Genomic DNA, 55,891 nt, shown 5'->3' with positions numbered 1-55,891 from the left:
CCGGTATGGCCGGGTCCGGCGATGCTCGATGTCAACGAGCGCCTCACGGAATGCGTGGGAGCGATAGCAGGACCCGTTGTCGGTCAACACGTTTCGCACGGTGATTCCGCGCTGTTGGAACCATGTGTTAGCTCGTGACCAAAACTGGGCGGCGGTCTCCTTGCGTTCATCGGCGAGCAGTTCGCTGTAGGCCAGTCGCGAGTGTGCATCGATGGCGGTGTGCACGAAGTGGTAGCCCCGCCGTCCGTCGCGGTCCATAGCTGATTTGCCGCTGCTTTTGTCAGCGCGAGAATGGCGTCGGCCCGCTGATCGGCCCAGCAAGCGCCACCCACCGCCGGCAGGGATCCTGCCCAACTTCTTGACATCGACATGGACCAGCTCGCCGGGCCGGGCCGACTCCATCCGGCGTACCACCCGCCCGGTGGGACGGTCCAGCCAACGCAGTTTGGCCAGCCCGTAGCGGGTGAGCACCCGATGCACCGTGGAGGGGTGCAACCCCAGCAGATAGCCGATGCGGGCCGGGCCCCAGCGCCGTATCGTGCGGACTTTGATGATGCGCCGCTCGGTACGGGTCGGGGTCTGATGCGGGCTGCGATGGGGTCGTGAACTGCGGTCGACCATCCCCGCATCACCAAGCTCGCGGTAACGACCGGCCCAGCGAGCCGCCGTGGTCACCGAGACCTGGAAGCGTTCAGCAGCTCGCCGCAAAGTCCAGCCATCATCGACAACACAACGGGCCAAGCGCAGGCGTCCGGTTTCAGACAAAGGGGCATTACGGTGGGACACGAAGACCTCCGAGGTGATGAGTGCGTTCCTAGACAGCTCGCACTTCACTCGGAGGTCTTCGTCATGTCACCACGCCACGCCGTCACCAACGTCCGTGGTCAGTACAGCTAGCCCGGCCGGGCTAGCCGAAGCGGTTCACCTCCGACCGATAAGCTCGCCGCATGAGCCAACCGACCGCCTGGGAGTACGTCACCGTCCCGTTGCTGACGCACGCCACCAAACAGATCCTCGACCAGTGGGGGGCCGACGGCTGGGAGCTGGTGTCCGTACTGAACGGCCCGACCGGCGAACAGCACGTCGCTTACCTCAAACGCCCCAAGTAGAGATGAGCGCCCAGCCGTCCTGGAAGGCCCGACTCGGGGAACTGGGCCTCGCGCTGCCCGAAGTGGTTGCGCCGCTGGCCTCCTACGTGCCGGCGGTACGCACGGGCGATCTGGTCTACACCGCGGGCCAACTGCCGATGCACGCCGGAAAGCTGGCGGGCACCGGGAAGCTCGGCGCACAGGTCACCCCGGACGAGGGCAAGGCGCTGGCGCGGATCTGCGCGCTCAACGCGCTGGCGGCGGTCGACTCCCTGGTGGGCATCGATTCGGTGACCCGGGTGGTAAAGGTGGTCGGGTTCGTCGCCTCGGTGCCCGGTTTCAACGGCCAGCCGAGCGTCATCAACGGGGCCTCCGACCTGCTCGCCGAGGTGTTCGGCGATCGGGGCGCGCACGCGCGTTCGGCGGTCGGCGTCTCCGAGCTGCCACTGGACGCGCCGGTGGAAGTGGAGCTGATCGTCGAGGTCGGCTGAGGGCCGTGACCGAGGTTGCCGAGTCGCTGAGCCACCCCGCATACGGCAGGTTGCGGGCGGTCACCGACACGGTCTCGGTCCTGTTGGCCGACAACCCGGGCCTGATGACGCTGGAGGGCACCAACACGTGGGTGCTGCGCGGCCCGCGGAGCGACGAGCTGGTCATCGTGGATCCCGGGCCCGACGACGACGAGCACATCGCGCGGGTCGCCGCGCTGGGCCGCATCAGTTTGGTGCTGATCAGTCACCGGCACGGCGACCACACCGACGGCATCGACAAGCTCGTCGAGCGCACCGGCGCGACGGTCCGGTCGGCGGGCAGCGGCTTTCTGCGCGGGCTTGGCGGCGAGCTGGTCGACGGCGAGGTGATCGATGCGGCAGGCCTCAAGATCAAAGTCATGGCGACCCCCGGTCACACCGCCGATTCGCTGTCCTTCGTGCTCGACGATGCCGTGCTGACCGCCGACACGGTCCTGGGACGCGGCACCACCGTCATGGACTCCGAAGACGGCAACCTCACCGACTATCTGGAATCGCTGCACCGGCTGCGCGGGCTGGGCCACCGCACGGTGCTGCCCGGGCACGGGCCGGACCTGCCCGACCTGGACGCCGTCACGCGGGGATACATCGCGCACCGGCATGAGCGACTCGAGCAGGTGCGATCCGCGCTGCGCGAGCTCGGCGAGGACGCGGGTGCGCGCCAGATCGTCGAGCACGTCTACGTCGACGTCGACGAGAAGCTGTGGGATGCCGCCGAATGGTCGGTGCAGGTACAGCTGAATCACCTGCGCGGCTAGCGCGAGCTCGCCCGGCCAGCGTTCGCGAGCGTAACGGCATTGCGAAAGTGAGCGCCGGAAATCGCAGCCACGTTACGTTCGCGGGCCAAAGGGCGCGCGCTTACCTCGCTCGGCGTTGGATTCTCGCTCGGTCGCGCCCGCGCTTCGCGCGCGCTTACCTCGCTCGGCGCGCGAGCCGCTCGGAGTCCGAGATCAACACGCTCTTGCCCTCGAGGCGAATCCAGCCGCGGTGGGCGAAATCGGCCAGGGCCTTATTCACCGTTTCCCGGGAAGCCCCCACCAGCTGGGCGATCTCCTCCTGCGTCAGGTCGTGGGTGACCCGCATGGCGCCGCCCTCTTGGGTGCCGAAACGCTGAGCGAGCTGCAGCAGCTGCTTGGCCACCCGACCGGGCACGTCGGTGAAGATGAGATCGGCAAGGTTGTTGTTGGTGCGGCGCAGCCGTCGGGCCAGCACGCGCAGCAACTGCTCGGCGATCTCGGGGCGATCGGCGATCCACGCCCGCAGGGCGTCGCGGTCCATCGACACCGCACGCACCTCGGTGATGGTGGTGGCGCTGGACGTCCGCGGACCCGGGTCGAAGATCGATAACTCACCGAACATGTCCGACGGGCCCATGATCGTCAGCAGGTTCTCGCGTCCATCGGGCGAGCGGCGACCGATCTTCACTTTCCCCGCGACGATGATGTAGAGCCGATCCCCCGGTTCCCCCTCGGCGAAGACTGTGTGTCCGCGGGGGAAGTCGACGGGTTGCAGCTGCTTGGTCAGTGCTGTGACCGCGCCGGGCTCAACCCCTTGGAAGATTCCTGCCCTTGCCAGGATCTCGTCCACGTTGCCTCTTCAACTTTCCCAGAAAATTAGTGTGATACGGGCAGGCTGATCCCTTGCTCGCGTGACGAGTCTAGAGGAACGCCATTGTGTCTAACGTGCCAACGCTACACACGATTGGCGTGTCGAGGTGCCCTAAATTGCGGATTGACGTGCGAATGGCCGTGGATCCGCGTCGGCAGCGTCATCTCATCGCGGTCAACGAAGCCGATCGCAAACGACGGCGCGGCGTGGCGCGGCCCGGCGTTGCGCCCCGTCGAAACGGGGCCGGGCAGTTGCTCGAGCTCGCGTCGATGCAGGTATTCGAGCGCCTCGGGCATGCCCTCGGAGGCCAGCGTGTGCATATCGACGCCCCCCGCGCGCTCGAGGAATTCGTCGACATCGGCCACCGCCAGGGGATCATGGGTGAGCTCGGATTCGAGCCGCCCCAGACCTAGCGCCGCCAGCATCAGCAGCGCCGGAACCCCGGCTACCAGCAACCATGACACACGAAGAGTAAACATGGCCTTGCATCAACACGAGGTCTCGGCGAGATCACGAAATCAGTACTCTGTCGTAGGTGACAGTGGCAAAGTCGTCCGGGCGCTCGAAATCAACGCCGGCCCAGCCCGGCGACGACGAGGCGCGGCGCTGGTCGCAGGAATCCCGAGTCGCCTTGGTACGACGGGCGCGCCGCATGAATCGTGCGCTGGCACAAGCGTTTCCGGACGCGCACTGCGAGCTGGACTTCACCACGCCGCTGGAGCTGACGGTCGCCACCATCCTGTCCGCGCAGAGCACCGACAAGCGGGTCAATCTGACGACGCCTGCGCTGTTCAAGCGGTATCCGTCCGCGCTGGATTACGCCCAGGCCGACCGCGCCGAACTGGAAACCCTGATCCGCCCGACCGGCTTTTTCCGTAACAAGGCGTCCTCGCTGATCGGCCTCGGCCAGGCGCTGGTGGAACGGTTCGACGGCGAGGTGCCGTCGAGCATCGGCGAGCTGGTCAGCCTGCCCGGTGTGGGACGCAAGACCGCAAACGTGATCCTGGGGAACGCGTTCGGGGTCCCCGGCATCACCGTGGATACGCATTTCGCGCGGCTGGTGCACCGGTGGCGCTGGACCGCGGACAAGGACCCGGTCAAAATCGAACACTCCGTCGGCGAGCTCATCGAGCGCAGTGAGTGGACCATGCTGAGCCACCGGGTGATCTTCCACGGCCGCCGGGTGTGCCACGCGCGCAAACCCGCATGCGGCGTCTGCCTGATCGCCAAGGATTGCCCGTCCTTCGGCCTGGGGCCCACCGAGGCGCCGTTGGCCGCGCCGCTGGTGAAGGGCCCGGAAACCGAGCACCTGCTCGCGCTGGCCGGGCTGTAGCCCGCGGCGGAACCGACTCGCACGGGGACCGCATGCCGATCTGGAGGCCGACGCTCACCCGGAAGGCTCGCTGGCACATCGCGATTCTGGCGGTGGTGGTGGCGCTGATCGCGGCGCTGGTGGCGCAGCTGCGCGACCAGCCCGCCCCGCCGGGGGGCGGTCGTGGCGACCAGACAGCCGCGGACCGGGAACACCGCGACGCCGATACCCCCGCGGCGCTGGCGGGCCCGCGGCAACGGGCCGGACTGCCGCCGTGTCCCGGCGCCGGAAGCGGTCCCGGCCCCGAGGCGCTGCGCGGTGTGACGGCCGAGTGCGCCGCCGACGGGTCGGTTGTCGATGTGGCGAGCGCGGTGGCCGGGCGCCGGGTGGTCCTCAACTTTTGGGCGTATTGGTGCGCGCCGTGCGCCGCCGAATTGCCCGCGATGGCCGAGTATCAACGACGGGCCGGTTCGGACGTGACGGTGGTGACGGTGCATCAGGACGAGAACGAGACCGCCGCCCTGCTGCGGCTGGCCGAGCTCGGCGTTCGGCTGCCGACCCTGCAGGACGGTCGTCGCCGGGTCGCGGCCGCGCTGCGGGTGGTAAATGTGATGCCCGCGACGGTGGTTCTGCGGCCGGACGGTAGCGTTGCGCAGACGCTGCCGCGAGCCTTCACCACTGCCGACGAGATCGCGGCGGCGATCGGAACCGACAGGGGATAAGCGGAAAAATTGAACCGACTGGAGGGGCCGTGAGTGCTGGGGGTTCGCCCCTGCGGAATGGGGACCCCGCTCCCGCGCGCGGGACCGTTCCGCTGACGCCTGACGCCTGCCCACCCTGGCTGCGTCCGCTGGTCGACAGTGTCGACGACATCCCCGATGCCGCCCGGCGCCGGCTGCCCGCCGACGTGCTGGCGATGATCACCACCAAGGCCGCGTCGGCGGTCACCGCCCTGCGCGGAGGTGCCCGCGAAGCCGCTGTCCTGGTGCTGTTCTCCGGCCCGCAATCCGGATCGCCCGGCGGCGGCCCGCCCGACGACGCCGACCTGTTGGTCACCGTGCGGGCGTCGACCTTGCGCCACCACGCCGGCCAGGCGGCGTTCCCCGGCGGCGCCGCCGACCCCACCGACGACGGCCCGGTGGCCACCGCGCTGCGCGAGGCTCACGAGGAAACCGGCATCGACGTCAGCAGGCTTCATCCCCTGGCCACCATGGAACGGATGTTCATCGCGCCCTCGCAGTTTCACGTCGTTCCGGTGTTGGCGTACTCGCCGGATCCCGGCTCGGTCGCCGTCGTCAACGAGGCCGAGACGGCGATCGTGGCGCGAGTTCCGGTGCGCGCCTTCATCAATCCGGAAAACCGGTTGATGGTGTACCGCGGCGACCTCGGCCGCCGGTGGGCCGGGCCGGCGTTTCTGCTCAACGAGATGCTGGTCTGGGGATTCACCGGCCAGGTGATCTCCGCACTGCTCGACGTCGCCGGCTGGGCGCGGCCGTGGGACACCGCCGACGAGCGGGAGTTGGACGCGGCGATGGCGCTGGTCGGTGAACGGGGTGAGCCGCCGCGATGAACATGAACTCGATGACCCCGTCGCAGTGGCTGGATATCGCCGTACTGGCGGTCGCCTTCATCGCGGCGGTGTCGGGCTGGCGGTCAGGGGCGCTGGGTTCGCTGCTCTCGTTCGTGGGGGTGCTGCTCGGCGCGATCGCAGGGGTGTTACTGGCGCCCCACCTCGTCAGCCACATCGCCGCGCCGCGCGCCAAATTGTTTGCCGCACTGTTTTTGATCCTCGCGCTCGTCGTCATCGGCGAGGTCGCAGGCGTGGTGTTGGGACGCGCCGTTCGGGGCGCAATCCGCAGCCGCTCCATCCGGACCCTCGACTCGGTCATCGGGGTCGGAGTCCAGCTCGTCGTGGTGCTGACCGCCGCGTGGCTGTTGGCGACGCCGCTGACGCAGTCGAAGGACCAGCCGGAGCTGGCGGCCGCGGTCCGGGGTTCGCGAGTGTTGGCTCAGGTCAACGAGGTCGCACCACCGTGGCTCCAGACGGTGCCCAAGCGACTGTCCGCGCTGCTCAACACATCCGGGCTGCCCGCGGTGCTGGAGCCGTTCAGCCGCACCCCGGTCATCCCGGTCGCCTCTCCCGACCCCGAGCTGGCCAGCAATCCGGTGGTGCAGGCCACCGCCCCCAGCGTGGTCAAGGTGCGTAGCCTGGCGCCCAGTTGCCAGAAAGTGTTGGAGGGCAGTGGATTCGTGATCGCGCCCGACCGGGTGATGACCAATGCCCACGTGGTGGCCGGTTCCAACAGCGTTCAGATCTACGCCAGCGGCAACCCCCTCGACGCCACCGTGGTGTCCTATGATCCGTCGGTCGACATCGCGATCCTGGCGGTCCCCAACTTGCCGCCGCCCCCGCTGCCGTTCGCGCAGAGCGAGGCGAAAACGGGCGCCAGCGTCGTCGTGCTGGGTTATCCGGGCGGGGGCAATTTCACCGCGACCCCGGCCAGGATCCGGGAGCTGATCAAGTTGAGCGGGCCCGACATTTACCGGGACCCGGCGCCGGTCACCCGCGACGTCTACACCATCAGAGCCGGTGTGGAGCAAGGCAATTCGGGCGGACCGTTGATCGATCTCGACGGCCACGTGCTCGGTGTGGTGTTCGGCGCGGCGGTCGACGACCCCGACACCGGCTTCGTGCTGACCGCCGACGAGGTGGCCGGACAGCTCGCCAAGATCGGTGACACGCAGATGGTGGGCACCGGGTCCTGCGTCAGTTGAGCCTGGCGCGGGACCCGTGCACCTGGTCGAGGAACCTCGTCAGGTGCCTGTTGACTTCCTCGGGGGCCTCTTCGTGGCTGAAATGCCCTGCGCCCGCGATGGATACGTAGCGTCCCTGCGGCGCATAACGCTGGGTCCGATCGACCGGATCGGCCAGCACGTAGGGATCCGCCTCACCGCGTAGGTGCAACAGCGGCACACTGAGCTGCTGACACATCGACCTCATGAACCGCCGGCCTTCGTCGCGCAGCTGGCTGCGCGCCGCCCAGCGCTGGTATTCCAGTGCGCAGTGCGCGGCCCCCGGGATCTGTATCACCGTCCGCAGATGGCCGATGGTCTCGGAAAAGTCCTCGGATGCAAGCCATTTCCCGCAGCTACGGCTGCGGACCAGGCGCTCGATCTCGACCCCGTTGTCGCGGGTCAGCAGGCGCTCGGGCCACCACGGCACTTGGTAGGGCAGCAACGTCTGCAGCAGCGCATAACCCTGGTCGCGTCGCGTCAACGTGGATCGCCGCAACGCCGCCGGGTGTGGGGAGCTGATCAGGGCGATGGCCGACACCAGCCGCGAATGCAGCAGCGCGGTCGCCCAGCAGGCCAGCCCGCCGTCGGCGTGGCCGACCAACGTCGCCGAGGAGTGCCCGAGCGCGCGGATGAGTCCGGCCGTGTCCCCGGCCAGCGTCCAGCCGTCGTACCCGCGGGGCGGCTTGTCGCTGCCACCGTAGCCGCGCAGGTCGACCGCGACCACGCGCGCACCGGCCAGGCCGCGCAGCTGATGGCGCCAGGACCACCAAAACGAGCCGAATCCGTGCAGCAGCATCACCAACGGCCGCGCCGTCGGCGGCAGGCCGCCGGCATCGCGGGCCCCAACGGCCTCGACGACGTGAAAACGGATGCCGTTGGCGTGCACATCCACGTGGCGCCACGGCCCGTCGATGCGGGTTACCGACGGATCCGGCGGCGCCATCTACCCACCCGAGGCATCGTCGCCCCGCTTGGCGTGCCTGCCGTGGGACTGGGCGAGTTCCTTGGCCTGGAATTGCGGTCCGGCGGCCTTGTCATGGCCCGGCGTGAGCGCCGTACGGGTCTCCTTGACCGATTCGATCGTCTGGCGCGGCCCGCGAATCCGGCGGACCTTGAGGAAGCCCAGCAGGGCCAGCGCGGCGCCGACGAACACCATGACCCCGAAGACGATCAGGTAGGACACCCAGCGCCACAGCCACGTGTCGAGCAATTCGGCGACGAAGAAGAAGAAAAAGAAGGTGGAGTAAAACAGCACCACCAGCGCGGCGATGAAGAAAACGCTACCGGTGAGCCCTTTTTTGACGTCGCGGGTAATTTCGGCCCGGGCCAGTTCGACTTCGGCGCGCACCAGCGTGGAAACCTGGGTCGTCGCATCCTTGATCAGGTCGCCGATCGACGACTCGGCGGGCTTGGCGTGCGGGTCGGTCAACGGGATCGTGGTCAGCGTGCTGGGCACACCGTTCTTGCCATCGGCTTTGCTCACAGACCGTCCTCTTTCGTCGTCGCCAGGCTCGCTGTCGTCGCGGTTCATGTTGCCATGTGGCGCCTGGCCAGGAGAAGCCAGACGAGGCCGGCCGACCACCAGCGACCGCCCGGCGGCCAGTTCGGTTCGGACAGAAGGCGGTCGACGGGGACGCGCCGTCGAAGCGTTCGCCGCTTGTCGGCCGATTACACTCGGCCAAGCCGGTCGCGATGTCCGGCCGACCGATGGGAGTGAGGCTGTGCGGAGGGCGCACCGGTGCTTCTTGGTGGCGATGGTTGCCCTGCTCGTGGCCGTACTCGGCTCGCATGGCCATGCCGCCGCCGCCGATGTCAGGGTCCCGCTGGGCGGCGGGGCGGGCATCGTCATCAACGGCGACACGATGTGCACGCTGACCACCATCGGTGGCGATGCCGCCGGCGAGCTCATCGGTTTCACCTCCGCACACTGCGGGGGTCCCGGCGCCCAGGTCGCCGCCGAGGGCGCGGAGAACGCGGGCATATTGGGCACCATGGTCGCCGGCAACGACAACCTCGACTACGCGGTGATCAAGTTCGATCCGGCCAAGGTGACACCGGTGGCGAACTTCAACGGCTTTTTGATCAGCGGCATCGGTCCGGATCCGGCCTTCGGCGAGATCGCCTGCAAACAGGGCCGCACCACCGGCAATTCGTGCGGCGTCACGTGGGGGGCGGGTCAGAACCCGGGCACCATCGTGATGCAGGTCTGCGGCCAACCGGGGGATTCCGGCGCGCCGGTGACCGTCAACAACGAGCTGGTCGGGATGATCCACGGCGCGTTCAGCGACAACCTGCCGACCTGCATCGTCAAGTACATCCCGCTGCACACGCCGGCCGTGGTCCAGTCCTTCAACGCGATCCTGGGCGACATCAACGCCAAGCACCGCCCCGGTGCGGGGTTCAGCCCGCTGCCGGGCTGAACGACACCGATCTACTTCGCCGCCCTGATCGCGTCGAACACGCCGGGGTCGAGCAGGGTTGAGGTGTCGCCCAATTCGCGGTTTTCGGCGATGTCACGTAACAGCCTGCGCATGATTTTGCCGCTGCGGGTCTTGGGGAGTTCGGGCACGACGTGCACCTCGCGCGGACGTGCGATGGGGGAGATCTCCCGGGCCACCTCGACGCGCAGGTCGTCGACGATGCCGTCGTGCACCTCGAAATCCGCGCACAGGACGACGAACGCGCAGATCGCCTGGCCGGTCGTCTCGTCGGTCGCGCCGACCACCGCCGCCTCGGCCACCGCGACGTGGCCGACCAACGCCGACTCCACCTCGGCCGTGGAGAGCCGATGCCCCGACACATTCATCACGTCGTCGATGCGGCCGACCACCCAGATGGCGCCGTCGCGGTCGTAATAGGCACTGTCGCCGGCGAAGTACCAGCCCTGCTCGGCGAAACGGGACCAGTAGGTCTCCACGTAGCGGTCCGGATCTCCCCAGATGCCGCGCAGCATCGATGGCCACGGCTGGTCCAGCACCAGGTAGCCGGTGACGTGCTCACCCTGGTGCACGCCGGGGGCCAGCTCCTCGCCATGGTCGTCGACGATCTTCGCCGAGACACCCGGCAGCGGCCTCATCGCCGAACCCGGTTTGGCCGCAGCGACTCCCGGCAACGGGGAGATCATCGTGGCGCCCGTCTCCGTCTGCCACCAGGTGTCGACGATCGGGAGACTGTCGGCGCCGATCACCTTTCGGTACCAGCGCCACGCCTCGGGATTGATCGGCTCGCCGACCGATCCCAGCAGCCGCAGGCTGGACAGGTCGTGTGCGTCGGGGACCTCGCGGCCCCACTTCATGAACGTGCGAATCAGCGTGGGCGCGGTGTAATAGATTGTCACACCGTATTTTTCGATGATCTCGAAATGGCGGTGCTGGGTCGGGCTGTCGGGCGTGCCCTCGTAGAGAACCTCGGTGACACCGTTGGACAGCGGACCGTAGACACCGTAGGTGTGTCCGGTGACCCAGCCGATGTCGGCCGTGCACCAGAACACGTCGGTGTCGGCCTTGATGTCGAAGACGTAGTAGTGCGTGTAGGAAGCGTGCGTCAGATAGCCGCCGCTGGTGTGCACGATGCCCTTGGGCCGGCCGGTGGTTCCCGACGTGTACAGCAGGAACAACGGTTGTTCGGCGTCGAACGGTTCCGGGGTGTGGTCCGGGGATGCGGAGTCGACGACGTCATGCCACCACAGGTCGCGCTCGTCGTTCCAGGAAACGTCAATTCCGGTGCGCCGCACCACTATAACGTGTTCGATCGGGCTGTCCGGGTCGCAGACCGCCTCGTCGGCGGCATCCTTCAACGGCGCTGGCTTGCCGCGGCGGAACTGCCCGTCGCTGGTGATGAGCAGCTTGGCGTCGGCGTCGGCGATCCGGGCCTGCAGCGCTTTGGCGGTAAAGCCGGCGAACACCACGCTGTGCATGACGCCGAGCCGCGCGCAGGCCAGCATCGCGATCACCGCCTCGGGGATCAGGGGCAGGTAGATCGCGACGCGGTCACCGGCCACCAGACCGAGATCGGTCAGCGCGTTGGCGGCCTTGCACACTTCGGCTTGCAGTTGCGAGTAGGTCAGGCTGCGCTGATCGCCGACGGGCTCGCCCTCCCAGTGGATGGCGACCCGATCCCCGTGCCCGGCCTCCACATGGCGGTCCACGCAGTTGTACGCGACATTGAGCTTGCCGTCGGCGAACCACTTGGCGAACGGCGCGTCGGACCAGTCCAGCACATCGGTGAACGGCGTCGCCCAGGACAGCCGATTGGCCTGCGTGGCCCAAAAGGCCAGCCGGTCCTGCTCGGCTTCGCGGTAGAGGTCCTCGCCCGCGTTGGCCTGCTCGGCGAATTGCGCCGACGGGGGATACGACGAGGGGCCCGCAGAATTGGTTGCGGTCACTGGCTTCTCTCCTGTGTCGAGACTGCGCCGAGGGGTGGCCGGCGTCGCGCTGATCGGCCGACTGCGAGCCTAGCCCGGCGACGGCGAGCGCCGAAACGGCGCGAGTGAGGAGCCGGGCAATCGAGCCTAGCTCGGCGACGGCGAGCGGTAGTTGTGCCCCCAATCCGGGGTCAAAGGGTGCCCTCATGGCGGATAATCACCGTGTGCCGGGTCAAGGGCGGAGCATCCGCCGACTAGCCCCCAGCTTTGCCGCGGCCGCAACGAGTTACGCCGCCGCGACGGCGCTGGGGTGGCCCGCATCGGCCATGCCGGCCGACACCGTCGACGCCCCGACACCGTGCTGGTCGGACCAGATCGCGGTGTCTGCCTCCCCCGCGGATGCCGCGGTGGGGCATCGCTCGGTGACTCTGCTCTTCACCCTTGCCGGCGGCGCGGAGCCCTGCACCATCGCCGGATACGCCGGGGTCGACTCGGGCGCCGGCGGCCCAGCGGTGCATGCGCGGCCAACGCCGCGCGGATACATGGGCGGCTTGCCCGACGGCGTCACCGTCCCGCCCACCGTCATCCTGTCCATCTCGACCCAGGGGCAGGCGGTCGTTGAGGGCATCGCCGTCGATGGCGGGGGAAAGCCGTGCCCCACCTACACGGACTTGCTCGTCAACCCGCCGGGCACTACCAACGTGGTGACCGTGTCGGCGACCATCGAGGCCTGCGAGCTGCAGGTGCATCCGGTCACCGCGGTCTGAGCCAGTCAGTCGGCTCTGGCCAGGCAGTAGACCCGCGCCGGGACGGGGTAGCCGATGCCCTTTTCGCCCGGCGGGCATTGGGTTTTGTCGGTGCTGCCCTCGATGCGCTGACCGACTCTGACCTGAAACCTGTTTGACTTGCCGCAGTCGCCCAACCTGATCGTCATCGCTTCGCCATCCTTGATCATCAGGTAGCACTGACCCTCTTTCAGATTGACCGCGAAACACAGGATCGTCGAGCTTTTGGTGAAGCGGTCATAGACTGAGTGCTCGCGTTTCCCGTCCGGACACGTGTCCGAGGCGTCTCCCTTGAACGCGAGTTCGTAGGTCGCGGCCGGGTCGGCGCAGCCGCGGCTCGGGGTTGAATCGAAACGCTTTGCCCTGTAGTCGCTTTCGGTGATGCAATCGCCCACCCGCAGGGAGGTGCCGGCTCGGTGCGACTCGCCTAACCTCTCGGCGTTGACGACGAGGTTCCCCAGGATCCCGAACGCCAGCAGGACGGTGCCGACGGTGATGAGGATGGTAGCCGACTTCGGTGTCCGCGGTCTCGGTGCATAACCGGGTGCATAGCCCGGATAGGGCGCAGCGGGATACCCCGGCGCGGCAGGGTAGGGGTAACCGGGGTGGACGGAATAGCCCTGGGGATACTGCGCCGGATAAGCGGGCGGCCGACGGCGGCTGCGCGAGCGGTCGACCAGACCAATGATCAGGCAGAGCAAGCCGATCGCAGGAATGCCGAACGCCGCCGCCAAGCGGCCCGCCTCATAGGCGACCCCCTCGGCAGCCAGGTAGGCGACGGTCACGGCCCGAGTTTATGTCGTCATGGCTGGCACGGGCACTTCACCGCGGGACGACTTCAGGCCCTAGGGTCGGGTGTCATGCGTCGGATGCGGACCCTGTCGGCCTTCCTGGTCCCGCTTACCGTCGCGATGTTGACGGTCACCTCGCTCGCCGGCTGCGGCGGCGGTGCGCTGAGCCCGGATCTGGTGGTGGTCAACGGCGGGGAACCACCGAACCCACTGATCCCGACCGGCACCAACGACAGCCAGGGCGGCCGCATCCTCGACCGGCTGTTCGCGGGACTGATGTCCTACGACGCCGCCGGCCACCCGTCGCCCGAGGTGGCGCAGTCGATCGACACCACCGACAACGTCAACTACCGCGTCATCCTCAAACCGGGTTGGACGTTCACCGACGGCTCGCCGGTGACAGCACATTCGTTCGTCGACGCCTGGAACTTTGGGGCTTTGAGCACCAATGCCCAATTGCAGCAAAGCTTCTTCAGTCCAATCGACGGCTTCGACGCGGTCGCCGGCCTGACCGGCGACGGTAAGCCGACGGCAACCACGATGTCCGGGCTGCGGGTGATCAACGACCGGGAGTTCATGGTTCGGCTGAAGGCGCCGACCATCGATTTCATATTGCGGTTGGGACACAGTGCCTTCTATCCGCTGCCGGAAGCCGCCTTTCGCGACATGAGCGCGTTCGGCCAGCACCCGATCGGCAACGGACCGTACCAACTCGCCGAGGGTCCCGACGGGCTCGCCTGGGAGCACAACGTCCGAATCGACTTGCGCCCCAACCCCGGTTACCGCGGCAACCGCAGGCCACACAACAAAGGCCTGAGGTTCGAGTTCTATGCGAACCTCGACACCGCCTACGCCGACCTGCTGTCGGGCAACCTCGACGTACTGGACACCATTCCGCCCAGCGCCCTTCCGGTCTACAAGCGCGACCTCGGCGACAAGGTAACAAGCGGTCCGGCCGCGATAAACCAGAGCCTCGATACACCGTTGCGGCTGCCGCATTTTGGCGGCGAGGAAGGCCGGCTGCGCCGGCTGGCGTTGTCGGCCGCCATCAACCGGCCGCAGATCTCCCGGCAGATATTCGTCGACACCCGCAGTCCTGCACGAGATTTCACCGCCAGATCACTGCCTGGGTTCGACCCGAATATCGTGGGCAGTAACGCGCTGGACTTCAATCCCGACCGGGCGCGGCATCTCTGGGCGCAGGCCGACGCGATCTCGGCGTGGAGCGGACGCTATGCGATCGCCTACAACGCCGATGCTGGACACCAGGACTGGGTGGACGCGGTAGCCAACAGCATCAAGAACGTGCTGGGCATCGACGCGACCGGAGCGCCGCAGCCCACCTTCGCGGGCTTTCGCACCCAGATCACCAACCGCAGCATCGCCACCGCGTTTCGCGCCGGATGGCAGGGCGACTACCCATCGATGATCGAGTTCCTCGCGCCGCTGTTCGCCTCCGGCGCGGGATCCAACGACGTCGGCTACTCCAGCCGGGAATTCGACGACGCGCTGGCGACCGCCGAAGCCGCACCCGACATGGCGCGTGCCACCGTGCTGGCCAACGAAGCCCAACGAATCCTCTTCCGCGACATGCCCGTTGTTCCGCTGTGGAACTACATCAGCATCCTTGGATGGTCGGCCGAGGTCAGCAACGTCACGGTCACCTGGAACGGGCTGCCCGACTACGAGAACATCGTGAAGGCTTGACATGGGTTGGTATATCGCGCGCCGCATCGCCGTCATGGTGCCCGTGTTCCTCGGCGCCACGCTGCTGATCTACGGACTGGTTTTCCTGCTGCCCGGGGACCCGTTGGCCGCGATCGCCGGCGACCGTCCGCTGACCCCGGCCGTCGCGGCGCAGCTGCGGGCCCGCTATCACCTCGACGACCCGTTCCTCGTGCAGTACTTGCGCTACCTCGGCGGTGTTCTGCACGGAGACCTGGGCCGTGCCTACTCCGGGCTTCCCGTCAGTGACGTTCTCGCACACGCGTTTCCGGTCACCCTGCGGTTGTCGTTGATTGCGCTCGCGGTCGAGGCGGTGCTGGGCATCGGATTCGGGCTGATCGCCGGCCTGCGGGCGGGCGGCCTTTTCGATTCCACCGTGTTGATCACCGGTCTGGTCATCATCGCGATCCCCATCTTCGTGCTGGGATTCCTGGCGCAATTCGTGTTCGGGGTCCGGCTGGGCGTCGCCCCGGTGACGGTGGGGCACAGAGCCACCTTCGGCCGCCTGCTGTTACCCGGAATCGTGCTGGGCTCGGTGTCTTTCGCCTATGTCGTGCGGTTGACCCGGTCGGCGGTGGCCGCCAACGCGCACGCCGACTACGTGCGCACGGCCACCGCCAAGGGACTGTCACGGCCCCGCGTCGTGACGGTTCACATCCTGCGCAACTCGCTGATCCCGGTGGTGACGTTTCTGGGAGCGGACCTGGGAGCGCTGATGGGCGGCGCGATCGTGACCGAAGGCATCTTCAACATTCACGGGATCGGTGGCGTGCTCTATCAGGCCGTCACCCGGCAGGAGGCTCCCACCGTGGTCTCGATCGTGACCGTGCTGGTGCTGATCTACCTGCTCACCAATCTGATGGTCGATCTGCTGTACGCGGCGCTGGATCCCCGGATCCGTTATGGCTGAGCGGATCGCCGCACGGGGCGGATTCTGGCGCGACACCTGGCGGCGGTTGCACCGTCGCCCGAAGTTCATCGGTGCGGCGCTGTTGATCGCGTTCGTCGTTGCCGTCGCGATGTTTCCGGCGCTGTTCACCTCGGTGGACCCGACCTATGCCGATCCCAGCCAGAGCCTGCTGCCCGCGTCGGGGGCGCACTGGTTCGGCACCGACTTGCAGGGCCACGACGTGTACGCGCGCACGGTGTACGGCGCGCGCGCCTCGGTCACGGTCGGCCTGGGCGCCGCCGCCATCGTGTTCGTCGTGGGCGGTGCGCTGGGCGCGTTGGCCGGCTTCTACGGCGGCTGGATCGACGCGGTGGTCTCCCGCGTCACCGACGTGTTCTTCGGGTTGCCGTTGCTGCTTGCCGCCATCGTCCTCATGCAGGTCCTGCACCATCGCACCGTGTGGACGGTGATCGCGATCCTCGCGTTGTTCGGCTGGCCGCAGGTGGCCAGGATCGCGCGTGGTGAGGTGCTCGCGGTGCGCGGCAGTGACTACGTCCTCGCCGCTAAAGCATTGGGGATGAGCAGGTTTCAGATCCTGCTCCGGCACGCGCTACCCAACGCCTTGGGGCCGGTCATCGCGGTGGCCACCATCGCGCTCGGCCTGTTCATCGTCACCGAGGCCACGCTGTCCTACCTCGGTGTCGGACTGCCGACGTCGGTGGTGTCGTGGGGCGGCGACATCAATCTCGCCCAGACGCGGCTGCGGGCGGGCTCACCCATCCTGTTCTATCCCGCCGGCGCCCTGGCGATGACCGTGCTGGCCTTCATGATGATGGGCGACGCGCTGCGCGACGCGCTGGATCCGGCGTCGAGGGCGTGGCGGGCATGAGCGCGACCGGATCGCCACTCCTGTCGGTGGAGGGCCTGGAGGTCAGCTTCGGCGGTCAGGCCGCGCTGCGTGGCCTGGACCTGTCCGTCTCGCCGGGTCACACCGTCGCCGTCGTGGGCGAATCGGGGTCGGGGAAATCCACCACCGCCGCCGCGATCCTCGGGCTCCTTCCGCCCGGCGGGCGAATCACCGGCGGGCGCATCGTGTTCGACGGCGTCGACATCGCGGCCGCCGACCGCCGGGCGATGCGCGCGATTCGCGGCCGGGAGATCGGCTACATTCCGCAGGACCCGATGACCAACCTGAACCCGGTGTGGAAGATCGGCTTTCAGATCCGGGAAGCGTTGCGGGCCAACATCTCCGACCGACGCAGCCGGGAGCGCGCGGTGGAGCTGCTCGCCGCGGCGGGGATGCCGGACCCGGCGAAACACGCCGGGCGATACCCGCATCAGCTGTCCGGCGGCATGTGCCAGCGTGCGCTGATCGCGATCGGGCTGGCGGGCCGGCCGCGGCTGTTGATCGCCGACGAGCCGACGTCCGCACTGGATGTCACGGTGCAGCGGCAGGTGCTCGACCATCTGCAGCGGCTCACCACCGAACTGGGCACCGCGCTGCTGCTCATCACGCACGATCTGGCGCTGGCCGCGGAACGTGCCGAGTCCGTGGTCGTTGTCCATCACGGAGTCGTCGTGGAATCCGGTGCAGCACGGCAGATCTTGGGGAGCCCCCAACACGAATACACCCGGCGGTTGGTCGCCGCGGCGCCGGCGCTGGCGGTCCGGGGCGCTGCGCGGTCGCGTCCGAGAGCCGCCCAGCCAGACGAGGCCGCCGGCGACATTCTCGTCGCCTCGGGGTTGACCAAGGTCTACGCCGAGTCCCACGGCGTTCCGTGGCGGCGCAGCGAATTTCGGGCGGTCGATGCGGTGTCGTTTAAGCTGCACCGCGCGAGCACGCTGGCGATCGCGGGGGAATCGGGATCGGGAAAGTCGACCCTGGCGCGGATGGTGCTCGGTCTGTTGCCACCCACCTCGGGCACGGTGGTGTTCGACGGCGCCCGGATCGACGACGCGATGCCCCGGGACGCGCAACTGGCTTTCCGCCGGCGGGTGCAACCCGTGTTTCAAAATCCCTACAGCAGCCTGGATCCCATGTACTCGGTGTTTCGCACCATCGAGGAGCCGTTGCGGATTCACCGGGTCGGCGACCGCAGGCAGCGCGCACAAGCGGTGCACGACCTCGCCGACCAGGTGGCGCTGCCGTCGTCGGTGCTGGACCGTCTGCCCCGCGAACTGTCCGGTGGCCAACGCCAGCGGGTGGCGATCGCCCGCGCGCTGGCGTTGCGGCCCGAGGTGCTGGTCTGCGACGAGGCGGTGTCTGCGCTCGACGTCCTGGTGCAGGCGCAGATCCTGGACTTGCTCGCCGATCTGCAGGCCGAACTGGGTCTGGCCTACCTGTTCATCAGCCATGACCTCGCGGTGATCCAGCAGATTGCCGACGATGTCCTGGTCATGCGCGCGGGCCGCGTGGTGGAGCACGCGCCGGCCGGGGAGCTGTTCGCTCACCCCGGTCACGAGTACACGCGGCAGCTGTTGGACGCCATCCCGCGCCGCGCCGGAATCCGACGGAGATAGGTTGTCAAGCTGTGACGGCTGATCCTCTGGCCCCTCTGATGGAACTTCCCGGCGTCGCCGAGGCAAGTGACCGCGCCCGCGAGGCGCTGGGGCGCGCCCATCGCCACCGGGCCAACTTGCGCGGCTGGCCCGTGACCGCCGCCGAGGCCGCCCTGCGGGCGGCGCGCGCATCGTCGGTCCTCGACGGTGGCCCGATCCGGCTGGAGGACCTCGCCGACGCCGGAATGGTCAGCGAACCGGTGTTCGCGGGCGCGCTTCGGGTGGCGCAAGCGCTCGAGGGTGGCGAAGGCCCCGTCGTCGGCATCTGGCGGCGAGCGCCCCTGCAGGCGCTCGCCCGTCTGCACATGCTGGCCGCGGCCGACCAGGCCGACCCCGAGCATTTGGGTCGCCCGCGCGCCGATGCCGGTGTGGCTTCGCGGCTGGAATTGTTGGCGGAGCTGGTGAATGGCCGCACCCAGGCGCCGGCCCCGGTGATCGCCGCGGTGGCGCACGGTGAGTTGTTGACCCTGAAGCCATTCGGCAGTTCCGACGGCGTGGTCGCGCGCGCGGTGTCGAGGTTGGTGACCATCGCCAGCGGGCTCGACCCGCACGGGTTGGGCGTGCCCGAGGTCAGCTGGATGCGTCAGCCCGCGGCCTACCGCGACGCGGCACAGGGTTTCGCCGACGGCACGCGCGAGGGAGTCGGCGCGTGGCTGGTGTTGTGCTGCCGCGCGATGCAAGCCGGTGCGAAAGAGGCTTTGGCGATCGCCGACTCGATGTCGAATCGGTAGCTGACGCGGCAGCCGAAAGGCCGGGAAAAGGCGGCGAAAAAGCGGCCGGAAAAATGTAGAGCGGGCGACGTTCCGAATGATCGGTCCGCCGCCCGCTAGCACGGGACTCGGTTACCAAGCGTGCACTTCGGGGCTGCGTGGGTTGGCCTCGGCGATCTCGCGACGCTTCCGGTTGCAGCCCCACCCAAAGGGCCGTCGACACTTCCGCTCTTCGCAATTACGCAGGCCCGCAACACTTCTGCCATTTTCGCGGCTATGACTCCGCGTGGGTGCCGGGCACCGTGCTGGGCGCCCGGATCGGGAGATCGAACCTTCTCTTCCGGATCGACCTAGGCCTCACCGGGCTTCCGTGGTTCCTTTGTACTACTAGACCCCTAGCACAGCAAGGCCCAATTTTGCGAATGCGGCCGAAGGCGTAATTGTGTTGCGCGCCTAACGTGTTTGCTGCGCGCGCCGTCGTGTGCGCTAGAACGCGTAGCGGCGCAACAGCGAGTAGGTGACCGCGCCAGCGGCCAGCGCGCTGATGCCCACCGCGGCGGTCGTGGCGATCGCCGCGCCGGACGGCGCCGGGATGCGGTCCCGCAAGGACACCGGCCGGGAGAAGGACATCACGGGCCATCCGCGTTCCACGGCTTCCCTGCGCAGCCCGCGGTCGGGGTTGACGACGCTGGGGTGGCCGACCGACTCGAGCATCGGCAGGTCGGTGATCGAGTCGGAGTAGGCGTAGCAGTGTTCCAGCGGATAGCCCTCGCGAGCGGCCAGCTCGCGGATCGCTTGGACCTTGCCGTCGCCGTAGCAGTAGAACGCGATCTCGCCGGTGTACCGCCCGTCCTCGACGACCATGCGGGTCGCCATCGCGTGGGTTGCGCCAAGGGCCCGCGCGATCGGCGCGACGATTTCCTCGCCCGAGGCCGACACGACCACCACGTCGCGCCCGCACAGTTTGTGGGCCGCGATCAGATCGGCCGCTTCGGCGAACACCAGCGGGGTCACGATGTCATGCAGCGTCTCGTTGACGATCGACTTGACCTGTTCCACGTCCCAGCCGGTGCACATGTTGGTCATGTGCGCCCGCATCCGATCCATCTGGTCATGATCGGCACCGGAGAGCAAATAGATGAACTGGGCGTAGCTGGACTTGAGCACGGCGCGGCGATTGAGCAGGCCCTGGGCGAAAAACGGTTTGCTGAACGCCAGCGTGCTGGACTTGGCGATGATCGTCTTGTCCAGATCGAAGAAGGCCGCCGTGCGGGCGTGGGAAGTGGTGCCTGCCGCTGATTGCCCCGCGGCTGACTGCTCCGCAGCCGGGTCGAAGACGGTCACGGACCCAGCATAGGTCGGCGGTCCCGTCGGGCCGCGATCCCGCACCGGAAATGGCCGCTCAGGGCCGTGCGGGGGGCCGGTGCCGCAGTGTTTTCGCGGCTCAAGGTCATTTTTCAGTAAATGAGCTATTGCGTTATTGCGGACTGTCATGTGTATAGTAAGCATTACTCGGCCTGAGCCGAGGGTGTATCAGCCCGACCCCCCGGGGCTGATGCACGACGACCCTCGCCTCCTCCCCCCCTGGCGGGGGTCGTCCCTTTTCTCGGGTCTTTTTGGGCCGTTTCCCCCGGGTTTCCGGCGCTCGGAGCGGCCCTCGACGCGTTGCGGGGAATTCGTCGATCGTCGCTGGCGCACCGCCGCCGCGCGTGGTTTGTGCACACTCGCGTCTCTATCCCCAAATCCGCGTTTGGGACTGGTGTGCCAAGGTTGGGGCCCTGCACAGTGGGCGGATGACTGGCACCTCCGGAGCCGAAGTCGCCCGTCGCGCGGGTGTGTTGGCGATGGTGGCGGAGCCCGAACTGCGCGCCGAGGTGGAGCGGGTGGCCGCCGCGGCCGGGGTTCGCGTGGTGCATGCCGGCGAGGCGACGCCGGTGAGCCGCAAGACCTGGATGGCGGCCGCGGCCGTCGTGCTGGACGCGCGGTCGTCCGCGCGCTGCGAGCGCTGGGCACTGCCACGCCGCGGCCACGTGATCGTGCTGACGGCCGGCGAGCCCGAGTCGGCGACGTGGGCGGCCGCCGTCGGCGTCGGCGCCGAGCATGTGCTGCGAATGCCCGGGCAAGCGGCCGACCTGGTTGGTGAACTCGCCGAAGCCGCCGAGTCGTCGCGCGACGACGGGTCGCGCGGCCACGCGGTCGCCGTCATCGGCGGCTGCGGCGGTGCCGGCGCCTCGTCGCTCGCGGTCGCCCTCGCTCAGGCCGCCACCGATGCGCTGCTGGTGGACCTCGATCCGTGGGGTGGCGGTATCGAATTGCTGCTCGGTGGTGAAAACGTGCCCGGGTTGCGCTGGCCGGACCTTGCGCTGCAGGGTGGGCGGCTCACCTGGCCTGCGGTGCGCGACGCTTTGCCACGGCACCGCGGAGTCAGCGTGCTGTCCGGAACCCGGCGCGGGTACGAGGTGGATGCCGGGCCGGTGCACGCCATCGTCGAGGCCGGCCGCCGAGGGGCGGTCAGCGTGATCTGCGACCTGCCTCGCCGCTTCACCGATGCCACCCAGGCCGCCCTGAGCGCCGCCGATCTTGTCGTGGTCGTCAGCCGCTGCGATGTGCGCGCGTGCGCGGCAACCACGGCGATGGCGCCGATCGTGGCCGCGATCAATCCCAATGTGGGTTTGGTGGTGCGGGGCCCGTCGCCCGGAGGGCTGCGGGCGGGCGAGATCGCCGAGATCGCCGGTGTGCCCTTGCTGGCGGCGATCAAAGCGCAGCCGCAACTCGGCGAGCAGGCCGAACGCGGCGGTCTGCGGTACCGGCGGCGATCTCCGCTCGCGGTGGCGGCCCGCGAAGTGCTTGCGGTGCTTCCGCCCACCGGCGCGCGTGCGGCGCGGAATGGGCGGGCGGCGTGAGCGGTTCGCTGATCGAACGTGTCCGCGAGCGACTGGCCGGCGAAGCCGGGCCGCTGGGTCCTTCGGCGGTCGCCGCCGCGATCCGGGCCGAGTCCGGCGGGATGCTCGGCGACACCGAGGTGTTGGCCAATCTCCGCGTACTGCAGACCGAACTCACCGGCGCCGGCCTTCTCGAACCGCTGCTGTGCGCGGACGGCACGACCGACGTCTTGGTGACGGCACCGGACGCGGTATGGGTCGACGACGGCAACGGTCTGCGGCGCACCGGGATTCGCTTCCCCGACGAGGCCGCAGTGCGGCGGTTGGCGCAGCGACTGGCGCTGGCCGCGGGCCGCCGGCTAGACGACGCGCAGCCCTGGGTGGACGGCGAGCTGTCGGGCATCGGAGCCGGGGGATTCGCGGTGCGGCTGCACGCGGTGCTGCCGCCGGTGGCCGCCGCGGGCACCTGTTTGTCGCTGCGCGTGCTGCGACCGGCCAGCCAGGACTTGGCGGCCCTGACCGCAACGGGTGCGATCGAACCCGCGGCCGCCGCACTGGTCGCCGACATCATCGCCGCCCGGCTGGCGTTTTTGGTGAGCGGTGGAACGGGCGCGGGCAAGACAACGTTGCTGGCCGCGATGTTGGGCGCCGTGCCGCCCGCCGAACGGATCGTCTGCGTCGAGGATGCCGCCGAATTGGCCCCGCGACACCCGCATCTGGTGAAGCTCGTCGCGCGGTGCGCCAACGTCGAAGGCGCCGGCGAAGTCCCGGTGCGCCAACTGGTCCGGCAAGCGCTGCGGATGCGGCCCGACCGCATCGTGGTCGGTGAGGTCAGGGGCGCCGAAGTGGTGGACCTGCTGGCCGCGCTGAACACCGGGCACGACGGCGGTGCGGGCACCGTGCACGCCAACAGCCCCGGCGAGGTTCCCGCCCGCCTGGAGGCGCTGGGTGCGCTCGGCGGTCTCGATCGTGCGGCGCTGCACAGCCAACTCGCCGCGGCCGTGCAGGTGCTGCTGCATGTCGAACGCGACCGCACGGGCCGGCGGCGACTCGGTGAGATCGCCGTGCTGCAACCGGTTCGAGGGCAGGTCCGGACCCTCACGGTGTGGCACGCGGATCGGGGGATGACGGACGACGCTCCGCAGTTGCGGCGCGTCCTGGAGAGCCGGATGCCGGCGTGAACGGCCCGCAGGTAGGCGCGCTGCTGTTGGCGCTCGCGCTGGTGGTCGGTCGGCCCTCGCCCCGACGCCGGCTCGACCGGGCGACATCACCGAGGTGGCGGCTCCCGTCGAACGGGCTTCGCGGGTCTGGGTGGGTGGCTGCGGGCCTTGGCTGCGGGGCCGTGGTCCTGTTGCCGCTGACGACCGTTCTGTGCGTGGCGGTCGTGGGTGCGACCGTCAGCCTGCGTTACCGACGTCGCCGCCGCATCCGGCGCGCGACCAGCGAGGGCCACGCGCTGGAAACCGCGCTCGATGTCCTCGTCGGTGAGCTGCGGGCGGGGTCCCATCCGGTGCGTGCGTTCGGCGTCGCCGCCGACGAGACCGCCGGCGCGGTCGCGGTGTCGCTGCGGTCGGTGGCGGCGCGGGCCCGGCTGGGTGCCGATGTCGCCGCCGGGTTGGCCGCCGCGTCGCGGTCCTCGGCGCTCCCCGCGCATTGGGAGCGGCTCGGGCTGTGCTGGCGGCTGGCCAGTGACAACGGGCTGGGGATAGCCACCCTGATGCGCACCGCCCAGCGTGATATCGCTGAGCGGCAACGGTTCTCGGCGCGCGTGACCTCGAGCCTGGCCGGTGCCCGCGCGACCGCGACGATACTGGCGGCCCTGCCGGTGCTCGGTGTTCTGCTGGGCCAACTGATCGGGGCCCGGCCGCTGGCGTTCCTGCTGGACGGGCAGGCTGGCGGCTGGCTCTTGCTCGTCGGCTCGACGCTGGCCTGCGGCGGGCTGTTGTGGTCGGACCGCATCGCCGACCGGGTGGTGTCATGGAGCTAACGGCGGTGCTGCTGGCCGCGGCGCTGTGGATCGCTCCCGGTCCGGCGCTGACGCGACGACGTGCCGGGGCGCCGGTGCGTAGGGGCCCGCCGCGGGGGACGGCCGCGCGAACGGACGGCCCGGATCCGCTGGCGGTCGCGTCCTGTCTCGACGTTTTGGCCGTGTGCCTGGGGGCGGGCATGGCGGTGTCGGCCGCCGCGGCAGCCGCCGCTCCGTCCGCGCCGCCGCGGCTGGCCCGCGTCCTGCGGCGCGCCGCCGACCTGCTGACGTTGGGCGCCGATCCCGCTGTGGCGTGGGCGATTCCGTCGGACCTACCCGCGCGCCCGAGCGACCCGCACATCGACGCGCTGCTGCGGTTGGCCCGGCGTTCGGCGATCTCGGGCGCGGCGCTGGCCGGCGGCATCGCCGAGTTGGCCGACCAATCCCGCCACGACGCCGCACACGCGGCCACGGCCTCGGCCGAGCGGGCTGGGGTGCTCATCGCCGGACCGCTGGGCCTGTGCTTCTTGCCTGCGTTCGTCTGCCTGGGCATCGTCCCGGTGGTGGCCGGTTTGGCCGGTGATGTGCTGCAGTCGGGTCTGCTGTGAAACGAAAGGAACTCCTTGATGATCAACATGTTTCGCGAATTCGCGGCGCGCGTAGCCGTGCTGGCGGCCGACGAGTCGGGCATGTCGACGGTCGAGTACGCCATCGGCACCATCGCGGCGGCGGCATTCGGCGCGGTGCTGTACGCGGTGGTGACCGGCGATTCCATCGTATCGGCGCTGACCAACATCATCGGCCGTGCGCTCAACACCAAGGTCTAGCCGGCAGTGCCGGCGCCAGCACCGTTGAGGCGGCGCTGGGCATCGCCTCGCTCGTGGTGGTGCTGGTGCTGTGCGTGGCCGGTATCAGCGCGGTTTCGATGCAGGTGCGCTGCATCGACGCCGCCCGCGAGGCCGCCCGGCTGGCCGCCCGCGGCGACGAACGCTCCGCGATGGCCGCCGCTGCCCGGCTCGCGCCCGCGGGGGCGCGGGTCGATTTGCACCGCGACGGAGCGTTCCTGGTCGCCACCGTCGGCGCGCATTCGAAGTTATTGCCCGCGCTGGACATTGGCGCGAAGGCGGTCGCCGCGGTCGAGCCGCCACGATGATCGAGGTTCGGCCACGCTGGTCGCCGCGTGGATGGTCGTGGCGCTGCTCTGGGCGACCGGCGCCGTCGCCTACCTCGGCTCGGCGGTGGTGGCCCGTCACCGCGCACAGGCGGCGGCCGACCTGGCCGCCCTGGCCGCTGCGGCGCGCCTGACGTCGGGACCCGACGCGGCCTGCCTCAACGCCGCGGCCGTCGCCCGCGAGATGCGCGTCGACGACATCGGCTGTGCGGTCGACGGTCTCGACGTCGTCATCACGGCGCGGGTGGCGGTCGTTGTCGCCGGTACGGCACGGGCCACCGCGCGGGCGGGGCCAGCGGTCGGACGACATGACTAGGGCGCTTGCGGCAGCCCCGCGGCGACCAGCTCGTCATCGGTGGGCAATCGCAGGGAGACCAGCCCCGCGTACGTGTCCGGCTCGAGCTCCACCCGGTTGACGGTGACGTGCACCGGCACCCAATCCCCGTCGTGGCCGGGCAAACGCAGCACCCGACTGGTGGCGCCGCCACCGAATTCCCTTGTCATGGTGGACATCACCTCGTGATCGTCGGGATGGACTCGCGGCTTTCCCGTCTCACTGCTTCGCCAGTCATAAAAGGTGCAGGGCTCGTCGAGCCATTTCAACAGGGTCCAGTTGTTGAGGTCGATCAGCGCGCGGTGCACCCCGGCCTGGGCGAGGCCGCTGAGGATCCGTTGTGCCAGATCATCGGTCGACACCGCCTGACCCTTTAGCTCGGACTGCCAATTGATCGCCCGCGCCACCAGGTGCTCGCGGCCGTCGGGCCCCGGCTCCAAAATCGTGCGCGCGACGAAACCTATCCGGATGGCATTTCCTCGCCAATCGGTGAGATCCCAAGTGCTGCACAGTGTTTGGTCGGGCTTGGCCTTGACCGCCATGGCGAGCACTTTGGTTTCGTTCGGATTGAGTTCCCGGGATGGAAGATCCTCGGCGAAGGCCCTGCCGAAGGTGACTTCGACTTCGGGATTCTTGCCGCTGTTGAGCAGCGATTCGCGGGTGTCGGTCGCCACCCCCAGGGTCAGGTCCCACTTCAGCGGCCCCGGAATCGGGCGCTCGGGCGGGTCGATGTCGGCAGGGCCGGTCCACACGTGCACGCCGTGGATGAGACCGTCGGACATCACCACCGGTTCGGTGCGAATGATGCGATCGCGCTTGGGCGTGATGCTGGTCAGGGCTTGCCCGGTCTGCACCGATTCGGCGATCGCCGTTCGCACCGCGGCGAGATAGGGACTGCGGCGCAGGAAGGTGGTGATCGGGACGAGATTTTTCAGTTGGCGCCCCTGCGCCACAACGGTGGGATCACCCCCGAGCGTCTCCACGAGCAACCAGTCGTGGGCCATGCGGCTGATTTTACGGCGACTGGATGGATCCGTGGGAGCGGGTGAACCGGCGGGTGCTGTGACCGGTTTGCTCAGCGGGACTCCCGCGCCAGCTCCTCGAGGACCAGGCGCAGCACCTGCACCGCGCCGGATTTGTCGAGCGGGTCGTTGCCGTTGCCGCACTTGGGGGACTGCACGCACGAGGGGCACCCACGGGGGCATTCGCATGCCTCGATGGCGGCGGCCGTCGCGGCGAGCCACGTGCGCGCCCGGCGAAAGCCCCGTTCGGCGAAACCCGCGCCGCCGGGGTACCCGTCGTAGACGAAGACGCTGGGCAGCCCGTCGGGCTCGGGTCCCATCGCGGTGGACAAGCCACCGATGTCGCCGCGGTCGCAGCTGGCGACCAACGGCAGCAGCCCGATGGCGGCGTGCTCGGCCGCATGCAGTGACCCGGGAATGCGCGTGCCGTCAATACCTTTGCGTAGCAACGCTTCCGCGGTGAGGGTGTACATCACCGCGGTGGTCACCAGGGTGTGTTCCGGCATGTCCAATTCGATGAAGTCGATCACCTCCCCGGAGAGCAGGCGGCGCAGATACCCCACCACGCGGTGCGTGACCCGCACCGGGACCAACCCCAGCGTGACCGGCCCGAACGCCAGCCGCTCGCCGGTGCCGGTGACGGCGATGTCGGTGATCTCACGCGCGAACGTCGCATAACCGGGGTCCTCGGCATGGACGAACGCGATGCCCTCGTCGGTGTCCAGCGAGTCCACCACGTAGCTGTCGCCTTGATGCAGATACACCGCACCCGGGTGTACCGAAGCCGGCGCCCGGCCCACGTCGGCGCTGCCCAGCAACCGGCCCGTGTCGGCCTCGACGATGACGATCTGCCCGCCCGCCGAGCCCCGGATGTCTACCGCCGCATGCGGTTCCAGGCCGGGCACCGGAAAATACTTCCCGCTTCGCCGCCGCAGCAGCCCGTCGTCGACGAGGCCGTCGGCCACGTCGGTGGCGCCTAGTTCGCGGACCTCCGCCTCGTCCAGCGGCAGTTCGGTTGCCGCGCACAGCAGTTGCGGGCCCAGGATGTAGGGGTTCCCCGGGTCGATGACCACCCGCTCGACCGGCTTGTCCAGCAGCGCGGCTGGGTTGTGCACCAAGTACGTATCCAGCGGATCGTCCCGCGCGATCAGCACCACCAGCGCCCCCTGCCCGCGTCGTCCAGAGCGGCCGGCCTGCTGCCAGAACGAGGCGACGGTGCCGGGAAAACCGGCGAGCACCACCGCGTCCAACCCGGCGATGTCGACGCCCAACTCCAGCGCATTGGTGGTGGCCAGACCCCGCAGCCGGCCCTCGGCCAGGGCACGCTCGAGCGCGGTGCGGTCCTCCGCCAGATACCCGGCCCGATACGAGGCCACCGTCCGGGAAAGCTCCGGGGCGATGTCATCCAACCTCGCCTGGGCGCCCAGCGCGGTCAATTCCGCCGCGCGGCGCGACCGTACGAAGGTCAGGGTATGGGCTCCCTCGGCGATCAGGTCTGCCATGACACGCGCCGCCTCCGCGCCCGCCGACCGGCGTACCGGCGCACCGTTCTCCCCGACCAGGTCGGCCCGCAGCGCGGGTTCCCACAAGGCCACCGTCCGCGCGCCCTGGGGCGAACCGTCTTTGGTGACCTCCTGAACCGGAAGCCCGATGAGCTCGGCGGCCGTCGCGCCCGGGGAATCCGTTGTCGCGCTGGCAAAAATGACCGTCGGCGTACTCGAATAGCGGGCGCACAACCGCAACAAGCGGCGCAGCACCATTGCCACATTGGAGCCGAAAACCCCACGGTAATAATGGCATTCGTCGACAACCACGAATCGGAGTCCCCGCAACAGCACCGCCCAGCGGGCATGGTTGCGCAGGATGGACAGATGGATCATGTCGGGGTTGGAGAACAACCAGCGGGAGCGCTCCCGCGCGAAGCGGCGCACCTCGGTAGGGCTGTCGCCGTCGTAGGCGGTGGGCGCCACCGCAAAACCAGCGTCACGCAGCCGCGGAATCGCCGCGGTCAGTGCGTGCGCGGCCCGCAGCTGGTCATGCCCCAGGGCCTTGGTCGGCGACAGGTAGAGCACCCGGGCTCGCGGATCGGTCGCCAGCGCGTTGAGGACGGGAAGCTGATAGGCCAGCGACTTGCCCGACGCCGTGCCGGTGCTCACCACCACATGGCGGCCCGTGTACGCCAAATCTGCGGCCGCGAACTGATGCGACCACGGTGCGGCGATCCCGCGGTCGGCAAACGCCTTGACCACGTCGGGCTCCGCCCACGCCGGCCAATCGCGCGGCTGGCCGCTGCGCGGTGGCAGCTCGGCGACGTGGCGCAGCGGGCGTTCGCCGGTCGCGGTTCCGGCGAGCGCGGCGGCAAGCAGCTCACTGCCGAAGCTCGCCATCTCACCCCGCTGGGAATCGCCGTTCGAATCGGGCAAACACACAAGTCTGTCGCCGACGCGATGAACATGGTTGACTAATTGCGGTCGCAGCTTCTGTGTTCGTGTCAAACTTTCGCAGGATCGACGTTGCGGCCGCGGTTCCTGCGAGGTTAATCGGTCGGGTGAAGTTCCGGCGACTCAGCGAGGTATGGCGGTCGTACCAGGCCCGGGGCATCGAAAGGCGATGCCCCGCACCCAGAAGAAAAGGAAAGATCGAGAGATGCCACAGGGAACTGTGAAGTGGTTCAACGCGGAGAAGGGCTTCGGGTTCATTGCCCCCGAAGACGGTTCCGCGGATGTGTTTGTCCACTACACGGAGATCCAGGGTTCGGGCTTCCGCACCCTCGAAGAGAACCAGAAGGTCGAGTTCGAAATCGGCCACAGCCCGAAGGGCCCCCAGGCCACCGGAGTCCGCTCCCTGTAGAGAAGAGCAGACCTTAACGGACACCCCCCGTGCAGCCCCGCCCAGCGGGCGCAGCCGGGGGGTTTCCTCTGTCGATCGGTTTCTACCGGCTTCTCTCGGCTTTTTGCGCCACGCGGGGGCACGCTGCCGCCGCGCCGATTGCCTCAAGACGCGGATGGGGGAGAGGGCCTACTGTCGGATGGCGTGAGCCAGCTTTCCTTCTTTACAGCGGAGTCGGTGCCGCCCGCGGTCGCCGACCTTTCCGGGGTGCTGGCGGCGTCCGGGCAGATCGTTACGGTTGGCGGTCCGGAGGCGCAGGGCGCTCGGCTATCGGTGGTCGTCGACCAGCTGTGGCGGGCGTCGGCGCTGGCGGACATGATCCGCGAGGCCGGGCTGGTGGCCGAGATCGGCCGGACCGACGAAGACACCCCGCTGGTGCGCACTGCGGTGGACCCCTCGCTGAGCACGCTGGCGGCCGAATGGACGCGCGGCGCGGTCAAGACCGTGCCGCCGCGCTGGTTGCCCGGGCCGCGCGAGCTACGGGCGTGGACGCTGGCGGCCGGCAACCCGGAGGGCGAGCATTACCTGCTGGCGCTGGACCCGCACGCGCCCGACACGCACTCGCCGCTGGCGTCGGCGTTGATGCGAGTCGGGATCGCGCCCACCCTGATCGGCACCCGCGGCGGCCGGCCCGCGCTGCGCATCAGCGGCCGCCGCAGGCTATCGCGCCTGGTAGAGAACGTCGGGGAGGCACCCGACGGCACCGAGGCGCTGTCCCGATGGCCGCGCGTTTAGCCAGCGGATAACGGGAGAATTTGCGCCGCGTTCTCGAGCGTCGGTTTGCGCAGGCCCGCCCGAGGGTGCGAAATTGTCAGGTGCCGCAGGGCGAAGGAACGGTCGCGTACCTGAATTTCACCGGAATTTTCGAAGCCGACCTGTCATTCTTCCTGCAGGTGGTCTCGCAGGGGGGACCAATCAGGGATGGAGCGTAAGGGCAGTTGGCTGACCCGAAATTGAAGGACAGCGCCGGCGGCGGCAACGGAAGCCGCCGGCGACTCGTGATTGTCGAGTCGCCTACCAAGGCGCGCAAACTGGCCGGCTACCTGGGCTCCAGCTACATCGTCGAGTCGTCGCGCGGGCACATCCGCGACCTGCCCCGGGCCGCGGCCGACGTGCCCGCCAAGTACAAGTCCGAGCCCTGGGCGCGGCTCGGCGTGAACGTCGACCACGACTTCGAGCCGCTCTACATCATCAGCCCGGAAAAGAAGAGCACCGTCAGCGAACTCAAGGGCTTGCTCAAGGACGTCGACGAGCTCTATCTCGCCACCGATGGTGACCGCGAGGGCGAAGCGATCGCCTGGCATCTGCTGGAAACCCTCAAGCCCAACATCCCGGTCAAACGGATGGTGTTCCACGAGATCACCGAGCCGGCGATCCTCGAGGCCGCCGAAAACCCCCGCGACCTGGACATCGATCTGGTCGACGCGCAGGAGACCCGCCGCATCCTGGACCGCCTGTACGGGTACGAGGTCAGCCCGGTGCTGTGGAAGAAGGTCGCGCCCAAACTGTCGGCGGGCCGGGTCCAATCGGTGGCCACCCGGATCATCGTGCAGCGCGAACGCGACCGCATGGCGTTTCGCAGCGCGTCCTATTGGGACATCGTGGCCCAGCTGGACGCCAGCGTGTCCGACCCGCAAGCGTCGCCGCCCACCTTCACCGCCCGGCTGTCAGGCGTCGACGGCCTGCGCGTCGCCGCCGGACGCGACTTCGACTCGTTGGGACAGCTGCGCAAGGGTTCGACCTCCTTGCAAGAGGTCATTGTCTTAGACGAGGCGCAAGCGACCGAGTTGGCCGCCGGGCTGCGCGGCGCCCAGCTGTCCGTCGCGTCGGTCGAGGAAAAGCCCTACACGCGGCGGCCCTACGCGCCGTTCATGACGTCGACCCTGCAGCAGGAGGCCGGCCGCAAGCTGCGGTTCTCCTCCGAGCGCACCATGAGCATCGCCCAGCGGCTCTACGAAAACGGCTACATCACCTATATGCGTACCGACTCGACCACGCTGTCGCAGTCGGCGATCAACGCCGCGCGCAACCAGGCGCGCCAGCTCTACGGCGAGGAGTACGTCTCGCCGTCCCCGCGCCAGTACACCCGCAAGGTGAAGAACGCCCAGGAGGCGCACGAGGCGATCCGGCCCGCCGGCGAGACGTTCGCGACCCCGGACGCGGTGCGCCGCGAGCTCGACGGCGACGAGTTCCGGCTCTACGAGCTGATCTGGCAACGCACGGTGGCCTCGCAGATGGCCGACGCGCGCGGCACCACGCTGAGTCTGCGGATCAACGGCCAATCCACCGGTCGCGAGGTGGTGTTCTCGGCGAGCGGCCGCACCCTGACCTTCGCCGGTTTCCTCAAGGCCTACGTGGAGACCGTGGACGAGCTGGCCGGCGGTGAAGCCGACGACGCCGAACGCAGGCTGCCCCGTCTGACCGAGGGCCAGCGGCTGGACGCGACCGAACTCACGCCCGACGGCCACGCCACCAACCCGCCGGCGCGCTACACCGAGGCCTCGTTGGTCAAGGCGCTCGAGGAGCTGGGAATCGGCCGCCCGTCGACGTATTCGTCGATCATCAAGACCATCCAGGACCGTGGCTACGTGCACAAGAAGGGCAGCGCCCTGGTGCCCTCCTGGGTCGCGTTCGCCGTAACCGGTTTGCTGGAACAGCATTTCGGCCGGCTGGTCGACTACGACTTCACCGCCGCGATGGAGGACGAGCTCGACGCGATCGCCTCGGGCCAGGAGCGGCGCACCGACTGGCTCAACAACTTCTACTTCGGCGGCGAGCACGGGGTGGCCGATTCGGTGGCCCGATCCGGCGGACTGAAGAAGCTCGTCGGCGTCAACCTCGAAGGTATCGACGCGCGAGAAGTCAACTCCATCAGGCTCTTTGACGACGACCAGGGGCGCCCCGTCTACGTCCGGGTGGGCAAGAACGGGCCGTACCTGGAGCGCATGGTGACCGGCGACCCCGATGATCCCAGCGGCGAGCCAAAGCCGCAGCGGGCCAACCTCAACGACTCGCTGACCCCCGACGAATTGACCCTCGAGCTGGCCGAGCAGCTGTTCGCCACGCCGCAGGAGGGACGGGTGCTGGGCGTGGACCCGGCAACGGGACACGAAATCGTCGCCAAGGACGGGAGATACGGTCCGTACGTGGCCGAGGTTCTGCCGGAGCCGCCGCCCGGGGACGACGACGGCAGCGCCGCCCCCGCGAAAAAGGGCAAGAAGCCCACCGGTCCCAAGCCCCGCACCGGTTCGCTGCTGCGCACCATGGATTTGCAGACGGTCACGCTCGAGGACGCGCTGCGGCTGCTCTCGCTGCCCAGGGTCGTCGGCGTCGACCCCGAATCCGGCGAGGAGATCACCGCGCAGAACGGCCGGTATGGCCCATACCTCAAGCGCGGCACCGATTCTCGCTCGCTGGCCACCGAGGAGCAGATGTTCGACATCACCCTCGAGGAAGCGCTGAAGATCTACGCCGAGCCCAAACGCCGCGGCCGCCAGGGCGCCGCTGCCCCACCGCTGCGTGAGCTGGGCGCCGATCCCGCCAGCGGCAAGCCGATGGTGATCAAGGACGGCCGGTTCGGCCCGTACGTCACCGACGGCGAGACGAACGCGAGCCTGCGCAAGGGCGACGACGTGCTGTCGATCACCGACGAGCGCGCCGCCGAACTGCTGGCCGACCGCCGGGCCCGCGGCCCGGTCAAGCGCCCCGCCAAGAAGGTCGCCCGCAAATCACCGGCCAAAAAGTCGGCGGCCAAGAAGACCGCCAAGCGCAGTTAGCTGTGTGCGTCGCTGGAAACCTCTTGCGGCGCAACCTCTTCCGGCGCAGCAAGCTTCACCGGTCGGGCCAGCTGGGTGGGCGCCCTGCGGCCACGCAGCTCGACCACCTCGCCGACATCCCAGCACAGGGCCTCGGCGTCCAGCGCGCCGCTGACGGCGATCGCCGACGCGAGCACGTGGCCGGGCTCGAGCTTGGCCAGCTCCGTCAGCCGGGCGGCCTCGTTGACGGGGTCGCCGATCACCGTGTACTCGAAGCGGGCCTGCGCGCCGATGTGGCCGGCGATGGCCCGGCCGGACGACACCCCGATGCCGAACTCCGCCGAACCGATCACCGGCAGCAACTCGTCGTGCAGTTCGCGGGCGGCGGCCAGCGCCCCGCCGGGTGAGTCGGGGTGCTCGATCGGCGCGCCGAAGATGGCCAGCGCGGCGTCACCCTGAAACTTGTTGACGAAACCGCCGTGGCGGCCAACGGTTTCCACCACCACCCGGAAGAACTCGTTGAGCAGGTGGACCACCTCGGCGGGCGGGCGGGTCGCGGCCAGCTGGGTGGAGCCGACGAGGTCCACGAACAGCACCGCGACGTCGCGCTCCTGGCCGCCCAGCTCGGTGCCGCGCTCGAGCGCCCGGCGGGCGACGTCCTCCCCGACGTAGCGGCCGAACAGATCGCGCAGCCGCTGTCGCTCGGACAGGTCGCGCACCATGTCGTTGAAGCCCGCCTGCAGCAGGCCCAGCTCGCTGGCGTCATAGATCTGCATGTGCGCGTTGTAGTTACCGCGCTGCACCTCGCTCAAAGCCCAGCGCAGCTGGCGCAGCGGATCGGCGATAGACATGGCCACCAGCAGCGTGCTGACCAGCCCGATGCCCAGCGCCGCCACCGCCAGCAACAGGATGGGATTGAACAACTTCTCCGGTGTGGCATGCAGCAGGGAGGTCTTGTCGGCCACCACCGCCAGCACGATCGCCAGCACCGGCACCGCGGTGGACAGCATCCAGGTCAGGATCTGGCGCAGGATGACGCCGGGCGCCTTGACGTTCTCGGGCACCCCGCTGCGCAGGGCGGCGACCGCCACCGGCCGCAGCACCCGCTCGGATTGGAGGTAGCCGATGATCGCGGTGGCCGCGGCTCCCAGCCCGCTGGCCACCGCCACGACGGGCGCGGCGAACCGGGCCACCGACCAGCTGGCCACGATGAACACCACGCTGCCGATGCACCAGTACACGACGGTGGTCAGGGTGCGGTAGTACGGCATGCGCAGGGCGCGGCTGCGGGCCAGTTCGGTGGCGGTCGGGTCGGTCTCGGCCAGCATGTTGTCGCGGCGCTGCCAGCGGAAGACCGGTACCAGGAGCCTCAGGTTCACGATCGAGGCAACCATGAACAGGACGATAAGCGCGGCCGCCAGAATCGCCAGGTTCAGGGCGGGCAGGTCCTGCAGTTGGATGCGGTCTTCGGGCGGCAGGGCATAACGCAGGAACCCGAACACGAAGAGGGCGCCGATGATGTCGGCCTGCAGCATGCTGAGCAAGAACAGCGGCCACGGGGTGCGCACCACCCACCGGACGAATGCACTGATCCGCCCCGGTAGTGCCGCCGCCGTTGTCACCAACCCACCGTATCGGGCGGCGGCGACGTCCCGGAAACTTAATAACGATCTCGGCAGGTCGCGCGGGGGCCGTGAGGACCGCGAAGATCACGGAATGGTCGCGGTACGGTAGCCGATCGGTATCTGTCGGCCTCGCTGTCTACTGTTACCGGTGATGTCCGGGGTGTTTGCGCGGCTGGTAGGCCAAGACGCGGTGACGGCCGAGCTGCTTGCCGCCGCCAGAGCCTCACGCGGTGACCCGGCGCACAGCGAAGCGGGCGCCGGGACTATGACACATGCCTGGCTGATCACCGGTCCGCCCGGTTCGGGGCGCTCGGTGGCGGCGCTGTGCTTCGCGGCCGCGCTGCAGTGCACCGCCACCGTCGACGACGGGGGTCCGGGCTGCGGGCGCTGCCACGCGTGCGCGACGACCATGGCCGGGACCCACGCCGACGTACGCCGGGTGATCCCAGAAGGCCTGTCCATCGGCGTCGACGAGATGCGCGGCATCGTGCAGATCGCGTCGCGGCGCCCGGCCACCGGGCATCGGCAGATCGTGGTGATCGAAGACGCCGACCGGCTGACCGAGGGCGCCGCCAACGCGCTGCTGAAGGTCGTCGAGGAACCGCCGCCGTCGACGGTGTTTTTGCTGTGCGCGCCGTCGGTGGACCCCGAGGACATCGCCATCACGTTGCGGTCCCGGTGCCGGCACGTCGCGCTGGTGACACCGCCGACCGAGGCGATCGCGCACGTGCTGGTGGACAGCGATGGCCTGAGTCCCGAAACCGCCGACTGGGCGGCTTCGGTCAGCGGCGGCCACGTGGGCCGGGCGCGCCGGCTGGCCACCGACCCGGAGGCCCGGCAGCGGCGGGAGCGGGCGCTGGGACTGGTGCGCGACGCCGCGACCCCGTCGCGGGCCTACGCCGCCGCCGAAGAGTTGGTCGCCGCGGCCGAAGCCGAGGCCGTGGTGCTGACCGCGGACCGCGCCGAGGCCGAGACCGAGGAACTGCGCACGGCCCTCGGTGCCGGCGGCACCGGCAAAGGCACCGCGGGCGCGATGCGCGGTGCGGCCGGGGCGATCAAAGACCTTGAGCGACGGCAGAAGTCACGCCAGACCAGGGCCTCGCGTGACGCGTTGGACCGGGCGCTGATCGACCTGGCGACCTATTTCCGGGATGCGCTCATGGCCTCCGCGAACGCCGGGACGGTGCGGGCCAACCATCCGGATATGGCCGACAAGGTTGCGGCGCTGGCCGCCCACGCCCCGCCTGACCGGCTGCTGCGCTGCATCGAGGCGGTCCTCGACTGCCGGGAGGCGCTGGCCATCAACGTCAAGCCGAAGTTCGCCGTCGACGCCATGGTCGCCACGATCGGCCAGGAACTGCGCGCCCAGGAACCGCGCGACTGATTTCGTGGTGCCCGCCCGCCTGCCGTAGACTCGTGCCGCCCGGGAGAGGGCACGCCGCCTTAGCTCAGTCGGTAGAGCGATTCACTCGTAATGAATAGGTCAGGAGTTCGATTCTCCTAGGCGGCTCCATATCTTTGGTTCAGGCCGTGCGGCTCAGGCCGGGGCCAGAAAGCCCACCGGCCCCGACGCGAGGCACAACGCCAGCGCGGCCGTGTTGGCCCGCACGGTGATCGCGTCCCCCGCGCCGGGCAGGCGCGCGAAGACCCGGTTGAGTCCCGGATGCACCGGCACCTTGACCTCGGGCCCCTGCGTCATCGACAGCGTCATCGACCCGTCGCTGTTGGCCAGGTAGTTCAGTTCGACCGTCCAGTCGGCGGGCAGCAGCGGCCCGTCGAGGACCAGGCGCGCCGGCTTGTCCGGTTGCGCGAAATAGCCGCACTGCGGCACCGGCCCCGGCGCGATGGTGCGAACCCAGGTCACCCGCGCCTTGATCAGGTGGCCGGCGCTGTCCAGCATGCGCAATTGCGTTGTCGCGGGCGCGAATTCGGGCCTGTCTCGCAGCAGGGCGAACATGTGGCTGGCCAGATTCTCCGGTGCGGCCACCCGCTGCAGCACCAGCGGGTCGACCTCCTGATCCAGCAGCGGCGCGTCCGAGGCGGCGTGCGCCGCGGCCAGAGAGGCCCGGGCGTTGCGCAGATAGGGCTGGGCCGGGTTGTCGCGCCAGCTGGTCAAGAAAGTGGCCGTCGAGTACAGGCTGCTGGCCACGAACGACACCGCCAAACCCACGGTCACCGCGGCGCGTTTCGGCGACGCGTCGAGCCAACCCGGCCCGGTCGGCCGGTTCGGCGCGCACAGCGCTACGGCGGCCAGCAGCGCCAGCACGACGACGAGATCCGGGAAATAACGCAGCGTCTGCGCGAGTTCCAGCGCGGTCTGCTTCGACGAACGCATCAGATAGATCGGCACTTGGCAGGCCACGGCGTAGCCGGCGGCGGTCACCCACACCAACGCGATGCGCCGCTTGCGCGCCAGCGACACCGCCAGCGCGCCGCCCAGCACCAGCCACCCCAGCGCCATCACCGCCGGCGGGGGCGTGGCCCATGGCGACGCCGGTGCCCATCGGTCCCAGTGCCATGGCCCACCGGCCAGCCCCGGCACGATGCCGTGCGTGATCGATCGCACCAGCAGGCGCCCCGTCATCGACACGTCGGAACTCCACCGCTGCTGATTGACCACGGCGAGGTAGAGCACCATCCAGGCGGCGGTGAGCGCCAGCGCCGCGACCCACAATTGGGCCCCGGCCCGCCACACCGTCGCGACCGCCGATCGCACGCCCCCCTCGCCGCGCACGTGGCACAGCAGCGCGGCCACAGCGAACGCGACGAACGGGATCACCGCGGCCTTCTCGAAGTACAGCAGCCCGCCGAAGTAGACCAGCACCCCGGTCACCGCGTAGCGACGATCGCCGGTGCGTACCAGCAGGACGGCGTCGGCGCACACCCAGGCCAGCGCGGCCAGCATCGGCAGCGAGTTCAGCGCCGCCGCCCACCAGGCGAACCCGGGCACGGCAAGCGGCGTGAACAACGCGAACGTCAACGGGATCAGCAGCACCGGCCGCCAGCCGAGCATCACGTGCAGCGCGCGCAGCAATGCCAGCGAGGCCAGCAGCTGCAGCACGATCAGGCTGATCGCCGGCCATGTCCAGTCCAGCGGCGCCAGCCGGATGATGGTGCCCGCGAGCAGAAATGCCCCCGGCATGACGTGGCCGTCGTGATCGTGGAACAGATACGACGGCGCGAGCAGGTTATGGGTGCCGGCCTTGCCGATCAGAATCAGGTCGTCCCAATAGAAGTAGCCCCCGAACGCCAGCGCCGCGCGGACCGCCAGCTGCACCGCGATGAGCGCCGCGGCCGCCGACGCTATGTATGGTGGGCCGGTGCGTGCACTGGTTACCGGGGCAGCCGGATTCATCGGCTCGACGCTAGTCGACCGTCTGTTGGCCGACGGCCACGCGGTCGTGGGGCTGGACAACTTCGCGTCTGGCCGCGCGAGCAACCTCGAGCACCTGGCCGACAACCCGGCGCATGTCTTCGTCGAGGCCGACATCGTGACCGCCGATCTGGAGGCCATCCTCGACGAGCACCGCCCGGAGGTGGTGTTTCACCTGGCCGCCCAGATCGACGTGCGGCACTCGGTGGCCGACCCTCAGTTCGACGCCTCGGTCAACGTGATCGGCACGGTGCGCCTGGCCGAAGCCGCGCGCCGGGCGGGCGTGCGCAAGGTCGTGCACACCTCCTCGGGTGGCTCGATCTACGGCGTCCCGCCGCGGTACCCGACGCCCGAGACCGTGCCGACCGACCCCGCTTCGCCCTACGCCGCGGGCAAGGTGGCGGGTGAGATCTACCTCAACACCTTCCGCCACCTCTACGGCCTGGACTGTTCGCACATCGCGCCGGCCAACGTCTACGGCCCCCGCCAGGACCCGCACGGGGAAGCCGGTGTGGTGGCGATCTTCGCCCAGGCGCTGCTATCGGGTAAGCCCACCAAGGTTTTCGGCGACGGGAGCAACACCCGCGACTACGTTTTCGTCGACGATGTGGTCGACGCCTTCGTCAAGGCGTCCGGCCACGCCGGCGGCGGGCAGCGCTTCAACATCGGCACCGGGGTGGAAACCTCGGACCGGCAACTGCATTCGGCGGTGGCCGCGGCCGTCGGCGGCCCCGACGACCCGGAGTTCGCGCCGCCGCGCCTCGGTGACCTCAAGCGGTCCTGCCTCGACATCGGCTCGGCCGCAGAGGTTTTGGGGTGGCGGCCGAAGATCGAACTGGCCCAGGGTGTGCGCCGCACGGTGGACTATTTCCGGCGGACGCACGCCGGTTAGCCGGCTTCGGGCGCCTGCGCGGAATCCATCGCGATCGCGCGGGCCAGTCGCGCGTAGCGCAGCTCTAAGTCCTTGAACCGCATATAGGTGCTGAGCGTGGTGAAACAGAACGCCATCACCAGGGCGTAGAGCATCAGATCGGTGCCGCGGCGCACCCCGAACCACTGCGCCACCACGGTGGTGTCGTCGGGCCGCAGCACGGCGTAGATGCCGGCCAGCACGAATACCACATAGCCGACCTTGACCCACGCCTTCGACCGCGAATTGCGCCGCGACCGCAGCAGATACACCAGCAGCGCGACGATCGATCCGATCAGCAACACCTGGATCCAGTTCATGGTGTCCTCCCTCGCAGGAACCCGTCGAAAATGATGTTGACGCCGTTGAGCAGCGGCTGCCCCTTCGACCGCGAGTATTCGGTGTAGAGCACTTCGATCGGTTCTTCGACGACGCGCCAATGGTTTTCGTCGATCAGCATGACGAACTCGTTGGCGTGGCTCATGCCGCTCATCGTGATGTCCAGCCCGTCGGCGACCTTCTTGTTGAACACCCGCAGACCGTTGTTGGTGTCGGTCAGGCCGAGCCGGCGACCGCGCCGGCTCAACCGTGCGGCCGTCTGCAGCACGATGCGTTTCAGCAACGGCGGACGGGCGACCTGCTGGGTGCCGAACCGCGTCCCGATGACCACGTCGACGTCCCCGGCGCGCAGCCGGTCGACCATCGCGGCCAGGTCTTTGACGCGATGCTGGCCGTCGGCGTCGAACGTGGCGAAAACCTCGGCCCCGGGCTGCTTGCGGGCGTACTCGACGCCGGTCTGGATGGCCGCGCCCTGTCCGAGGTTGATGGGATGGCGAACCAGGTGAGCCCCCGCCCTCCTGGCGATCTCACCGGTGCCGTCGGCGCTGCCGTCGTCCACGCAGACGACGTGGTCGAATACCGAGCGCACGTCGGCTATCACCTCGGCGATGACAGCTGCTTCGTTGAAGGCGGGAATGACGACCCAGACGACCGAATATTGCGTTTCCGTACCCATCTAAGCCCACAAGGTACACGCTGGTGCAGGCCAGATCAGCCCGTTGCGCGTCCGGCGCGCGACAGCGCCACCAGATGGACACCGATGCCCACCAACGGCCCGCACAGCAACCCGACCACGGTTCGGGTCTGCAGGGACAGCGGCAGCAACAGCAGCAAACCCGACGCGACCGTGGCGCCGACCCAGCCCAGCGAGTAGGCACGGTGCAGCGCGGCGGCCACCGCGGCGGCGCCGGTCAGCGTCAGCATGGCGATCGCCACCGCGGCCCCGGTCAGCCAGGCCAGCAGGGCGCTGCTGGCCTGGTACTGCGGCCCGAAGGCGAACCGCAACAGCCAGGGGCCCACCGCGCCCGCGGCCAGCACCCCGACCGCACCGATCGCCGCGACGATCCCGGCCGGGGCGATCAGCGCACGAATCCGGTCGCTGCGCTGATCGACGAAATGCGCAATCAGGTTGCCCTGCATGGCCGTCAACGGCACCAGCAGCGGCGCCCGGGTCAGGGTGACGGCCAGGATGATCACCCCGCCCTCGGCGCCGAGCTCGGCGCTGGTCAGCTTCAGCAGCACCGGAAAACCCATCACCAGGATGGCGCTGGCTCCGGCCGCTGTGATCGAATGCGCGGCGCCCCGCAGGAAGGTCGCGGTGCCGCCCGGGGTGAGTAGGCGGGCGGCGGCGCGGGTGGCGGGCGACGCCACCAGCAAGATCAGCCAGGCGATCGCGCCGGCGACCGTCGCCCACAGGAAGCCCGCCAGGTGCCAGCCCAGCACCACGGTGGCCGCCGCGATCGCGACCCGGATGACCGCGTCGGTCACCATCAGAGCCCCGTACTGCGTCCACTGATTGATGCCGGCCAGCATGCCCAGCAGGGTGGTGTGCACGCAGAAGCCGGCCAGCCCGACGCTGAGCAGCGCCACCGACAACCAGCGCGCTTCGACGAAAACCCGTCCGCTCCACAACGGCGCGCTTCCGGCGATCACGACGGCCGCGGCCACGCCGATCAGCGCGGCGACCCGCAGCGGGTGGGTGCGCTTGGCCGGCGCGACCTCGAGGTAGGGCCCCCCGACGGAGCATGCGCGGACCTCGCGGGTGGTCTCCTGGAGCAGGCCGAACGCGGCACCGCTGACCAGCCCGAAGGCTCCCCAGAACACCCCGAACACCGAGAAGCCGCTGGGCGCCAGGTCGCGGGCCGCCAGGTAGATCACCCCGTAGCCACACAGGGCGGTCACGGCGGTGGCGGTGCCGACGCGGGCCATGCTGCCGCGCGCCACCGGCCCCTGTGAGGCGCTGAGTTCGGTCATCGGGGCAGCGCTTTCAGCGGACCGCGCCGATGTTTCGCCACAATTTGAAAATAGTAAGTGTCCGCACCGATCGCCTGGCGCGGCGATCAGGTTCGCTAGTGTGAGCGGCTGTCGGAAAGGACCCATGGCCGCCTACCGCATCTTCGGCATTTCGCTGTTTCTCACCGTGGTTGCGCTCGTGCTGGGGTATCTCCACGGCGGGCTCAAAGACCTTTTCCTGCTGCTGGTCCTGGCGGTCCTGGAGGTGTCGCTGTCGTTCGACAACGCCATCATCAACGCCGCGATCCTGAAGCGAATGAGCCCCTTTTGGCGGCAGATGTTTCTGACTGTCGGGATCCTGATCGCGGTGTTCGGGATGCGGCTGTTGTTCCCGTTGGTCATCGTGTGGGCGACCGCGGGGATCGGACCCGTTCGCGCGCTGGAACTGGCGCTGCATCCGCCGCCGCACGGCGCGCTGGAGTTTGCGGACGGCTCGCCGAGCTACGAGAAGATGATCCTGTCCGCCCATCCGCAGATCGCGGCATTCGGTGGAATGTTCCTGCTGATGTTGTTCCTGGATTTCGTCTTCCACGACCGAGACATCAAGTGGCTCAAGTGGATTGAGGTCCCCTTCGCCCGCATCGGGCGACTCGGTCAGGTGCCGGTGGTGGTGGCCGGCGCCACGCTGGTGCTGGTCGGCTCGCGGCTGACGCATTCGGCTGACGACCGCGCCACGGTGCTGACCGCCGGGGTGCTGGGCCTGGTGACCTACCTGGTGGTCAACGGGCTGAGCCGCGCGTTTCGGCCTGCCGACGTCGGGGGCATGACGGTCGGCGAGGCGGTCGGCAAAGCGGGATTCACCCTGTTTCTCTATCTCGAGGTTCTCGACGCCGCGTTCTCGTTCGACGGAGTCACCGGCGCCTTCGCGATCACCTCGGACCCGATCGTCATCGCGCTGGGGCTCGGATTGATCGGCTCGATGTTCGTGCGGTCCATCACCATCTATCTGGTCAAGCAGGAAACCCTGGACCGCTACGTCTACCTGGAACACGGCGCGCACTGGGCGATCGGCGCGCTGGCCGTGATCATGCTGGGATCCATCGATCCCGGTTTACAGGTCCCCGAGGCGGTCACCGCCTCGGTGGGGGTGATCTTCATCGGGGCGGCGCTGGGCTGGAGCCTGCTGCGCAACCGGCGGGCCAGTGGGAGAGCTAGTGGCGATCGCGAGCGCTGCGGGTCGCCACCGTCGAGCTAGTGCCCCTCGGCCTTGAACCGTTCCACCGAGCGCTGAATCTCGGCCTCGGCCTCGGCGCGGCCGACCCAGTCCGCCGCCTTGACGAACTTGCCCGGCTCCAGGTCCTTGTAGTGCACGAAGAAGTGCTTGATCACTTCCAGCTCGAACTCGGGCACGTCGCCGATGTCCTGGATGGCGTCCCAGCGGTGGTCGCCGGCCGGCACGCACAAAACCTTGTCGTCGCCGCCCTTTTCGTCGGTCATCCGGAACATGCCCACCGGACGGGCCTCCACGATCACCCCGGGAAACACCGACTCCGGCAGCAGCACCATCGCGTCCAGCGGGTCGCCGTCCTCGCCGAGGGTGTCCTCGATGAAGCCGTAGTCGGTCGGGTAGGCCATCGCGGTGTAAAGGTAGCGGTCCAGACGCAACCGTCCGGTCTCGTGATCGACCTCGTATTTGTTGCGCTGGCCCTTGAGGATCTCGATGGTCACGTCGAATTCCACCGCGTCGGCTCCTTGTCTGGGTGTCTGCTTGGGCAGGCCAATTTTGCTCTGCTACACCCTAGTCGAGCCCATCGGCGCGGATTCGGCAGAATGGGTTCAAACAGTCAGGAGAGTGATGGCCCGTACTCGCTGGCAAAAATCCACCCCAGTGTTCATCGGGTTGGGCGTGCTGGCGTTCGTCGCTGCCGTGGTGGTGGCGGCGACGTTTTTCACCACGACCGGGCACGGCGCGGGCAGCGCGCGCGCCCCGATCCCGGCCCCGCACGCGCCCACGGTCAAACCCGGCATGGTCCCGGTGAGCGACTCCGCCGAGTTGCCCAGCGGGCCCGGCGTGAGCGCCGCGCTGGCCCCGGTGGCGGGCGATCCCAACCTGGGCAGGCTGGGTGGCCGGATCACCGACGCCCTCACCGGAAAAGAGCTGTGGCAGGTTGGCGACGACATGCCGCTGGTCCCCGCGTCGACCAACAAGGTGCTGACGGCGGCCGCCGCCCTGCTGACGTTGGACCGCCAGGCCCGGATCAGCACGCGGGTGGTGGCCGGCAGCCAGAACGCCCAGGGGCCCGTCGTGCTGGTCGGCGCCGGCGATCCGGTGCTGTCCGCGGCGCCGCCCGGGCAGGACACCTGGTACCGGGGCGCGGCCCGCATCAGCGACCTCGTCGAACAGATCCGGCGCAGCGGCGTGACCCCGACCGCGGTCCAGGTGGACACCTCGGCGTTCAGCGGCCCGACGATGGCACAGGGCTGGGACCCCGCCGACGTCGACAACGGCGACATCGCGCCGATCGAGTCGGTGATGATCGACGCCGGACGCATCCAGCCGACCACGGTCAACTCTCGGCGGTCCCGGACGCCGGCGCTGGACGCCGGCCGCGAGCTGGCCAAGGCGCTGAACCTCGATCCCGCTGCGGTGACGACCGCGACGGCACCGTCTGGAGCGCGGCAGCTGGCGGTCGTGGAGTCGGCGCCGTTGGTCCAGCGTCTGTCCGAGATGATGGACCATTCCGACAACGTGCTGGCCGAATGCATCGCCCGGGAGGTGGCGGCCGCGATCAACCGGCCGCGCAGCTTCGCCGGCGCGGCCGACGCGGTGACCAACCGGTTGAGCACCGCGCACGTCGACACCGCGGGCGCGGCGCTGCTGGATTCCAGCGGGCTTTCGGTCGACGACCGGCTGACGGCCAAGACGCTCGACGGGGTGCTGCAGGCCGCCGCCGGTCCGGACCAGCCGTCGCTGCGGGCCCTGCTGGATCTGCTTCCGATCGCCGCCGGCAGCGGGACACTGGGCGACCGGTTCATCGACGCCTCGACCAGCCAGGGTCCCGCCGGCTGGTTGCGGGCAAAGACCGGCTCGCTGACCAATATCAACGCGCTGGCCGGTGTGCTCACCGACCGCAGCGGCCGGGTGCTCACCTTCGCGTTCATCTCCAACGACGCGGGACCGACCGGCCGCAACGTGATGGACGCGCTGGCGACCAAGCTCTGGTTCTGCGGGTGCTCATGAGCCCGGCGCAGGAGCTGACGCTGGGCACCGCGGTCGACTGGCGGTTCGCGGCCACGGTCGGCCGGCGGCTGGCCCGGCCCGGACCGCCGTCCAGCGACTACACCCGGCGTCAGGTGGTCGACGAACTCGTGGGGGCGGCGGCCAAAGCCGAGCCTTTGGTCCGTGACGTCACCGGCCTGGTCGCGGGCGGCTTTGACAAGGGCCAGGTGCCGGCCGCCCGCATCGTCGACCGGCCGGAATGGGTCGCCGCCGCGGCCGAGTCGATGCGGGTGATGATGAACGGCGCCGAGAAGCCGCGCGGGTTCCTCACGGGCCGCGTCACCGGCGCGCAGACCGGCGCCGTCCTGGCATATGTCTCGTCGGGGATTCTCGGCCAATACGACCCGTTCGCTGCTTCCAAGGCTGGCTGCCTGCTGCTGGTGTACCCGAACGTCCTCGCCGTCGAGCGGCAGCTTCGCATCGAGCCGTCCGATTTCCGGCTCTGGGTGTGTCTGCACGAGGTCACCCATCGGGTGCAGTTCACCGCCAACCCGTGGCTGCCCGACTACATGTCGCAGGCGCTCGGCCTGCTGACCCGCGACGCCGGTGACGACCTGGCGGAGGTGGCGGGTCGGCTCGCCGACTACGCCCGCAATCGCGGCAATCCCGACTCGGACGCCAACTCGGCGGGCATCCTCGGTCTGGTGCGCGCGGTGCAGTCCGAGCCCCAGCGGCATGCCCTTGATCAGCTGCTGGTGCTGGGCACGCTGCTGGAGGGCCACGCCGACCACGTGATGGACGCCGTCGGACCGATGGCCGTGCCGTCGGTGGCCACCATCCGCCGCCGCTTCGACGAGCGCCGCCACCGCAAGCAGCCGCCGCTGCAGCGGTTGCTGCGCGCGCTGCTCGGACTCGACGCCAAGCTCAGCCAGTACACCCGCGGCAAGGCGTTCGTCGACCATGTCGTGGGCCAGGTGGGAATGGCGCGCTTCAACGCCATCTGGACCGGGCCCGAAACGCTGCCGCTGCCCATCGAGATCGAAGATCCCCAGCGATGGATCGACAGGGTGCTGTAGGCCGGCTGCGCGCGGCGATCGAGGCGTTCGTCAAGACGCATCTGGCCACCGTCGACCAATGGTGCGTGGCGCTCTCCGGGGGCCCGGATTCGTTGGCGCTCACCGCGGTGGCCGCCCAGCTGCGCCCCACCGCCGCCGTGGTGGTCGACCACGGCCTGCAACCCGACTCGGCCGACGTCGCCGAAACCGCCCGGGCCCAAGCTGCAGCACTGGGATGCGTTGCGGCGCAAGTGGTTCGGGTACGGGTAGGCACGCAAGGCGGTCCCGAAGCGGCGGCGCGTGCCGCCCGCTATGCCGCGCTGGCCGCCTACCACGACGGCCCGGTGCTGTTGGGCCACACGCTCGACGACCAGGCCGAGACGGTGCTGCTGGGGCTGGGCCGCGGATCCGGGGTGCGCTCGATCGCCGGGATGCGTCCCTACGACCCGCCGTGGTGCCGGCCGTTGCTAGGGGTCCGACGTGCCGTCACGCACGAGGCGTGCCGGGAGCTGGGCCTGACCGCGTGGCGCGATCCGCACAACAGCGACCGCCGCTTCACCCGGACCCGGCTGCGTGCCGAGGTATTGCCGCTGCTCGAAGACGTGCTCGGCGGGGGCGTCGCCGAGGCGCTGGCCCGCACCGCGACCGCGTTGCGGGAGGATGGCGAGTTGATCGACACACTGGCCGCCCGGGCGCTGCCCGATGCCAGGACGGGGACTGGGCTGCGGGTCTCGACGCTGGCGACGCTGGACGCGCCCGTGCGGCGTCGCGTGATCCGGGCCTGGCTGCTGGCCGGCGGTGCAACGGGGCTGACCGACAAGCAGATTCGGGGAGTCGACACCCTGGTCACCGCGTGGCGCGGCCAGGGCGGGGTGGCGGTGGGGTCGCCCGTGCCCGGCGAGCGGTTGTTCGCGGGCCGCCGCGACGGCGTGTTGACGCTGTGGCGCGAACCGGTGCACTAGCCGCGATATCGGGGCCGCCGTTGGTTATTGACCCGCCGGCGTGGCACTCTGTGGTCGTGGCCCAGATCTCCTCGGCGATCACCCCCGCCCAGCCCGCGGAGCTCTACCCCGGGGATATCAAGTCTGTCCTGCTGACGGCGGAGCAAATTCAGGCCCGAATCGCCGAACTCGGCCGCGAAATCGGGGAGAGCTACCGCGACGCGGCGAGCGAGACCGGCCAGGACCTGCTGCTGATCACGGTGCTCAAGGGCGCAGTGATCTTTGTCACCGACCTGGCCCGCGCGATCCCCGTGCCGACGCAGTTCGAATTCATGGCCGTCAGCTCGTACGGCTCGTCGACGTCCTCATCGGGCGTGGTGCGGATCCTCAAGGACCTGGACCGCGACATTCAGGGTCGCGATGTGCTGATCGTCGAGGACGTCGTCGACTCGGGCCTGACCCTGTCGTGGCTGCTGCGCAACCTCAAAACGCGGCATCCGCGGTCCCTGGGGGTGTGCACGCTGTTGCGCAAGCCGGACGCGAAGGGCGCCCACGTCGACATCGCCTACGTGGGCTTCGACATCCCGAACGACTTCGTCGTCGGCTACGGCCTCGACTACGACGAGCGCTACCGCGACCTGTCCTACATCGGCACCCTGGACCCCAGGGTCTATCAGCAGTAGCTCGCGGCGATCGCAAGCGCGGCGAAGCCGGGCGCGGCGGGTCGCCGCCATCCGGCCGGGTCAGTCCAGCTCCCACACCGCGGTGACCGAGAAGTTGACGGTCTGCTGGCCGGGCTCGAGCGGGACCATCGACGGCATGGCGCGCGGCGCCCCGACCGGCGGGGGGTTGCCGGTGGCCTCCGAGATGGACAGCACCCGGCCCAGCCGGAGCCCGGACAGCTGGGCGTATTGCTCGGCGCGGCTCTTGGCATCGTTGAACGCCCGCGCACGGGCATCCTTGACCAGCTGCGAATCGTCGGCGATGGAATAGCGGACCGACCTGATCCGGGTGGCGTCACCGCCCGTGCCGACGATGAGGGCCAGCAGCCGCGACGCGGCGTCGGGCGGATAGATCTTGACGGCGACGGCGTTGGTGGCCTGGTAGCCGGTGATCGTGGCCGTGCCGTTGGGTCCGGGGTTGGTGTATTGCGGCGCCAGCGTGACCTCGGTGGTGCTGATGTCCTTGCGGTCGATGCCGGCGCCCACCAGCGCGTTGATGACCGCCTGCTGACGGTCGTTGGTCTGGTTCATCGCGGTCGTGACGTCGGGGGCAGTGAACTCGATGCCGACGTCGGCGGTCAGCGTGTCCGGGACTCCTTGCACCTGCCCGGTCCCCACAACCGTTACCTGCCGGGGGTTCGCCCCGGGCTGCGACGGGCTGTGCTCGTCGCACGCCGACGCCGCCGCGACGGTCAGGCAAGCCGCGGCCACCGCGATCGATCGGCGGACAAAACTTGAGGCGTTGGTGGTGACCGGCATGCCTGGCACCCTAGCCGCCGGACCCCCGTCCGTGTGATTGATTGCTATGGCGGCGAGCCGCGGCATCGTCGACCCTGTGGGAGGGGCTGCGCTGGCGACGGTCGCGTCAGCAATGCGAATGATCCTGTGCGAGAGTCCGTTTAATCTCGCACCGCGACGACCCCGAGCAGGGTGGCGATCACCCGCGAGGGGCGGGAGCGTGATGCGAAGATCGAGCCGGGATTCTGGGACGCGTCAAAAGGGTGGATCGTCGGGCAAGGGCTGGAAGGCCGGTACGTCGGGCACCCAATCCGGCGGCAACTCTTCCGGCTCCCGGGGATCGTTCACCCAGGTGCAGTACGGGCTGGTGCTCGGTGTTCCCTTAAAGAGGAAAAGCATGTCGCGCATATGGTTTCGGAATTTACGTGCTTCGATTTCGTCTTTGCGGTCCTGTTCTAGCCGCCGCCGGGCTTCGTTGATCGGCCGCTGATCGCGATTGTGTTTGCGCGCCTGTGTGATTCGCGAGCTTCGTTGTTGCGATCGGCTACGTCGTTTGGGCACCGGCACCGGCACCGCGCACGCCGGACCGCGTGGCTGGGGAAACAGATCGGTGCCCGCAGGGGAGGTCCGATACGTCCTACCGGTCGGTGACGTCCAGATCACGGTGCCGTCAGCCAATTGTTCATCGCGCCATCCGCCGAAGGTCTTCAGCCGATGATGTTGGCGGCACAGGCATTTGAGGTTTTCCGCTACGGTCCGGCCACCGGCCGCCGGATCCTGGTGGTTGAACGGAACGGTGTGGTCGAGATCGCAGACCATCGCCGGCCGGCTGCACCCGGGGAAGCGGCAGGTCAAATCGCGGCACCGGACGGCGCGTTCCAGCGCCGCCGACGGTTGGTAACGCAACGCCTCGACCGGACTCGTCACCGGATTGGCGACGAGTAACGATGCGGCGGCGGCCAATTGGCGCACCTGTTCTGCGTCGATGACGCCGTAGCCCTCCAGGTAGCCGGGCTCGGTGCCCTCGGCATAGACGGTTTGCTCGCCGGCCACCACGTTGATGACCACCTGCGCGCCGGCTCGATCACGATCGGGGTCGTGGCCGCGCGCGCGGGCGGGACAGTCCGGTTGCCCACAGCCGCAGGCCAAACCGCGGTTCGCGGCGAGCGCGGCCAACGCATCGGCGCGGCGCTGGTCCATCGTCCGGGGGTCGGCGGGGCATACCTGCTTGGCGAGCTGCGAGAGCCGGCGGTCGAAGGCGGTCGCGGCCGTCGCGGCGACCGAGCCATTGATCTCGGCCATCCCGTTGGATGAGGCGGTGATCGCGATGTGACGTTCGTTCTCGGCCTCAAGGCGCCGTTCGCGGACAGCGTCGGGGTCGGTGGCGCGTACGGAGGCGTCGACGGCGTTGACGATGCGCTGCCTCGACCAGCCGTGCCAGTTACCGATCCGCGCGGCGAGCGATTCGTCGAGCCTGGCGATCAGCTCCCCGTTGGTGACCAGGTCGGTGCGGGTGATGATCAGGCGGACGGTGCGCCAGTCCGTTCTGCCCTCGGCCAGCAGGGCCGCAATCCTGGGCAGCCGGGTATCGAGCACCTCGGCGTGCGACACCAGGTAGCTGGCGCCCATCGGGGAGAGGTTCATCGCGGCGGCGACCTCGGCGGCGGTCTGCTCGAAACCGTCGATCGCCGCGTATTCTTGCTCGCGCCGCTCAGCGGTGGCCACACGATGCCGGAGCAGGGCCGCTACCGCCGCCAGGCGACGTGCCACCAGCATCGATTCCTCCCGATGCGTGGATTCGATCACCGCTACCAGAGCGGGGGGATCCTGAGGCATGTCGAACATACGTTCGATGATAGACGGACCCTACGACAGCTGTCAGGGCGTGACGAGGACCTTGCAGTGCCGCTCGGGGTCGGCCAGGTCGTCGAATGCCGCGCCGACCGCATCCAGGCCCACCTCGCCGGTGATCAGCGGGCTGACGTCGATGTCGCCCTCCGCCAGCGCGCGCAGCGAGTCGCCGAACTCGTCGGGGGTGTAGGCGAGCACGAATTGCACGTTGATCTCTTTGGCGATCGCGAAGAACGGATGCACGGTGTCGGGTTGCATGCACACCCCGGCGACCACCAGGCGGGTGCCCGGCCGTGCCCGGAGCAGCACGTCATCGATGATGCCCGGCACCCCGACGGCCTCGAACACCACCGCGGGCTTGACCGTGTCGAAAGGCGAGCCCTGCGCCGGATCCAGCGTCTGGTGCGCTCCCATTGCGGTGGCCAGCTCCCGTCGCTTCGGCGAAAAGTCGGATGCCACAATGGTTTCGATTCCGTTGGAGCGGAGGGCGGCGACGATGGCGATGCCGATCGGGCCGCAGCCCAGCACCAGGGCCGTCTCACCGGGTGCGATGTTGGACTTGTTGACGGCGTGCAATCCCACCGCCATGGGTTCGGTCAGCGCTGCGTGTTTGAAGTCCAGGCCGTTGGGGATGGGCAGCAGCAGCGGTGCCGAGAGCAGCATACGTTCGGAGTAGCCGCCGATTGTGCTGTTGCTGTACACAATTGGCTCGACACCCTTGGCGGACAACAGCACCGGCAGCGACGTGACCAGGGTTCCCGGTGGATGGGTCTCGGTGTCAGGGCCGGCTTCGAGGATCTCGGCGCTGAATTCGTGACCCATGAAGATGTCGTGGTCAAGGTCGACGTGCATGCCCCCAGTGCCACCCGCGGCACGAGCGGTCATTTCCAGCACCTGGGCGCCGTGGGCGGCGAAATGCAGGTCGGAGCCGCAGATTCCGCAGGCTCGCACCCCGACAAGTACCTGCCCGGTTTCGGGTATCGGGTCGGGCACGTCGTCGCGGTAGACCATGCGGCCGTCTCGCAACACCGAGGCGCGCATCAGTGCACCGCATCTTTCTGCTCGTCCACGTGCTCGGTGATGGCTTTGACCACGGCCTCGCCCGCCCGGCCGATCAACTGGTCACGTTTGCCTTTGGCCCACTCGTGGGATGCGCGGGACGCTTCGAGTTGACGCTTGAAATGGGGAATCACCTTGCGCGCCATCAGGTCATAGCAGCGGTGCGTCGCCTCCGGTGAGGCCCAGTCGTGTCCGAGCATCAGCAGGGTGCCGAATCCGCCAGAGCGGTCGAGCAGGTCTTCGATGTGGGCGATGGCGTCCTCGGGCGTGCCGATGCAGCAATTGCCCTTGGCGGCATAGTCGGCGACGAACTCGTGTGGCGTCTGGGTGCCTTCGACGCTGTTGGCCAGCGGGACGAACCCGGCGGCGCCGAAGTAATTCGCGAAATCCTGCAGCCCGTAGGTGCAATCGTCGATGGCCTGCTCGCGGCTGTCGGCGATGTGCATGATGCTCAGGACGCGCCAGTCGCCGCGGTCCGGCTCGTCCCGGCCGACCTTTGCAGCCTGTTCGCGGACCACGTCCCAGGTGGTTTCCAGCGCGGCGTAGCCACCCGGCACCGACATCGACAGCGACAGTAACGAGGTGCCCAGCGCGCCGGCAAGCCGCGGCCCCGAGGGAGAAATCATTGCCGCCGTGGAGATTTCGGGATAGGGCCAGGTGTAAGGCCGGATATGCAACTGGGCGTCACGCAGGGTGAACCAATCGGAGTGCCGGTCGATTCGTTCGGTGGGTGCGGCGCGGAACAGTGCCAGGATGGCCTCGAGGGATTCCTGCATCATGCGTCGCTGCTCGACGGGGTCGATGCCCATCATGTAGGCATCCGAGGGCAGCGCGCCGGGGCCGGTGCCGAACATGACCCGACCGCGGGTCAGATGATCCAGTAGCACCCAGCGGTCGGCGACCATCAGCGGATGGTGATAGGGCAGTGACACCACGCCCGTGCCCAGCCGGATGTGCTTGGTTCGTTCGGCCGCTGCGGCGATGAACACCTCCGGGCAGGCGATCAGCTCGTAGCCCCCGGAGTGGTGTTCGCCGAACCACGCTTCATCGAAGCCGAGCCGATCCAGCGCGACGACGCGTTCCATGTCGTATTCCAGTGCAACCGTTGGGGATTGACCGACGGGGTGAAACGGGGTGATAAAGACACCGAAACGCAGGGGCGCGCTCATCAAAGCTCCAATCCGTTGAGGAATTCCAGTAAGGCCGCATTCACCTCGTCGGGGCGCTCCTGCTGCAGCCAGTGCCCGGCGCCGTCGATCATCACCTGTTGGTATGGACCGGAAATCGCCTCGGCGGCGCGGTCGGCGCGGGTGAACGACAGGACCGGATCGGCCGTCCCGCCGATGAACAGACACGGAACCGAGATCTTGACGCCGTCGAGTTCGGGGGTGGTCTCCCAGTTGCGGTCGAAATTGCGGTACCAGTTCAGACCGCCGGTGAAGCCGGTCCGCGAGAATTCGGCGACGTAGTGGTCGAGCTCGTCCTGGCTTATCCAGTCCGGGAGCCCGTCGGGTTCGGCAAGGCGTTCGACGAATCCCTCGGGACCCGGCGCAACCATCCGCAGCCCTGCGGCCTTGTCATCGGATGTCCGTAAGCTGCCCATCATCCGTCGGATCACTTGCGCCGGATCGGCATTCAGCTCGGCGTCGGCCACGCCGGGCTCCTGAAAGTACAGGATGTAGAAGAAGTTCTCGCCGAACATTTTTCGCCAGGCCTGGGTGGGCGCCACGTGCGGGCGTGGCGTCACCGGCACGCTGAGCGCGGCGACGGCCGCGACCCTGTCGGGGTGCAGCAGCGGGGCGTTCCACACCACGGCTGCGCCCCAGTCGTGCCCGATCCACACGGCCCGCTCGGCGCCGACGTCGTCGAGCAGACCGACCAGATCTCCGGTCAACTGGTGAATGTCGTACGCCTCGACGGCATCCGGGCGATCCGAACCTCCGTACCCGCGCTGATCGGGTGCCAGCACGTGGTAGCCGGCTTGCGCGAGGACGTCGATCTGGTGGCGCCAGGAGTAGGCCAGTTCGGGAAAACCGTGAGCCAGGATCACCACGGGCGCGCCGCGGTCGCCCGCTTCAGTCACCCGCAGCCGCACACCATTGGTATCTACTAACCGTTGGGTTGGGGGCACCGTCTCACCAAAGCACAACGGTTGCGCACTGAGAAGGGCCTCTTTGACTCCGCGCAGCATAATTTGTGCATGCGATTGGACCACGTAGTTCTGTGGACGAAGGATCCGCGCGCGGCGATGGACTTCTACTCGCGGGTCGTCGGGCTGGCGCCGGTGCGGTTCGCCGAGTTCGAGGCCGCCGAGGCGCCGTTCCCGAGCGTGCGGGTGTCCGAGGACTCCATCATCGACCTGATGCCACTCGAGATGGCTTCCGGCGCGGCGTCCTCCGCGGTCGCCGAAGGAAGCGCCGGCCAACCCGTCAACCACGTCTGCCTTGCCCTGTCGAAGGCCGAATACGACGCGCTCGAGGCGCGCCTGCAGGCAGCCGGCGTGGACACCAGCGTGCGGCTGCACCACAGCTTCGGAGCGCGCGGATGGTCGCCGCACACGTACTACTTCGCCGATCCGGACGGCAATGTCATCGAGGCCCGCTACTACGAGTGAGGCGATCGGTTCGGGAACTGTCCGTCGTTAACTAAGCAGCCCCGGCTCTGCCGGAGCTGGCGATCGCCACAGGCGGTAGCCTGGACTTTTCCAGCTGCGTGTATATCGGGGAAGGACCTGGCCGGCAAGGCCGATGATTGATGAACCGGAAAAACGTTATTCGCACCGTCACGGCGATTGCTGTCGTGGTGCTGCTCGGCTGGTCATTCTTCTACTTCAGCGACGACACTCGCGGCTATAAGCCCGTCGACACGTCCGTGGCGATGTCCCAAATCAACGGCGACAACGTCAAAAGCGCACAGATCGACGATCGCGAACAGCAGCTGCGCCTGACCCTGAAGAAGGGCAATGGCGACACGGACAACTCCGACAAGGTCATCACCAAATATCCCAGCGGGTATGCGGTCGACCTGTTCAACGCGCTGACCGCCAAGAACGCGAAGGTCAGCACCGTCGTCAACCAGGGCAGCATTCTGGGCGAGCTGTTGGTGTACGTCCTGCCGCTGCTGTTGTTGGTGGGGCTGTTCGTGATGTTCTCCCGCATGCAGGGCGGCGCCCGGATGGGCTTCGGATTCGGCAAATCGCGCGCCAAACAGCTCTCTAAGGACATGCCCAAGACCACGTTCGCCGACGTCGCCGGCGTCGACGAGGCGGTCGAAGAGCTCTACGAGATCAAGGACTTCCTGCAGAATCCCGGTCGCTATCAGGCGCTGGGCGCCAAGATCCCCAGGGGCGTGCTGCTCTACGGTCCGCCCGGCACCGGTAAGACCCTGCTTGCCAGGGCGGTGGCCGGCGAGGCCGGCGTCCCGTTCTTCACCATTTCGGGCTCCGACTTCGTCGAGATGTTCGTCGGCGTCGGCGCGTCACGGGTACGAGACCTGTTCGACCAGGCCAAACAGAACAATCCGTGCATCATCTTCGTCGACGAGATCGACGCGGTAGGCCGCCAGCGCGGCGCGGGCCTGGGCGGCGGGCACGACGAGCGCGAGCAAACGCTGAACCAGTTGCTGGTCGAAATGGACGGGTTCGACCCGCGGGCGGGCGTCATTCTGATCGCGGCCACCAACCGGCCGGACATTCTGGACCCGGCGCTGCTGCGCCCCGGCCGTTTCGACCGGCAGATCCCGGTGTCCAACCCGGATCTCGCCGGCCGCAAAGCGGTACTGGAGGTGCACTCCAAGGGCAAGCCGATCGGTCCGGACGCCGACCTCGCCGGGCTGGCCAAGCGGACCGTCGGCATGACCGGCGCCGACCTGGCCAACGTCATCAACGAGGCCGCGCTGCTCACCGCCCGCGAGAACGGCACGGTCATCACCAGCGCCGCCCTGGAGGAAGCGGTGGACCGGGTGATCGGCGGCCCGCGCCGCAAGGGCCGCATCATCAGCGAGCAGGAAAAGAAGATCACCGCCTATCACGAAGGCGGCCACACCCTGGCGGCCTGGGCGATGCCCGACATCGAGCCGATCTACAAGGTGACGATCCTGGCGCGCGGCCGCACCGGCGGGCACGCGGTGGCGGTGCCCGAGGAGGACAAGGGCCTGCGGACCCGCTCGGAGATGATCGCGCAGTTGGTGTTCGCCATGGGCGGACGCGCCGCCGAGGAGTTGGTGTTTCGCGAGCCCACGACCGGCGCTGTGTCCGACATCGAACAGGCCACCAAGATCGCGCGCGCCATGGTCACCGAGTTCGGAATGAGCTCCAAACTCGGTGCAGTCAAATACGGTTCGGAACACGGCGACCCGTTCCTGGGCCGCACCATGGGAACACAGGCCGACTATTCGCACGAGGTCGCCCGCGACATCGACGACGAGATCCGCAAGCTGATCGAGGCCGCCCACACCGAGGCGTGGGAAATCCTCACCGAATACCGCGACATCCTCGACACCCTGGCTGGCGAGTTGCTGGAAAAGGAAACCCTGCACCGAGCCGAGCTGGAAAGCATCTTCTCGGGCGTCGAAAAGCGCCCGCGCCTCACCATGTTCGACGATTTCGGGGGCCGCATCCCGTCGGACAAGCCGCCGATCAAAACCCCCGGCGAGCTGGCCATCGAGCGTGGCGAGCCCTGGCCGCCGCCCACCCCCGAGCCGGCCTTCAAGGCGGCCATCGCGCGGGCCAGCGAAGCGGCCCGGCTAGAGGCTGATCGAAACGCTAACGGCGGCAACGGTTCTCACGGTAGCCAGGGCAGCGGTAAGGGTGCGCCTAACGGGCCCACCCAACCCGACTACGGCGCGCCGGCCGGTTGGCGCGCGCCGGGATGGCCGCCGCAGCAATCGCAGCAGCCGCAGCAGCAGCCGAACTACTGGCACCCGCCGGCGC

54 protein-coding genes and 1 tRNA gene (2 of these 55 only partly in view) are annotated in these 55,891 nt (G+C 68.8%); 34 read left to right on the top strand and 21 right to left on the bottom strand.

Annotated elements, in window-relative coordinates; translation table 11 throughout:
• Positions 1-786, bottom strand: partial view of an IS481 family transposase gene (locus tag ACZ50Z_RS18420; protein WP_464484411.1) — the 5' portion only. It extends 204 nt beyond the left edge of the window; the window shows 786 of its 990 coding nt (coding positions 1-786); it begins with the start codon at positions 784-786; its stop codon lies beyond the left edge, outside the window.
• A gap of 161 nt (positions 787-947) precedes the next feature.
• On the opposite strand from ACZ50Z_RS18420, the gene ACZ50Z_RS18415 reads away from it, so the two are divergent.
• The 3 genes from ACZ50Z_RS18415 to ACZ50Z_RS18405 are packed head-to-tail and all read left to right on the top strand — an operon-like array spanning position 948 to position 2,376.
• Entirely contained in the window at positions 948-1,109 is a 162-nt protein-coding gene (locus ACZ50Z_RS18415; protein WP_008263345.1) for a DUF4177 domain-containing protein, read from the top strand.
• Positions 1,110-1,111: 2 nt separating this feature from the next.
• Positions 1,112-1,579 carry a RidA family protein gene (locus ACZ50Z_RS18410; RefSeq protein WP_464484827.1) on the top strand — a complete coding sequence of 156 codons (468 nt, stop codon included), beginning with the start codon at positions 1,112-1,114 and terminating at the stop codon, positions 1,577-1,579.
• Between the two features lie 5 nt (positions 1,580-1,584).
• A complete protein-coding gene (locus tag ACZ50Z_RS18405; protein WP_464484826.1) occupies positions 1,585-2,376 on the top strand; it encodes an MBL fold metallo-hydrolase in 792 nt (263 codons plus the stop codon).
• A 154-nt stretch (positions 2,377-2,530) separates the two neighbouring features.
• Here the strand turns inward: ACZ50Z_RS18405 and crp are convergent, their stop codons facing one another.
• Positions 2,531-3,205 carry a cAMP-activated global transcriptional regulator CRP gene (crp, locus tag ACZ50Z_RS18400; RefSeq protein WP_007772229.1) on the bottom strand — a complete coding sequence of 225 codons (675 nt, stop codon included), beginning with the start codon at positions 3,203-3,205 and terminating at the stop codon, positions 2,531-2,533.
• Between the two features lie 104 nt (positions 3,206-3,309).
• On the bottom strand, positions 3,310-3,705 hold the full coding sequence (locus tag ACZ50Z_RS18395; protein ID WP_464484825.1) for a hypothetical protein: 396 nt from the start codon (positions 3,703-3,705) through the stop codon (positions 3,310-3,312).
• Positions 3,706-3,878: 173 nt separating this feature from the next.
• Between ACZ50Z_RS18395 and nth the strand changes: the two genes are divergently transcribed.
• The 4 genes from nth to marP are packed head-to-tail and all read left to right on the top strand — an operon-like array spanning position 3,879 to position 7,313.
• Positions 3,879-4,559: an endonuclease III gene (gene nth / locus ACZ50Z_RS18390; protein WP_464486303.1), complete on the top strand. Its 681-nt coding sequence runs from the start codon at positions 3,879-3,881 to the stop codon at positions 4,557-4,559.
• A gap of 32 nt (positions 4,560-4,591) precedes the next feature.
• On the top strand, positions 4,592-5,260 hold the full coding sequence (locus ACZ50Z_RS18385) for a TlpA family protein disulfide reductase (protein WP_464484824.1): 669 nt from the start codon (positions 4,592-4,594) through the stop codon (positions 5,258-5,260).
• A 29-nt stretch (positions 5,261-5,289) separates the two neighbouring features.
• Complete coding sequence (locus tag ACZ50Z_RS18380; protein ID WP_464484823.1) at positions 5,290-6,108, top strand: NUDIX hydrolase; 819 nt, start codon at positions 5,290-5,292, stop codon at positions 6,106-6,108.
• Between the two features lie 11 nt (positions 6,109-6,119).
• A complete protein-coding gene (gene marP / locus ACZ50Z_RS18375; RefSeq protein ID WP_464484822.1) occupies positions 6,120-7,313 on the top strand; it encodes an acid resistance serine protease MarP in 1,194 nt (397 codons plus the stop codon).
• On the opposite strand, the gene ACZ50Z_RS18370 is transcribed toward marP, so the two are convergent.
• Positions 7,306-8,277 (bottom strand): alpha/beta fold hydrolase, encoded by a 972-nt coding sequence (locus tag ACZ50Z_RS18370; protein WP_464484821.1) that lies wholly within the window; start codon positions 8,275-8,277, stop codon positions 7,306-7,308. The two genes, marP and ACZ50Z_RS18370, sit on opposite strands and share 8 nt — an antisense overlap.
• Positions 8,278-8,817 carry a phage holin family protein gene (locus tag ACZ50Z_RS18365; RefSeq protein WP_464484820.1) on the bottom strand — a complete coding sequence of 180 codons (540 nt, stop codon included), beginning with the start codon at positions 8,815-8,817 and terminating at the stop codon, positions 8,278-8,280.
• 238 nt (positions 8,818-9,055) lie between these two features.
• Between ACZ50Z_RS18365 and ACZ50Z_RS18360 the strand changes: the two genes are divergently transcribed.
• Entirely contained in the window at positions 9,056-9,754 is a 699-nt protein-coding gene (locus ACZ50Z_RS18360; protein WP_464484819.1) for a chymotrypsin family serine protease, read from the top strand.
• 11 nt (positions 9,755-9,765) lie between these two features.
• On the opposite strand, the gene acs is transcribed toward ACZ50Z_RS18360, so the two are convergent.
• Entirely contained in the window at positions 9,766-11,718 is a 1,953-nt protein-coding gene (gene acs / locus ACZ50Z_RS18355) for an acetate--CoA ligase (RefSeq protein WP_464484818.1), read from the bottom strand.
• A 203-nt stretch (positions 11,719-11,921) separates the two neighbouring features.
• Between acs and ACZ50Z_RS18350 the strand changes: the two genes are divergently transcribed.
• Positions 11,922-12,464 (top strand): DUF4232 domain-containing protein, encoded by a 543-nt coding sequence (locus ACZ50Z_RS18350; protein ID WP_464486302.1) that lies wholly within the window; start codon positions 11,922-11,924, stop codon positions 12,462-12,464.
• A gap of 5 nt (positions 12,465-12,469) precedes the next feature.
• Here ACZ50Z_RS18350 and ACZ50Z_RS18345 read toward each other — a convergent pair whose 3' ends face one another.
• Positions 12,470-13,267 (bottom strand): LppU/SCO3897 family protein, encoded by a 798-nt coding sequence (locus ACZ50Z_RS18345; protein ID WP_464484817.1) that lies wholly within the window; start codon positions 13,265-13,267, stop codon positions 12,470-12,472.
• 84 nt (positions 13,268-13,351) lie between these two features.
• On the opposite strand from ACZ50Z_RS18345, the gene ACZ50Z_RS18340 reads away from it, so the two are divergent.
• From ACZ50Z_RS18340 to ACZ50Z_RS18320, 5 genes are read left to right on the top strand one after another with little or no spacing between them, the layout of a single operon-like run.
• Positions 13,352-14,980 carry a peptide ABC transporter substrate-binding protein gene (locus ACZ50Z_RS18340; RefSeq protein WP_464486301.1) on the top strand — a complete coding sequence of 543 codons (1,629 nt, stop codon included), beginning with the start codon at positions 13,352-13,354 and terminating at the stop codon, positions 14,978-14,980.
• Position 14,981: 1 nt separating this feature from the next.
• Positions 14,982-15,908: an ABC transporter permease gene (locus tag ACZ50Z_RS18335; protein WP_464484816.1), complete on the top strand. Its 927-nt coding sequence runs from the start codon at positions 14,982-14,984 to the stop codon at positions 15,906-15,908.
• Complete coding sequence (locus ACZ50Z_RS18330; protein ID WP_464484815.1) at positions 15,901-16,776, top strand: ABC transporter permease; 876 nt, start codon at positions 15,901-15,903, stop codon at positions 16,774-16,776. The genes ACZ50Z_RS18335 and ACZ50Z_RS18330 overlap by 8 nt, the downstream gene beginning before the upstream one ends.
• Positions 16,773-18,407, top strand: a complete 1,635-nt coding sequence (locus ACZ50Z_RS18325; protein WP_464484814.1) for a dipeptide ABC transporter ATP-binding protein — start codon at positions 16,773-16,775, stop codon at positions 18,405-18,407. The genes ACZ50Z_RS18330 and ACZ50Z_RS18325 overlap by 4 nt, the downstream gene beginning before the upstream one ends.
• Positions 18,408-18,418: 11 nt before the next feature.
• On the top strand, positions 18,419-19,177 hold the full coding sequence (locus tag ACZ50Z_RS18320; RefSeq protein WP_464484813.1) for an oxidoreductase: 759 nt from the start codon (positions 18,419-18,421) through the stop codon (positions 19,175-19,177).
• A 465-nt stretch (positions 19,178-19,642) separates the two neighbouring features.
• Here ACZ50Z_RS18320 and ACZ50Z_RS18315 read toward each other — a convergent pair whose 3' ends face one another.
• Positions 19,643-20,500, bottom strand: coding sequence for an HAD-IB family hydrolase (locus tag ACZ50Z_RS18315; RefSeq protein ID WP_464484812.1), 858 nt, complete (start codon positions 20,498-20,500; stop codon positions 19,643-19,645).
• A gap of 500 nt (positions 20,501-21,000) precedes the next feature.
• Between ACZ50Z_RS18315 and ssd the strand changes: the two genes are divergently transcribed.
• From ssd to ACZ50Z_RS18280, 7 genes are read left to right on the top strand one after another with little or no spacing between them, the layout of a single operon-like run.
• Positions 21,001-22,059, top strand: coding sequence for a septum site-determining protein Ssd (ssd, locus tag ACZ50Z_RS18310; protein WP_464486300.1), 1,059 nt, complete (start codon positions 21,001-21,003; stop codon positions 22,057-22,059).
• Entirely contained in the window at positions 22,056-23,219 is a 1,164-nt protein-coding gene (locus tag ACZ50Z_RS18305; protein WP_464484811.1) for a TadA family conjugal transfer-associated ATPase, read from the top strand. The genes ssd and ACZ50Z_RS18305 overlap by 4 nt, the downstream gene beginning before the upstream one ends.
• Positions 23,216-24,025 (top strand): type II secretion system F family protein, encoded by an 810-nt coding sequence (locus ACZ50Z_RS18300; RefSeq protein WP_464484810.1) that lies wholly within the window; start codon positions 23,216-23,218, stop codon positions 24,023-24,025. Before ACZ50Z_RS18305 ends, ACZ50Z_RS18300 begins: the two co-directional genes overlap by 4 nt.
• Positions 24,016-24,612, top strand: coding sequence for a type II secretion system F family protein (locus tag ACZ50Z_RS18295; RefSeq protein ID WP_464484809.1), 597 nt, complete (start codon positions 24,016-24,018; stop codon positions 24,610-24,612). Before ACZ50Z_RS18300 ends, ACZ50Z_RS18295 begins: the two co-directional genes overlap by 10 nt.
• Before the next feature lie 18 nt (positions 24,613-24,630).
• Positions 24,631-24,831 carry a DUF4244 domain-containing protein gene (locus ACZ50Z_RS18290; protein WP_064940279.1) on the top strand — a complete coding sequence of 67 codons (201 nt, stop codon included), beginning with the start codon at positions 24,631-24,633 and terminating at the stop codon, positions 24,829-24,831.
• Positions 24,832-24,866: 35 nt separating this feature from the next.
• Positions 24,867-25,157 carry a TadE family type IV pilus minor pilin gene (locus ACZ50Z_RS18285; RefSeq protein ID WP_464486299.1) on the top strand — a complete coding sequence of 97 codons (291 nt, stop codon included), beginning with the start codon at positions 24,867-24,869 and terminating at the stop codon, positions 25,155-25,157.
• Positions 25,158-25,188: 31 nt separating this feature from the next.
• Positions 25,189-25,491, top strand: coding sequence for an Rv3654c family TadE-like protein (locus ACZ50Z_RS18280; protein ID WP_464484808.1), 303 nt, complete (start codon positions 25,189-25,191; stop codon positions 25,489-25,491).
• Here the strand turns inward: ACZ50Z_RS18280 and ACZ50Z_RS18275 are convergent.
• Complete coding sequence (locus ACZ50Z_RS18275) at positions 25,488-26,513, bottom strand: PAS domain-containing protein (protein ID WP_464484807.1); 1,026 nt, start codon at positions 26,511-26,513, stop codon at positions 25,488-25,490. The two genes, ACZ50Z_RS18280 and ACZ50Z_RS18275, sit on opposite strands and share 4 nt — an antisense overlap.
• A gap of 71 nt (positions 26,514-26,584) precedes the next feature.
• Positions 26,585-28,918 carry a DEAD/DEAH box helicase gene (locus ACZ50Z_RS18270; RefSeq protein ID WP_464486298.1) on the bottom strand — a complete coding sequence of 778 codons (2,334 nt, stop codon included), beginning with the start codon at positions 28,916-28,918 and terminating at the stop codon, positions 26,585-26,587.
• 259 nt (positions 28,919-29,177) lie between these two features.
• Between ACZ50Z_RS18270 and cspA the strand changes: the two genes are divergently transcribed.
• The 3 genes from cspA (at position 29,178) to topA (ending at position 33,196) form a co-directional block, all read left to right on the top strand.
• Positions 29,178-29,381 carry a cold shock protein CspA gene (gene cspA, locus ACZ50Z_RS18265; protein ID WP_007772268.1) on the top strand — a complete coding sequence of 68 codons (204 nt, stop codon included), beginning with the start codon at positions 29,178-29,180 and terminating at the stop codon, positions 29,379-29,381.
• 183 nt (positions 29,382-29,564) lie between these two features.
• A complete protein-coding gene (locus ACZ50Z_RS18260; RefSeq protein WP_464484806.1) occupies positions 29,565-30,155 on the top strand; it encodes a hypothetical protein in 591 nt (196 codons plus the stop codon).
• Positions 30,156-30,358: 203 nt separating this feature from the next.
• Positions 30,359-33,196, top strand: a complete 2,838-nt coding sequence (topA, locus tag ACZ50Z_RS18255) for a type I DNA topoisomerase (RefSeq protein WP_464484805.1) — start codon at positions 30,359-30,361, stop codon at positions 33,194-33,196.
• Here topA and ACZ50Z_RS18250 read toward each other — a convergent pair.
• A complete protein-coding gene (locus ACZ50Z_RS18250; RefSeq protein WP_464486297.1) occupies positions 33,193-34,854 on the bottom strand; it encodes an adenylate/guanylate cyclase domain-containing protein in 1,662 nt (553 codons plus the stop codon). The two genes, topA and ACZ50Z_RS18250, sit on opposite strands and share 4 nt — an antisense overlap.
• Before the next feature lie 97 nt (positions 34,855-34,951).
• Here ACZ50Z_RS18250 and ACZ50Z_RS18245 point away from each other — a divergent pair, with 97 nt between their 5' ends.
• Positions 34,952-36,184 (top strand): DNA polymerase III subunit delta', encoded by a 1,233-nt coding sequence (locus tag ACZ50Z_RS18245; RefSeq protein WP_464484804.1) that lies wholly within the window; start codon positions 34,952-34,954, stop codon positions 36,182-36,184.
• Positions 36,185-36,237: 53 nt separating this feature from the next.
• Positions 36,238-36,313: transfer RNA gene (locus ACZ50Z_RS18240), tRNA-Thr, on the top strand.
• Between the two features lie 24 nt (positions 36,314-36,337).
• Here ACZ50Z_RS18240 and ACZ50Z_RS18235 read toward each other — a convergent pair.
• Positions 36,338-38,155 carry a hypothetical protein gene (locus ACZ50Z_RS18235; RefSeq protein WP_464484803.1) on the bottom strand — a complete coding sequence of 606 codons (1,818 nt, stop codon included), beginning with the start codon at positions 38,153-38,155 and terminating at the stop codon, positions 36,338-36,340.
• Here ACZ50Z_RS18235 and ACZ50Z_RS18230 point away from each other — a divergent pair.
• Entirely contained in the window at positions 38,121-39,065 is a 945-nt protein-coding gene (locus ACZ50Z_RS18230) for an NAD-dependent epimerase/dehydratase family protein (RefSeq protein WP_464484802.1), read from the top strand. The genes ACZ50Z_RS18235 and ACZ50Z_RS18230 overlap by 35 nt on opposite strands.
• On the opposite strand, the gene ACZ50Z_RS18225 is transcribed toward ACZ50Z_RS18230, so the two are convergent.
• Genes ACZ50Z_RS18225 through ACZ50Z_RS18215 form a run of 3 tightly spaced genes read right to left on the bottom strand, consistent with a single transcriptional unit; the run spans position 39,062 to position 41,396 of the window.
• Complete coding sequence (locus tag ACZ50Z_RS18225; protein ID WP_464484801.1) at positions 39,062-39,403, bottom strand: DUF2304 domain-containing protein; 342 nt, start codon at positions 39,401-39,403, stop codon at positions 39,062-39,064. The two genes, ACZ50Z_RS18230 and ACZ50Z_RS18225, sit on opposite strands and share 4 nt — an antisense overlap.
• On the bottom strand, positions 39,400-40,098 hold the full coding sequence (locus ACZ50Z_RS18220; RefSeq protein ID WP_464484800.1) for a glycosyltransferase family 2 protein: 699 nt from the start codon (positions 40,096-40,098) through the stop codon (positions 39,400-39,402). Before ACZ50Z_RS18220 ends, ACZ50Z_RS18225 begins: the two co-directional genes overlap by 4 nt.
• 35 nt (positions 40,099-40,133) lie before the next feature.
• Entirely contained in the window at positions 40,134-41,396 is a 1,263-nt protein-coding gene (locus ACZ50Z_RS18215) for a hypothetical protein (protein WP_464484799.1), read from the bottom strand.
• 124 nt (positions 41,397-41,520) lie between these two features.
• Between ACZ50Z_RS18215 and ACZ50Z_RS18210 the strand changes: the two genes are divergently transcribed.
• On the top strand, positions 41,521-42,630 hold the full coding sequence (locus ACZ50Z_RS18210) for a DUF475 domain-containing protein (RefSeq protein ID WP_464484798.1): 1,110 nt from the start codon (positions 41,521-41,523) through the stop codon (positions 42,628-42,630).
• Here ACZ50Z_RS18210 and ACZ50Z_RS18205 read toward each other — a convergent pair.
• Positions 42,627-43,115 carry an inorganic diphosphatase gene (locus ACZ50Z_RS18205; protein WP_464484797.1) on the bottom strand — a complete coding sequence of 163 codons (489 nt, stop codon included), beginning with the start codon at positions 43,113-43,115 and terminating at the stop codon, positions 42,627-42,629. The two genes, ACZ50Z_RS18210 and ACZ50Z_RS18205, sit on opposite strands and share 4 nt — an antisense overlap.
• A 115-nt stretch (positions 43,116-43,230) precedes the next feature.
• Here ACZ50Z_RS18205 and dacB point away from each other — a divergent pair, with 115 nt between their 5' ends.
• Genes dacB through hpt form a run of 4 tightly spaced genes read left to right on the top strand, consistent with a single transcriptional unit; the run spans position 43,231 to position 47,274 of the window.
• Entirely contained in the window at positions 43,231-44,616 is a 1,386-nt protein-coding gene (gene dacB, locus ACZ50Z_RS18200) for a D-alanyl-D-alanine carboxypeptidase/D-alanyl-D-alanine endopeptidase (RefSeq protein WP_464484796.1), read from the top strand.
• Positions 44,613-45,671, top strand: coding sequence for a zinc-dependent metalloprotease (locus ACZ50Z_RS18195; protein WP_464484795.1), 1,059 nt, complete (start codon positions 44,613-44,615; stop codon positions 45,669-45,671). Before dacB ends, ACZ50Z_RS18195 begins: the two co-directional genes overlap by 4 nt.
• Positions 45,650-46,612 (top strand): tRNA lysidine(34) synthetase TilS, encoded by a 963-nt coding sequence (tilS, locus tag ACZ50Z_RS18190; RefSeq protein WP_464484794.1) that lies wholly within the window; start codon positions 45,650-45,652, stop codon positions 46,610-46,612. Before ACZ50Z_RS18195 ends, tilS begins: the two co-directional genes overlap by 22 nt.
• A 50-nt stretch (positions 46,613-46,662) precedes the next feature.
• Positions 46,663-47,274, top strand: coding sequence for a hypoxanthine phosphoribosyltransferase (gene hpt, locus ACZ50Z_RS18185; protein WP_464484793.1), 612 nt, complete (start codon positions 46,663-46,665; stop codon positions 47,272-47,274).
• Between the two features lie 60 nt (positions 47,275-47,334).
• Here the strand turns inward: hpt and ACZ50Z_RS18180 are convergent, their stop codons facing one another.
• The 5 genes from ACZ50Z_RS18180 to ACZ50Z_RS18160 all read right to left on the bottom strand — a co-directional run bounded on the left by ACZ50Z_RS18180 (position 47,335) and on the right by ACZ50Z_RS18160 (position 53,110).
• A complete protein-coding gene (locus ACZ50Z_RS18180; protein ID WP_464484792.1) occupies positions 47,335-48,072 on the bottom strand; it encodes an SIMPL domain-containing protein in 738 nt (245 codons plus the stop codon).
• A 234-nt stretch (positions 48,073-48,306) separates the two neighbouring features.
• A complete protein-coding gene (locus ACZ50Z_RS18175) occupies positions 48,307-49,896 on the bottom strand; it encodes an HNH endonuclease signature motif containing protein (protein ID WP_464484791.1) in 1,590 nt (529 codons plus the stop codon).
• Positions 49,897-49,929: 33 nt separating this feature from the next.
• Positions 49,930-50,943, bottom strand: a complete 1,014-nt coding sequence (locus ACZ50Z_RS18170; RefSeq protein ID WP_464484790.1) for a zinc-binding dehydrogenase — start codon at positions 50,941-50,943, stop codon at positions 49,930-49,932.
• The gene (locus ACZ50Z_RS18165) at positions 50,943-52,130 is read right to left on the bottom strand and encodes an LLM class flavin-dependent oxidoreductase (RefSeq protein WP_083019052.1); all 1,188 of its coding nucleotides are present in this window, start codon (positions 52,128-52,130) and stop codon (positions 50,943-50,945) included. The genes ACZ50Z_RS18170 and ACZ50Z_RS18165 overlap by 1 nt, the downstream gene beginning before the upstream one ends.
• On the bottom strand, positions 52,130-53,110 hold the full coding sequence (locus ACZ50Z_RS18160; RefSeq protein WP_464486296.1) for an alpha/beta fold hydrolase: 981 nt from the start codon (positions 53,108-53,110) through the stop codon (positions 52,130-52,132). The genes ACZ50Z_RS18165 and ACZ50Z_RS18160 overlap by 1 nt, the downstream gene beginning before the upstream one ends.
• Before the next feature lie 51 nt (positions 53,111-53,161).
• Between ACZ50Z_RS18160 and ACZ50Z_RS18155 the strand changes: the two genes are divergently transcribed.
• Together ACZ50Z_RS18155 and ftsH are read left to right on the top strand one after the other, a co-directional pair.
• Positions 53,162-53,575, top strand: a complete 414-nt coding sequence (locus ACZ50Z_RS18155; protein ID WP_464484789.1) for a VOC family protein — start codon at positions 53,162-53,164, stop codon at positions 53,573-53,575.
• 140 nt (positions 53,576-53,715) lie between these two features.
• Positions 53,716-55,891, top strand: partial view of an ATP-dependent zinc metalloprotease FtsH gene (gene ftsH, locus ACZ50Z_RS18150; protein ID WP_464484788.1) — the 5' portion only. The gene runs 251 nt beyond the window's last position; the window shows 2,176 of its 2,427 coding nt (coding positions 1-2,176); the start codon lies at positions 53,716-53,718; the stop codon falls past the right edge of the window.

The sequence above is a fragment of the Mycobacterium sp. NTMscope_MAC_269 genome (genome assembly GCF_976985695.1).
The sequence above is the reverse complement of the archived record's forward strand: the minus strand, read 5'-3'. Positions and strand labels throughout refer to the sequence as shown.

Excerpts from the sequence above, each read along its gene's own strand:
- ACZ50Z_RS18415 (WP_008263345.1), top strand. The coding sequence starts at position 948 with ATGAGCCAACCGACCGCCTGGGAGTACGTCACCGTCCCGTTGCTGACG.
- ACZ50Z_RS18410 (WP_464484827.1), top strand. The coding sequence starts at position 1,112 with ATGAGCGCCCAGCCGTCCTGGAAGGCCCGACTCGGGGAACTGGGCCTC.
- ACZ50Z_RS18395 (WP_464484825.1), bottom strand. The coding sequence starts at position 3,705 with ATGTTTACTCTTCGTGTGTCATGGTTGCTGGTAGCCGGGGTTCCGGCG.
- nth (WP_464486303.1), top strand. The coding sequence starts at position 3,879 with ATGAATCGTGCGCTGGCACAAGCGTTTCCGGACGCGCACTGCGAGCTG.
- ACZ50Z_RS18385 (WP_464484824.1), top strand. The coding sequence starts at position 4,592 with ATGCCGATCTGGAGGCCGACGCTCACCCGGAAGGCTCGCTGGCACATC.
- marP (WP_464484822.1), top strand. The coding sequence starts at position 6,120 with ATGACCCCGTCGCAGTGGCTGGATATCGCCGTACTGGCGGTCGCCTTC.
- ACZ50Z_RS18370 (WP_464484821.1), bottom strand. The coding sequence starts at position 8,277 with ATGGCGCCGCCGGATCCGTCGGTAACCCGCATCGACGGGCCGTGGCGC.
- ACZ50Z_RS18340 (WP_464486301.1), top strand. The coding sequence starts at position 13,352 with ATGCGGACCCTGTCGGCCTTCCTGGTCCCGCTTACCGTCGCGATGTTG.
- ACZ50Z_RS18335 (WP_464484816.1), top strand. The coding sequence starts at position 14,982 with ATGGGTTGGTATATCGCGCGCCGCATCGCCGTCATGGTGCCCGTGTTC.
- ACZ50Z_RS18330 (WP_464484815.1), top strand. The coding sequence starts at position 15,901 with ATGGCTGAGCGGATCGCCGCACGGGGCGGATTCTGGCGCGACACCTGG.
- ACZ50Z_RS18325 (WP_464484814.1), top strand. The coding sequence starts at position 16,773 with ATGAGCGCGACCGGATCGCCACTCCTGTCGGTGGAGGGCCTGGAGGTC.
- ssd (WP_464486300.1), top strand. The coding sequence starts at position 21,001 with ATGGTGGCGGAGCCCGAACTGCGCGCCGAGGTGGAGCGGGTGGCCGCC.
- ACZ50Z_RS18295 (WP_464484809.1), top strand. The coding sequence starts at position 24,016 with ATGGAGCTAACGGCGGTGCTGCTGGCCGCGGCGCTGTGGATCGCTCCC.
- ACZ50Z_RS18290 (WP_064940279.1), top strand. The coding sequence starts at position 24,631 with ATGATCAACATGTTTCGCGAATTCGCGGCGCGCGTAGCCGTGCTGGCG.
- ACZ50Z_RS18280 (WP_464484808.1), top strand. The coding sequence starts at position 25,189 with ATGGTCGTGGCGCTGCTCTGGGCGACCGGCGCCGTCGCCTACCTCGGC.
- ACZ50Z_RS18275 (WP_464484807.1), bottom strand. The coding sequence starts at position 26,513 with ATGGCCCACGACTGGTTGCTCGTGGAGACGCTCGGGGGTGATCCCACC.
- ACZ50Z_RS18270 (WP_464486298.1), bottom strand. The coding sequence starts at position 28,918 with ATGGCGAGCTTCGGCAGTGAGCTGCTTGCCGCCGCGCTCGCCGGAACC.
- cspA (WP_007772268.1), top strand. The coding sequence starts at position 29,178 with ATGCCACAGGGAACTGTGAAGTGGTTCAACGCGGAGAAGGGCTTCGGG.
- ACZ50Z_RS18245 (WP_464484804.1), top strand. The coding sequence starts at position 34,952 with ATGTCCGGGGTGTTTGCGCGGCTGGTAGGCCAAGACGCGGTGACGGCC.
- ACZ50Z_RS18235 (WP_464484803.1), bottom strand. The coding sequence starts at position 38,155 with ATGAATCCGGCTGCCCCGGTAACCAGTGCACGCACCGGCCCACCATAC.
- ACZ50Z_RS18225 (WP_464484801.1), bottom strand. The coding sequence starts at position 39,403 with ATGAACTGGATCCAGGTGTTGCTGATCGGATCGATCGTCGCGCTGCTG.
- ACZ50Z_RS18220 (WP_464484800.1), bottom strand. The coding sequence starts at position 40,098 with ATGGGTACGGAAACGCAATATTCGGTCGTCTGGGTCGTCATTCCCGCC.
- ACZ50Z_RS18215 (WP_464484799.1), bottom strand. The coding sequence starts at position 41,396 with ATGACCGAACTCAGCGCCTCACAGGGGCCGGTGGCGCGCGGCAGCATG.
- ACZ50Z_RS18210 (WP_464484798.1), top strand. The coding sequence starts at position 41,521 with ATGGCCGCCTACCGCATCTTCGGCATTTCGCTGTTTCTCACCGTGGTT.
- dacB (WP_464484796.1), top strand. The coding sequence starts at position 43,231 with ATGGCCCGTACTCGCTGGCAAAAATCCACCCCAGTGTTCATCGGGTTG.
- ACZ50Z_RS18195 (WP_464484795.1), top strand. The coding sequence starts at position 44,613 with ATGAGCCCGGCGCAGGAGCTGACGCTGGGCACCGCGGTCGACTGGCGG.
- tilS (WP_464484794.1), top strand. The coding sequence starts at position 45,650 with ATGGATCGACAGGGTGCTGTAGGCCGGCTGCGCGCGGCGATCGAGGCG.
- ACZ50Z_RS18180 (WP_464484792.1), bottom strand. The coding sequence starts at position 48,072 with ATGCCGGTCACCACCAACGCCTCAAGTTTTGTCCGCCGATCGATCGCG.
- ACZ50Z_RS18175 (WP_464484791.1), bottom strand. The coding sequence starts at position 49,896 with ATGTTCGACATGCCTCAGGATCCCCCCGCTCTGGTAGCGGTGATCGAA.
- ACZ50Z_RS18170 (WP_464484790.1), bottom strand. The coding sequence starts at position 50,943 with ATGCGCGCCTCGGTGTTGCGAGACGGCCGCATGGTCTACCGCGACGAC.
- ACZ50Z_RS18165 (WP_083019052.1), bottom strand. The coding sequence starts at position 52,130 with ATGAGCGCGCCCCTGCGTTTCGGTGTCTTTATCACCCCGTTTCACCCC.
- ACZ50Z_RS18155 (WP_464484789.1), top strand. The coding sequence starts at position 53,162 with ATGCGATTGGACCACGTAGTTCTGTGGACGAAGGATCCGCGCGCGGCG.